This is a genomic window from Enterobacter sp. ENT03 (genome assembly GCF_019218745.1).
In the GTDB taxonomy this organism is placed as follows: domain Bacteria; phylum Pseudomonadota; class Gammaproteobacteria; order Enterobacterales; family Enterobacteriaceae; genus Enterobacter_D.
This window is the reverse complement of sequence record NZ_JAHUXA010000011.1, coordinates 1-56,374: the sequence shown is the minus strand read 5'-3', so window position 1 is coordinate 56,374 and position 56,374 is coordinate 1. Positions and strand designations below refer to the sequence as shown.

Below are 56,374 nucleotides of genomic sequence, written 5' to 3'. Positions count from 1 at the left end.
TGTCCGTCAGTACATTCAGGCCACGCCAGCGAACGAGGTGGAATTTACCTGGCAGGGCGGCGAACCCACGCTCGCCGGTCTGGCGTTTTACGAAAAAGCCCTTGCCCTACAGCAACGTTACGCCGAGGGCAAAACGATCCGTAACAGTATGCAAACCAACGGCGTGCTGATTGACGAACGCTGGGCCGCGTTTCTGGCGAAGCATCATTTCCTGGTGGGGCTGTCCATTGATGGCCCGGCGTGGCTGCACGATCGCTATCGCAAAACTCACGCGGGTAAATCGATGTTCGACAAGGTCGTGCACGCCCTGCAACTGCTGCGCGCATATGGTGTGGAGGTGAACGTGCTGGCGGTGGTGAACAATGAGACAGCGGAGCATGCGCTGGCGGTCTATCACTTCATTACCCAGGAACTGAGGGCGGATTTTGTGCAGTTTATTCCCGCGGTGGAGCAGCGTCCCGTCCACGAAAAATATGGCGAGCTGCTTTATCCGCAGTCACTGACGCAGCGCCGGGTTACCGACTGGTCGGTTTCCGGCGAGCAATATGGACGATTTATCACGACGGTGTTCGATTACTGGGTACGTCATGATGTCGGGCGAGTGTATGTCCAGCTGTTTGACAGCGCCCTTGCCGCCTGGGCGGGTGAAAAGCCCTCACTCTGCGTGATGCAATCCCGTTGCGGCTATGGTCTGGTCGTGGAGCAAAACGGAGATGTCTACAGTTGCGATCACTATGTTTATCCGGCGCACCGGCTGGGAAATCTGCGTAAAGGCAGCCTGCAACAGATGGCGAACAGTAAACAGCAGCGCAAATTTGGTCTCGCCAAAGCTGCGGTTTCCGCAGAATGCCAGCGGTGTGAATGGCGTTTCGCTTGTCACGGCGGATGCCCTAAACACCGCATCCATCAACAGGGGGAGCACTGGCACAATCATTTATGCGCGGGTTACAAGGCGATGTTCAGCCACATGGCGCCTTATATGGCGTTTATGGCCGGGCAACTTAAACAGCGGCAGCCGCCTGCGGCAGTGATGGAAATCGCCGCCGTGATTGCTGCACACAACGCACCGGGGACGCAGGCAAAATTCCAGTGACGCTCTACACTTATCTGAAAATCCTGGAAGGAAAATACCATGCGTATATTACCTGTCGTTGCCGTCGTTTGCGCCGCGCTTCTGATGGTGGCCTGCCAGTCCCCGACGCCTCCTCCCGGCGTAACCGTCGTGGAAAACTTTAATAGCACGCGCTTTCTGGGTAGCTGGTATGAAATCGCCCGTCTGGATCACCGCTTTGAGCGCGGGCTGGACAACGTCACCGCCACTTACAGCCTGCGGGAAGATGGCGGCCTGAACGTGATTAATAAGGGCTATAACCTGTCGCGTGGCATGTGGCAATCGACGGATGGCAGGGCATACTTTACGGGTCCAAAAAGCCGTGCGGCGCTGAAGGTGTCGTTTTTTGGTCCCTTCTACGGCGGCTATAACGTGATTGCGCTTGATAAGGATTATCGCCATGCGCTGGTCTGTGGACCGGATCGCGACTATTTGTGGATCCTGTCACGCACCCGCACGATCCCGGATAACGTGAAACAGGAACTGCTGAACACCGCAAAACAGCAGGGTTTTGCGGTGGAAAAACTCATCTGGGTGGCGCAGAACCGCTAATGAGTGCTGAGTTTTAACCCGATGATCCCGGCGACAATGAGCACCAGACTGATGATGCGCGCCGGGCTTGTCGATTCCCCCAGCAATATCATGCCAGTCACCGACGCGCCGACCGCGCCGATCCCCGTCCAGACGGCATAAGCCGTGCCGACCGGCAGCGTTTTCATCGCCCACGACAGCATGACGATACTGATGATCATCGCGCTGACGGTAATAATACTGGGCGTCAGACGGGTGAAACCATGGGTGTATTTCAGGCCGACGGCCCATACCACTTCAAGTAAACCAGCAAGGAATAAAACGAACCAGGACATAGTTGGCTCCTGAGATGGGGCCGTCCCCGTTGAACATGGCGCTTACAGGTCGTCCTGCAAGGCGAGTGAAGAGCGTTATTGTTACCGCAAGGCTTAATTATTTCAACTTTTTCATTTATCGCAAATTTTGGCCGCTTAAAGCGAGAAATAGGCGTAGTTCGCAGCGGAGATCCGTCATTTATCTCTTTTCGCTTCCCCCTATGATGGTGCGGTAAAAAAAAATGAAAGCCGTCATCCCATCCTGATTGCGAAACCGAACATGTTCAAAATTTTATTGATTGACCGTTGTTGCTTCACCCGCCACGGGCTTGAGAGCTGGCTCAATCAACGCACGTTATTCCCGGGGCCGGTGCTGGTGACCGGGCTGAACAATTTAATGCTGGCAAAAGAACATGCTGCGCAGTGGCAGCCGGATCTGGTCATTGCGGATTTCTATGGTTTTGCGAATGAATTACACCACGTACAACAATTAGCGTCGTTATTACAAATCTGTAGTCAAAGCCCGCTGCTGTTATTATCGTCCGGGTATGATGCGCAGATGGAAAGCTATTGTCAGCAGTTTCCGCTCTGGGAACGCACTGATAAGTCAGTCTCGCTTGATGCCCTTGCCCGCAGTATTAACGGGGCGCTGTGCTCACGTGCCGCAGACGTTGTTCCGCAGGCTGTGTCGCCGCTGCTGACGCGGCAGGAAGAGAAAGTGTTATCTATGTGGATGGACGGAACGAATAATCACAGTATCGCTCACCTGCTCGGTATTAATGGCAAAACGGTTTACACCTATAAACGGAATATCCGCATGAAGCTGGGCATGGGGAATCGTTTTACACCGTTTTTGTCACTGCCGGAAAGCGTAAGCTAACGGTACGGCAGACGCCGTACCGTGGACTGCCGGATTACTGCTGAGCTTTAGTGGCTGCACCAGAGATCGCGCTGCCGCCATCAGAAATATCTTCGCCTACGCCACGCGTGGTGTTACACGCGGTCAACACGGAAGAAAGTACCAGTACCGAAAAGATCGCAGCAATTGTTTTCTTAACCATAATATATTCCTTTTATAGCCAGTGTTATTTGTGTATAGCCAGTTAAGCATAGACAAAATTCCGGGCTGTGGAGAAAAAGGCGATATTTTAGGAAGATTTGAAGTCAGCGGTACGGCATCGCGCCACACCGCTGAAGATAAGGCAGGAATTACTTCACGCGGGAAACGTATTCGCCAGAGCGGGTGTCCACTTTGATGACTTCGCCGGTCTGCACGAACAGCGGAACTTTAACAACCGCGCCAGTACTCAGCTTGGCTGGTTTACCACCGGTACCTGCGGTATCACCTTTCAGGCCCGGATCGGTTTCAACGATTTCCAGTTCAACGAAGTTCGGCGGGGTCACGGCGATCGGCTGGCCGTTCCACAGCGTCACGATGCATTCCGCCTGATCCAGCAGCCATTTAGCGCTGTCGCCAATTGCTTTGGCATCTGCAGACAGCTGCTCAAAGGTTTCGTTGTTCATGAAATGCCAGAACTCACCGTCGTTGTACAGGTAAGTCAGGTTCATATCGATAACGTCAGCGCCTTCAGCGGAATCGGTAGATTTGAAGGTTTTCTCAACGCGAGTACCGGTCAGCAGACGGCGCAGCTTAACGCGTGCGAACGCCTGACCTTTACCCGGCTTAACGAATTCACTGGATTCAACCGCGTAAGGCTCGCCTTCGAACATGATTTTAAGACCGGCACGAAAATCGTTGCTATAGTAAGTCGCCATAAGGCCCTCTGAAATATTGTTAACTGGTATTAGCCAAAAAATGGCACACATTGTAACCCTAAACCCCCCTTCCAGAGAAGAATGGTTATTGCAACTTGCCGATGTAATAACCGATCCGGATGAACTTCTGCAGCTTTTAAATTTAGACGACAGCGCAGAGCTGCTCGCGGGGCGCGATGCCCGTCGGCTGTTCGCCCTGCGCGTGCCCCGTGCCTTTACGGCGCGCATGGAGAAAGGCAATCCGAACGATCCGCTGTTACGTCAGGTACTTACCTCGCGCGAAGAGTTCATTGCCGCCCCCGGTTTTACTACCGATCCGCTCGATGAGCAGCACAGCGTGGTGCCGGGATTGCTGCATAAATACCGTAATCGGGCGCTGCTGCTGGTGAAAGGCGGTTGCGCAGTGAATTGCCGCTATTGTTTCCGCCGACACTTTCCGTATGCCGATAATCAGGGAAATAAGCGCAACTGGCAGGCCGCGCTCGACTATATAGCGCTGCATCCGGAGCTGGATGAGATCATTTTCTCCGGCGGCGATCCGCTGATGGCGAAAGATCATGAACTGGACTGGCTGTTAGGCGAGCTGGAGGCGATCCCGCATATCAAGCGTCTGCGCATTCACAGCCGCCTGCCGGTGGTGATCCCGGCGCGCATTACCGATACGCTGGCGGCCCGCTTCGCGCGCTCATCCTTGCAGATCCTGCTGGTGAACCACATCAACCATGCCAGGGAAATTGACGATGCTTTCCGCAACGCGATGTCGCTGCTGCGTCAGTCGGGCGTCACGCTGCTCAATCAGAGCGTGCTGCTGCGCGGCGTGAACGATAACGCCTCTACGCTGGCGGATCTGAGCAATGCACTGTTTGATGCCGGCGTCATGCCTTATTACCTGCACGTGCTGGATAAAGTGCAGGGCGCGGCGCACTTTATGGTGAGCGACGACGACGCGCGGACTATCATGCGTGAATTGCTGACGCTGGTATCGGGCTATATGGTGCCGCGTCTGGCACGGGAAATCGGTGGTGAGCCCAGTAAAACGCCGCTGGATCTGCAACTGCGCCAGCAATAAGCCTTCCTCTAAGAGTCCAGTTACGGACTCTTTTTACCCTTCATCTCCCCTTATACTGCCCCGCGTTTTCTCGCCAAACCTGTGCCCTTCACCAGGTATCGTTGCCCCCTCATGGAGACTATAAATGCCCTTAACCATTCATGGACTGAACGCTGGTGTTATTCGTCGTGATAATAATTTTGTTGCGCTGGCCCTGAAAATTAAACACGAGACGAAGGATGACAGTCTGCTGTTTTTTCCGCTCTTAGCCTTAAAAGATCTGCTGATCTGCCTTGAACATCACCTGCCCGCCCAAAACCTTCCCGATGACGCAGCCAGCGTGCTGCACGGCAATGCCCCGGCACTAATGGAAGATGAGCTTAAAAACGCGGACGCGAGCCTGTGCGTTGCGCGCGTCGCGTTAATTGATGATGCCGAAAATAGCCTGACGATAGCGTTCACGCTCAATAAAGACGAGACGCTGAACCTGAAGATTGCGGATACGCAAATCCCGGCGCTGGTGAATTTAATTATTCGGGCAATGAATAACGCCGGGCTGCGCGCCGTGGTCGAAAGCGTATCGTCCATTGTGGATTTTCTGCCGTTGTATGACGTGGACTGTCAGGATAACGCGCAGCTGGAATACGATACTTATCAGCATCCTGAGTGGAAATACCGCTTGTTCAGCCACTATCTGGTGGTTATCTATCAGTATAAAAATGACCAGGGCGAAGCGCGCACCAGCGGCTCGGTCATTAAAACGCGCACACCTTCCCGTTCAAAAGAAACCCAGGGCATCGTGAAACGGCTACTGCGCTTTAGCAATCGCCTGCGCAAGGTGGATAACGCACCGTGCAAGGTATTTGTAAGAACGCTGGCGGCGGGAAATCAAGGTACGTTGACCCAGGCGCAATGCCTGCATGCGGTGCATAACCTGCGGCTGCAGGCGGAAAAATCGGTCGCCTGAAAACAGTGAACCCCAGAGCGGGGTTCATCTTAACAGGTGGTGCTGGCGATCAGTTCGGGCACTTATACACCTGGCCGCTCATTTCGCTGGCGGTAGGCACGAAGCTCGACATGAATCCCTGAGTCGGGCTGTTGACGTTGAAAATCACGTTGCCGCCCATTTTCGCGGCTTCGTTACGCAGAGCATTTGCCGCGCCGCGCATTGAACCGCCCTCTTCACCATGCTGACCCGACAACCAGTTGCTTTGCTTGCCGGTTGCGGTGCCCAGTAAACGACACTGCTCACTCGGTTTTTCTTCAACAAAACGAACGCTTTGCCCACCTGCGGTCAGATCGTTACTGGCGCTACAACCCGCCAGCAGCAACGCTGCTCCGACTATCCCTGCACCAACGTAAACGCGCATGTTATTCCTCGTGTAATCAGCTGGACAACGTTGTCCGTGTCTGAACCTTATACTAAAAAGATGACCAAAAGAAAAACCCCCATGCATTTCTGCACGGGGGTTTGTTCATTTCTGCGAGGTGCAGAACAACATAATTACATCATGCCGCCCATACCACCCATGCCGCCCATACCCCCAGCAGCACCTAAATCAGGGCCATCGGTTTTCGGCAGGTCGGTCACCATGCACTCGGTAGTGATCATCAGACCCGCTACAGAGGCCGCGTACTGCAGAGCAGAACGGGTTACTTTAGTTGGATCCAGGATACCCATGTCGATCATGTTGCCGTATTCTTCGGTCGCCGCGTTGTAACCGTAGTTACCATCGCCACCTTTAACGGTGTTAGCGACCACTGACGGCTCTTCACCGCAGTTCAGCACGATCTGACGCAGCGGTGCTTCCATTGCGCGCAGCGCAACTTTGATACCGACGTTCTGATCTTCGTTCTGGCCACGCAGTTCGCCCAGTTTAGAAGCAACACGGATCAGCGCAACGCCGCCGCCTGCAACCACACCTTCTTCAACCGCAGCACGGGTCGCGTGCAGGGCATCTTCAACGCGTGCTTTCTTCTCTTTCATTTCAACTTCGGTAGCTGCACCGACTTTGATAACCGCCACGCCGCCAGCCAGTTTCGCTACGCGCTCTTGCAGTTTTTCACGATCGTAGTCAGAGGTCGCTTCTTCGATCTGCTGACGGATCTGAGAAACACGGCCCTGAATGCTCGCTTCTTCACCCACGCCATCGATGATGGTGGTGGTGTCTTTGTTGATCACAACACGTTTAGCCTGACCCAGGTCTTCCAGGGTTGCTTTTTCCAGCTCCATACCGATCTCTTCAGAGATCACGGTACCGCCGGTCAGGATAGCGATATCCTGCAGCATAGCTTTACGACGGTCGCCGAAGCCCGGTGCTTTAACCGCAGCCACTTTAACGATGCCGCGCATGGTGTTAACCACCAGCGTTGCCAGCGCTTCGCCTTCCACATCTTCAGCGATGATCAGCAGTGGTTTACCGGCTTTCGCAACGGCTTCCAGCACTGGCAGCATTTCGCGGATGTTGGAGATTTTTTTATCAGCCAGCAGGATGAACGGGCTTTCCAGTTCGATGGATCCCGTTTCCGGCTTGTTGATGAAGTACGGGGACAGGTAGCCACGGTCGAACTGCATACCTTCTACTACGTCCAGTTCGTCCTGCAGACCAGTGCCTTCTTCAACGGTGATAACGCCTTCTTTGCCCACTTTCTCCATAGCTTCCGCGATCAGTTTACCCACGGTTTCATCGGAGTTAGCGGAGATGGTGCCAACCTGAGCAATAGCACGGGAATCAGAGCACGGTACAGACAGGGCTTTCAATTCTTCAACCGCAGCGATGACCGCTTTGTCGATACCACGTTTCAGATCCATCGGGTTCATGCCAGCCGCTACTGCTTTCAGGCCTTCGGTGATGATGGACTGTGCAAGTACGGTTGCAGTGGTGGTACCGTCGCCTGCTGCGTCGTTCGCTTTAGAGGCAACTTCTTTCACCATCTGCGCGCCCATGTTTTCGAACTTGTCTTCCAGCTCGATTTCACGTGCTACAGAAACACCATCTTTAGTAATGGTCGGTGCACCGAAAGATTTATCCAGAACAACGTTGCGGCCTTTCGGGCCAAGGGTAACTTTCACTGCGTCTGCCAGTACGTTTACGCCGCGCAGCATTTTCACACGAGCGTCGTTACCGAATTTTACGTCTTTAGCTGCCATTTTCTTCTTTCCCTTAAATTCGTAGGTTCAGTTCGTGGGTTACGCTTCAACAATTGCCAGAATGTCGCTTTCGGACATGATCAGCACTTCTTGATCGTCAATCTTTTCAGATTTCACGCCGTAGCCATCGTTGAAAATGACGATGTCACCAACTTTAACGTCCAGCGGTTGCACGCTACCGTTTTCCAGGATGCGGCCTTTACCGACAGCGATGATTTCGCCGCGAGTCGATTTACCAGCTGCACTGCCGGTCAGTACAATGCCGCCCGCAGATTTGGATTCAACTTCTTTACGCTTGACGATGACACGGTCATGCAACGGACGAATACTCATTGATAGCTCTCCTTTGAGAAAGTCAGTATCGGTTATGGATGACGCCGGCCTAAAGGTGGTTTCCGGCTGGTGACGTCAGAGATGGGGGTGCATGACCATCCCTTCAAGGGGCAAAAAGAAAAAAATTTTACCGAAGGCGAAAAAAGTTGACGTAAACAACGCCCTGCCAGAAGTGGTGAGGGGGCGAGCGGCTATGATAAGCCTTGCTTATGTTACTATCCTCCGCTCTTTGATGGCGGCAGGACAAGGCAATGAGCGGACTGAAACAGGAACTCGGATTAGCGCAGGGGGTGGGCTTACTCTCCACCTCATTATTAGGCACCGGCGTGTTTGCCGTTCCCGCCCTGGCGGCGCTGGTGGCGGGCGATAACAGCCTCTGGGCCTGGCCTGCGCTGATCGTACTGGTGTTTCCCATCGCCATTGTTTTTGCCCTGCTTGGCCGACACTTTCCCAGCGCGGGCGGCGTGGCGCATTTTGTGGGACTGGCCTTCGGGCCACGGCTGGCGCGCGTTACCGGCTGGCTCTTTCTCTCGGTGATCCCCGTAGGGTTACCCGCGGCGCTGCACATTGCCACCGGATTTGGTCAGTCGCTGTTCGGCTGGCACGACAGCCAGTTATTGCTGGCGGAGCTGGGCACGCTCGCGATCATCTGGTGGATTGGCTCACGAGGCGCGCGCTCCAGCGCCAATCTGCAAACGCTGGTGGCGCTAATGATCGTCGCTCTGATTGCGGCGATCTGGATTTTTGGTGACATCACGCTGGCGGCCATCCCCTTCCCGGCGCTGGCGGACGTTGATACCCCGCAGCTGTTCGCTGCCCTGTCCGTCATGTTCTGGTGTTTTGTCGGGCTGGAGGCTTTTGCGCATCTGGCATCGGAATTCAAACAGCCGGAGCGTGACTTTCCGCGAGCGCTGATGATTGGCCTGCTGCTGGCAGGAACCGTCTACTGGGCTTGTACCGTGCTGGTGCTGCACTTTAATGCATACAGCGCCGATCGCGCCGCCGCCACTTCGCTGCCGGGCATTGTGGTACAGCTGTTTGGTGTAAAAGCGTTGTGGGTGGCCTGCGTTATTGGTTATCTCGCCTGCTTTGCCAGCCTGAACATTTATATCCAGAGCTTTGCGCGGCTGGTGTGGTCGCAGGCACAGCATCTGCCGGACGGCTACCTCGCCCGCCTCTCGGCGAACCAGATCCCGCGCAACGCGCTGAATGCGGTGATCGGCTGCTGCATGTTGAGCACGCTGGGCATCTATCTGCTGCATATCAATCTGGATGCGCTGATCGTCTATGCCAACGGCATTTTCATCATTATCTATCTGCTGTGTATGCTGGCAGGTTGTCGGCTGCTGACAGGGCATTATCGTGCTCTGGCCGCACTTGGCGGCGTGCTTTGTTTACTGCTGCTGGCGATGGTGGGCTGGAAAAGTCTGTACGCCATCATCATGCTGGCGGCGCTGTGGCTGTTTTTACCTAAACGCCGCGTGAATTAAACATGCCGGGCGGCGCGACGCTTGCCCGGCCTACAATGGTTGGAGCGGGTAATTTGTCGGCCCGGTAAGCGCAGCGCCACCGGGCAAAAGTAATTATTGATCGTCTTTATGATCCAGACGGTCACGCTGATCGTCTTTACGTTGATACTCGCCATCAAACGTCTGGCCGCCCTGTGTACCGGCGCTGAATCCGCCGCCCGGCATACGTGAAAAACGTAGATGCGGCATCAGGCGCAGCGTCAGCAGCTTCTGCACGGGCGGCAACAGCAGCAACAGACCAAGGAAGTCGGTAAAGAAGCCCGGCAACAGTAACAACAGCCCGGCGATGATCAGCGACACGCTCTTAATCATTTCTGCTGCCGGACTTTCTCCTGCCGCCATTTTCTGCTGCATCAGCAGTAAATTCTTGAAGCCCTGGTTACGCACCAGCGACATCCCGACCACGGAACTGAAGATCACCAGCACCAGCGTTAACAGGACGCCTAAGACCTGGGCGACCTGAATAAAAATCGTAATCTCAATGTAAACATATAAAAATACTGCAATTAACGGTATCCAGCGCACTGGCTTCTCCTGTGGTAAACCGCGGCTCTCGCGCCCCGGTCAGTGTGATGTTGCGACTCGCATGATCCTGTAATGGAGACGACGCGCCAGAATTCAATCGGAATGCACGACTATTTTTTGGCAATGATTGATCGGGTGATGTATTTCACAAATCAATAAAAGTAACCTATCAGCTAAGATAATAAGTGATCCAGATTACGGCATTTCGCTATGATCAGCATATGATCCCGGGTACGTGGCCGATTAAGGAAATAATCGTCGGTCAGTAATCACACATAACCACAGATCCACTGTGTGTTTGGTGCATTCATTCGTAGCTTTAATTAAAGAAGGTTCACATGTTAAACAACATTCGTATCGAAGAAGATTTGTTGGGCACAAGGGAAGTACCTGCGGATGCCTATTATGGCGTCCACACTCTGAGAGCGATTGAAAACTTCTACATTAGTAACAGCAAAATCAGTGACATCCCTGAATTTGTACGCGGTATGGTGATGGTCAAGAAAGCGGCAGCAATGGCCAACAAGGAGTTGCAGACCATCCCGAAAAACGTGGCTAATGTCATTATCGCCGCATGTGATGAAGTCCTGAATAACGGCAAATGTATGGATCAGTTCCCGGTTGACGTGTATCAGGGCGGCGCGGGCACCTCCGTCAACATGAACACCAACGAAGTGCTGGCGAACATCGGACTTGAGCTGATGGGCCACCAGAAAGGTGAGTACCAGTACCTCAACCCGAACGATCACGTTAACAAATGCCAGTCCACCAACGATGCCTACCCGACCGGCTTCCGCATTGCGGTATATGCCTCTATCGAAAAGCTCATCGACGCTATCAACCAGCTCGGTGAAGGCTTCCAGAATAAAGCCGTTGAGTTCCAGGACGTGCTGAAAATGGGCCGCACCCAGTTGCAGGACGCGGTGCCAATGACGCTGGGCCAGGAATTCCATGCCTTCAACGTGCTGCTGAATGAAGAAACCAAAAACCTGCTGCGCACCGCGGAGCTGCTGCTGGAAGTGAACCTTGGCGCAACCGCCATCGGTACCCGCCTGAATACCCCGGATGGCTATCAGCAACTGGCGGTGCAGAAACTGGCGGAAGTGAGTAACCTGCCGGTGGTTCCGGCAGAAGACCTGATTGAAGCCACCTCCGACTGCGGTGCCTACGTCATGGTGCACAGCTCGCTGAAACGTCTGGCAGTGAAGCTCTCTAAAATCTGTAACGATTTGCGCCTGCTCTCCTCCGGGCCGCGTGCGGGTCTGAACGAAATCAACCTGCCGGAACTACAGGCGGGCTCCTCTATCATGCCGGCCAAAGTGAACCCGGTAGTGCCGGAGGTGGTGAATCAGGTGTGCTTCAAGGTGATCGGCAACGACATCACCGTGACCATGGCGTCCGAAGCCGGTCAGTTGCAGCTGAACGTCATGGAGCCAGTGATTGGCCAGGCGATGTTTGAATCCATCCACATCCTGACCAACGCCTGCTACAACCTGCTGGAAAAATGCATTAACGGCATTACCGCTAACCGCGCGGTCTGCGAAAGCTACGTCTACAACTCTATCGGTATCGTCACTTACCTCAATCCGTTTATCGGCCACCACAACGGCGATATTGTCGGTAAGATCTGTGCGGAAACCGGTAAGAGCGTGCGCGAAGTGGTACTGGAGCGCGGTCTGCTGACCGAGGCGGAACTTGATGATATATTCTCGCCGCAAAACCTGATGCATCCGGCCTACAAGGCCAAACGCTACACCGATGAAAGCGAGCAGTAATTGTTCGCCAGGCACACGAAGGCACGTCAGATGACGTGCCTTTTTGCTTTTTAAGAGTTACTAAAATACAACAATCCAATATCAACTTGTTAATAAACAAGGCAGGCAACTATGTTTGGTGCAGAACTCGTTATCGTCCTTTTGGCGATTTATTTGGGGGCAAGACTGGGCGGTATCGGCATTGGTCTGGCCGGGGGGCTGGGCGTACTCGTCCTGACGCTCTGTTTTCAGATCACGCCCGGTGCGATCCCCTTTGACGTTATTGAAATCATTATGGCGGTTATCGCCGCGATAGCCGCGATGCAGGTTGCGGGCGGTATGGATTATCTGGTCAGCCTCGCCGAAAAGATGCTGCGTCGGCATCCGAAATACATCACTTTCTTAGCCCCACTGGTCACCTGGTTTATGACTATTCTGGCGGGTACCGGGCATACGGCGTTCTCCACGCTGCCAGTGATCACCGAAGTGGCGAAAGAACAGGGCATCCGCCCGTCCCGCCCGTTATCCATCGCCGTGGTCGCCTCACAGATTGCCATCACCGCCTCGCCAATTTCCGCCGCCGTGGTGTTTTTTGCCGGGATCCTCGAACCGCTGGGCGTCAGCTATCTGACCCTGCTGGCAATTTGTATTCCCACCACGCTAGTTGCCGTGATGCTCACCGCCGTGGTGTGTAACTTCCTTGGCTGCGAGCTGAAAGACGATCCGGTGTATCAGGAGCGACTGGCGAAAGGCGAAGTCAGCCTGCGCGGCAGCCAGGTATTCGACATCAAGCCCCATGCGAAACGCTCGCTGATGCTGTTTTTAATCGGCATTATCGCGGTCATGGTGTACGCCACCGCCATCAGCCCGACGGTGGGCCTGATCGCCAACCCGGTGCTGCCGCGTAACGAAGCCATCGTGGTGTTTATGCTGACTATCGCCACGCTCATCTGCCTGACCTGTAAAATTGATACCGGCGAGATCCTCAACGCCAGTACCTTTAAATCCGGCATGAGCGCCTGTGTCTGCGTGCTGGGAGTGGCCTGGCTGGGCGACACCTTCGTGAAACATCACATTGAAGATATTCAGATGGTGGCGGGCGATCTGCTGCACAACTACCCGTGGATGCTGGCAGTGGTGCTGTTCTTTGCCGCCACGCTGCTCTACTCCCAGGCGGCGACCACCAAAGCGCTGATGCCTGCCGCGCTGCTGCTCGGTGTCAGCCCGCTGACCGCCATTGCCTCCTTTGCGGCGGTGTCTGCGCTCTTTGTGCTGCCCACGTACCCGACGCTGCTGGCGGCGGTGGAAATGGACGATACCGGCTCCACCCGTATCGGCAAATATGTGTTTAACCACGCCTTTCTGATCCCCGGCGTTATTGCCATCACGCTGTGCGTGATCTTCGGCTTTATCGTCGGCGGCATCCTGTTGTAAATCTCGTTAAAAACGGGCCGTCTCGCGGCCCGTTGCATGAATCCACCTCCGTCACCTGCTATAGTGCCTGTTTTCGCCGAGTCGAGATTGACGATGAACACGCCTGACGCTGTTGTTGTGCTCTGTACCGCCCCGGATGAAGCTACCGCCCAGGACCTGGCTGCCAAAGTGCTGGCGGATAAACTCGCTGCCTGCGTCACCCTGTTGCCGGGCGCGACCTCGCTCTATTACTGGGAAGGGAAACTGGAGCAGGAATATGAAGTGCAGATGCTGCTGAAAAGCGATCTCGCGCATCAGGAGGCGCTGCTCGCCTGCCTGAAATTGCACCACCCTTATCAGACCCCCGAATTACTGGTTTTACCGGTTACACACGGAGATAGTGATTACCTCTCATGGCTCAACGCTTCCTTACGCTGATCCTGCTGCTGTGCAGCACCTCGGCCTTCGCCGGGCTGTTTGACGCCCCTGGCCGCTCCACTTTTGTGCCTGCCGATCAGGCTTTTGCCTTTGATTTCCAGCAAAACCAGCACGACCTGACGCTGCACTGGCAGGTGAAAGAGGGCTACTACCTTTATCGCCAGCAGATCAAAATTACCCCTGCCGATGCGCAAATCGCCCTGCCGCAGTTGCCCGCAGGCGAGATGCACGACGATGAGTTCTTCGGCAAAAGCGAGGTGTATCGCCAGCGCCTGGATGTGCCGGTGACGGTAAATGCCGCCGGTAAAAACGCCACGCTGACCGTGACGTACCAGGGCTGCGCCGAGGCCGGGCTGTGCTATCCGCCGGAAACTAAAACGGTGCCGCTGACGGAAGTAGCGGCGGTGCAAAACGCCGCACCTTCCCCCTCTTCAGGGGTGACGGAAAATGCAGACAGCGAACTGCCCTTCTCTGCCCTCTGGGCGCTGCTGATTGGTATTGGCATCGCCTTTACCCCCTGCGTCCTGCCGATGTACCCGCTGATTTCCGGCATCGTGCTGGGGGGCAAACAGCGCCTTCGCACGGGCCGCGCCCTGCTGCTGGCATTTATTTATGTGCAGGGCATGGCGCTGACCTACACCGCGCTGGGGCTGGTCGTCGCGGCCGCCGGGCTGCAATTTCAGGCGGCGCTGCAACACCCTTACATACTGACGGGGCTGGCGATCCTCTTTACCCTGCTGGCGCTGTCGATGTTCGGCCTGTTCTCGTTACAGCTGCCTTCCGCGCTGCAAACCCGCTTAACGCTGTGGAGCAACCGTCAGCAGGGCGGCTCCCCCGGCGGCGTATTTGCGATGGGTGCCATTGCCGGGCTGATTTGCTCGCCATGCACCACCGCGCCGCTGAGCGCCATCCTGCTGTATATTGCCCAGAGCGGTAACGTCTGGCTCGGTGGCGGCACGCTGTACCTGTACGCGCTGGGCATGGGCCTGCCGCTGATGCTGATCACCGTCTTTGGCAACCGCCTGCTGCCGAAGAGCGGGCCGTGGATGGCGCAGGTGAAAACCGCCTTTGGCTTTGTGATCCTCGCCCTGCCGGTGTTTTTGCTGGAACGTATTCTCGGTGATACATGGGGGCTGCGGTTGTGGTCGCTGCTTGGCGTCGCCTTCTTCTGCTGGGCGTTTATCACCAGCCTCGCGGCAAAAGCCGCCTGGGTGCGCATCGTGCAGATTGTGCTGCTGGGTGGCGCGCTGGTCTGCGCGAAGCCGTTGCAGGACTGGGCCTTTGGCATAAGCGCCACGCAAAACAGATCGCACCTTAGCTTTACGCCGGTAGCGGATCTCGACGCGCTGCACCAGGCGCTGGCACAGGCGAAGGGCAAACCGGTGATGCTCGACCTCTACGCCGACTGGTGCGTCGCCTGTAAAGAGTTTGAGAAGTACACCTTCAGCGATCCGCACGTCCAGGCGGCGCTGAAAGATACCGTGCTGTTGCAGGCCAACGTGACGGCGAACACAGCGGCAGATGCGGCTTTATTAAAGTCGCTGCATGTTCCCGGCCTGCCCACTATTCTGTTCTTCGATGCCCAGGGCAATGAGCAACCGGCGCTGCGGGTGGCAGGTTTTATGGATGCCGCGGCCTTCGCCGCGCATTTGCGCAATCGCCAGCCGTAAACGACACTGTGAATGGGAAGAACGGTTCAATAACGCAGGAGGAAACCGTGCAACGTGAAGATGTTTTGGGTCACACTCTGCAATTACTTGAACTTAAAGGGATTGCTGACACTACGCCAGAGATGATCGCCGAACGTATTGATTATCCACTGGATGAATTTTTACGCTTCTGGCCCGATAAAGACGCGCTGATTTATGATGCGCTGCGTTATCTGAGCGCGCAGGTGGATACCTGGCGCAGGCAACTGCTGCTGAACGACGAGCTGAGCCTCGAACAAAAATTGCTGGCCCGCTACGGCGCGCTGAGCGAATGTGTCGCCAATCACCGCTACCCTGGCTGCTTGTTTATCGCCGCCTGCACGTTTTACCCGGATCCGGCGCACCCGATCCACCAGCTGGCTGTACAGCAAAAAACCGCGGCCCATGATTTCTCGCACGATCTGCTGCGCAAGATGGGCATTGAAGATGCGCCTATGGTCGCCAAACAGATGGAACTGGTGCTGGAGGGCTGTCTCAGCCGGATGCTGATCAACCGCAGCCAGACCGATGTCGATACCGCGCAACGCCTGGCAGAAGACATTTTGCGCTTTGCCCAGTGCCGTCAGGGCGGCGCGCTGACCTGATCTCAGTGCAGCAAACCCGCCCAGGCTGACAGCAACAGACAGAGCGCCATCACCCGCTGAAAGCCACGCAGCGCCGCCGGAGTACGGAAGATGCGGTTAACCGCATTGCCGGACAATGCCCAGGCGCTCAGGCAGATCACCGAGATCAGCAAGAACAGCAGCGATAACAGGGTGATGTCCTGTAGCGGATGCGCCCCGTGCGGCGCAAACAAGCTCACAACCGCCAGCGCCATCATCCAGGTTTTCGGATTGATCAGCTGCAACAGCGCCGCTGACATGGCGCTGAAAGGCCGCTGTGCCTCGTCAAACTGCGCCGCCGGTGCGCGGAACAGTTGCCAGCTCATCCAGCTTAGCCACAGCGCCCCCATCCAGCTCATTGCCGTACGCACCAGCGGATGCTCCCGTAACACTTCACCGGCCCCCGCGCCGGAGATAAACACAATCAGGCTCGCCGCCAGACAAGCACCCGCCACCGCAGGCAGCGTGGCTTTGATGCCAAAGCGCTGGCTGCTGGCCAGAATGAGGATATTGGTCGGGCCGGGCGTGATCGACGCCACAAAGGCAAACAGCATAAACGGCAAATACATAGAAAACAGGTTCACAGGCAGGGCTCCTTATTCTTGATGCCCTGACTGTGGCGTTATTTTGCGCGTGGATCTGGAAGATTTGTGCACAACTTGCGGTAATGCGCTGGCGACAACCGATAAGCGCGCTGGAACCAGCGCCCGAGATGACTCTGATCGGCAAAACCGAGCGCCGCCGCCACGCTGGCAGGCTGATCCCCCTGCGCCAGCATCGCCCGCGCCTTCGCCAGCCGCAGCTGGATCAGCCAGGCGTGGGGCGACAGATGAAACTCCCGCTTAAAACAGCGCGTCAGCGTGAAGCGATCGGTGCCAGTTTCCCGCGCCAGATCGTCAAGGCCGATGTTCTCCCCGACAAAAGCATACAGATAATCCCGCGCGCGATGGGCAATGGCCGCGCTCTGCACCTGCTGTGGCAGCCGTTTTCGCCACTGGCAATGCTGCGTCAACTGGCTTAACAGCGTGTCCATGGTGCTGTGTTGCAGAATGCGCATTTCATCGCGGTGCAGCGCCGTAAAGGTCTGCGCGATGGCGCGGACGAGCGCCGGTTCACGGGCAATGGTGCGGGTAAAATGCAGCGAATAGCTCGACGGTACGGCATCGAACAGCCCGCGCAGGGTGTCGGCAAGCCAGCGCTCATCAAGATAAAAAGTCAGGTAGGTAAAACCGCCCGCCACCGGCGCGTCGCCGTCGTGGATCTCGCCAGGCTCCAGTAAAAATGCATCCCCCGGCGTACTGCGATGCCGTTCGCGGCGGCAGTGAAACTGCTGTGTGCCGGTCAGCGTCATACCCACCAGATAGCTGTCATGCCAGTGCGGATCGTAGGCGTGCCCTTCAAAGTGCGCGCGGATCGTTTCAATGCCGGTTTCATCGTGTTGCCGCAGTTCCAGCCAGTCTTGTGTCATATGTCCCCCCGGATCACCGAGTGTAGCATTCACACCCGCGCGGGTAATGTCTGGAAGATTTGTGCAGCCGGGCAAAAAATGGCTGAGATTGCAGCAAACTGCCGTAAAGTTAAGCAACTAAACGCGATTTCCCCAAATAGAGTTGACGCCGCAGGGGGATTAAGGTTTAATGCGCCCCGTTGCCCGGATAGCTCAGTCGGTAGAGCAGGGGATTGAAAATCCCCGTGTCCTTGGTTCGATTCCGAGTCCGGGCACCACTTATTCATACACGGACGTCCTCTGACGTCCGTTTTTCTTTTTAAAGTCAACAAACTATCTACTTTATCCCCCTCGCTGACGTTCACTAACATTCATCAACATCCACATTGTCTTGATGGTATATCTGTTGGTATTGTTAGTTCGATACGTTTTGTACCATCACAGGGAGGGGTAAACGATGGCTCTCACTGATGTCAAAGTAAGAAATGCCAAGCCCGCCGACAAGCCTGTAAAGCTTACTGACGGCAACGGCATGCATCTTCTTATTCATCCCAATGGCTCCAAATACTGGCGTCTACAATACCGCTTTGCAGGAAAACAAAAGCTACTGGCTCTTGGGGTCTACCCTGCAGTCTCTCTTGCTGATGCCCGTAACCGTAGAGATGATGCCAGAAGATTAATTGCTGCTGGTATTGACCCCTCCGAAAAGAAAAAATCAGAAAAGGTAGAGCAAAGCGGCGCTCTTGCTTTTGAGTCCGTTGCAAGAGACTGGCATGCAAGCAACATCAAATGGTCAGAAACACATGCTGAAAGGGTAATGAACAGCCTGACCAATCATGTGTTCCCTGTTATTGGTAAACGAAACATTACCGACCTCAAAACCCGTGACCTACTCCAACCAATTAAGGCGGCTGAAAAGTCCGGGCATCTTGAGATTGCTGCTCGTCTCCAGCAACGAATCACCGCTATCATGCGATATGCTGTCCATAACAGTATTATCGATAGTAATCCTGCTCAGGACTTAGCTGGAGCCATTGCAACAGCAAAACGAATCCATCGCCCGGCTCTTCCATTCGAACGCATTACAGAGCTTCTAAGCCGCATTGAGAGCTACAGAGGAAGACAGCTAACCCGCCTTGCTGTTCGACTCACTTTACTAACTTTTGTTCGTTCAAGTGAGATGCGTTTTGCCCGTTGGTCTGAAATTGACTTCAAGAATGCGCTCTGGACTATACCTGCAGAACGTGAAGAACTACAAGGAGTGAAACACTCCAGCCGTGGCTCTAAGATGAAAACCCCTCACCTTGTTCCATTAAGCAAGCAGGCAATAGCAACCCTGAGAGAAATTCAGAAGCTCAGTGGCGATCAGGAAATCATCTTCATTGGCGATCACTATGCCTATAAACCAATGAGTGAAAACACCGTCAACAATGCGCTTCGTAAAATGGGCTATGACACAAAAACAGAAGTTTGTGGTCATGGTTTCCGCTCAATGGCTTGTAGTGCCTTGATCGAATCCGGCTTATGGTCAAAAGATGCAGTGGAACGTCAGATGAGCCATCAGGAGCGTAATAACGTTCGCGCTGCTTACATCCATCTTGCTGAACATCTTGATGAGCGCAGGTTGATGCTGCAGTGGTGGGCCGATTACCTTGATGCTAATCGAGGTGCTACCACTAGACCATATGAGTATAGATCCCGATAATCTACGTTACTTTTAACTCTCCCCCCTATATTATAGTTTCAGGTAAATAATACAGGGGGTATGTATGCCTATATCAACACTGATTTTTCAAGGTTTAAATCAAAATTGTGATCATTTATCATCAATTCGTAATATGTTATATGATCAAACTGCAAGCAAATTTATCATAAGCGTAGCTTACGCCCGAGTAAATGGTGTTGAGCAATTGCGAGATCTGCTATTAAATAATAATAATAAGATTACCGCTTATGTAGGTATCGCTAACGGAGTTACTTCGTATCAAGCTCTTTATAATTTGCTAAGTTATGGGGTAAACGTTTTTGGTATACATATGGGAAGTGATTCTAGGATATATCATCCAAAGATATACTCATCAATTTCACAAGATAAAATGAGGGTTATTGTAGGTAGTGCAAACCTAACATTTTCAGGTTTGAACGAAAATATTGAAATTAGCTGCGATATGACTTTAGACAATAACGAACCTAATGAAAGAAAAAATATCAATGATATTATAAACACCTTTTCAAATCTGGATAAAAACTTCCCAAATAATGTATTCCATATTACCGACGAGGCTATTCTAAAAAAAATGCTCAATGAAGGGCATTTGGAGAATGAGCTAATCAAAAAGTCAGCAAAAATAACTGGCCACTCAACTACGTATGCTCCAAATGCAATTATAATACCACCGTTCCCTAAATTTAATACAAGACAAAGACCATTACGTCGCGTAATAGAAAATAATTTCGCACAAACAAGGTTAGGTGAGGCGTGGAAAAGTAAGGCATTGACTGAGCGCGACTTAAATATTCCTAAGGCATTAGGAACTAATCCAACTGGATCTATGTTTTTCAATAAAGGGCAACTCGAAAATATTGATCAAAGACATTACTTTAGGGATATTGTTTTCGGGAATCTTGGCTGGAACAATGACACATCCTCATTATCAAAAATGCACTTAGAGAGAGCCTTTGCATATTTCGAAATCATTATAAATGGGACTTCTTATGGAGAGTTTAAATTGAAACTAACACATGATAGTCGTACCGATAGTCCATCATATTTGCAACGTAATAGTATGACTCAAGTACATTGGGGTGAAGCTAAACCATTAATTTCTCGTGTCGAACTTCTTGGAAAAATAGCAGTGCTATATCATGTAAAAAATGATCATTATCAGTTATCTATAAATTAATATGTATATACCCCCATAGTTAAAATTATATGGGGGTCATTTTTATTCGGTAATTCTTTGTCTTCTATTTTTTAATTTTCGCCATATATTCATTAATGCATCATTGACTTCTGGTTCAAAACCGAGGGCGTTGAAGATCTTACGTCCTTGTACTTCAAGACATTCATCCATTCTTCTTGTTAAAATAAAATCATTTAACTCATTGATATCAAAGTCTAAGTTTGAAGGTAAAGGAATAAATAGTTTTCTAATTTCAGATGGGACAAGTTCCATTACACCACCACCATATGATCTACCCTCTAGTTCGGCAAAGATAGCAGTAAGTGGATTCATGAAAAAATACGCAACCCGCATTTCATCAATATCATTTTTTGTTTCAATTCTATAAGCAGTATCTGTCGTGTATGCTTGGAAATCATTATAGATTAGTCGAGGTGCTTCATGCGCTCTTTTTAACATTGCTAGTTTTGTGCTGAAAATAGATGGCACCTTGTACCAAGGTTTACGTATTCTACATTTGTATCGCGTATGTAAATCTTGAGTTTCACCAAAAAGGATATATTCTTTGGCCTTTATGGGTAAATCTTTATACTCTTTATCGAAGTAAAGAAAGAATACCGGCAGATTATTATCAACATTTTTTTTATGTTGTATTTCATCATAGACTATACCTTGACAATGCTGACTTCTTCCAAACATGGGATGAGCGAAGTCATTAAGCTTATACTCATCCACGACAGCTTTATTCACTAAGAAAAATTCGTTGGCTCCTGTTACTATGCCAACTTCAACCTTTGCAATAGAGTCAAAGTTATGAACCTGAGGGTGCGTAACTATTTTTTTTATTAAATCGATTTCATCCCTTTCTAATACGGCTTTAGTCCATTTTCCTTTGACGGTTTCACCATTGATAGCATCAGTATTAGCAAACATTTCCTCTGGATCCGTTTCAAGAAAATCAAATCCACTAACACTTTTGATGCCTACTCCTTCGCTCTTCAATTTATTATCAATTTTCTTTTCTGCCAGAATAATTACAGCACCTTGTAAAGTATCTGTAAACCAAATTTCCTTAGGATCGATAATGACAATTTTCGAACAATGCTCGCCTAAAAATGTTCTCAGAGATTGTGCATGCATTACATTAATAATTTCCGAAGGGATTACCATGCTGAGACGGCCCCCGGGATTAAGTAATTCAATGCCAGATATAATAAATGGAACCCATGCATTAGTATGTTTAGTAAATTTAAGGTTTAAATTACTGAAAACATTTTCAGTGTTTTTCTGAAATTCTTTTTCTAAAAACTGATATCTGATAAATGGTGGATTACCAATTATAGCATCAAATTTAGTTGACATTTTAAGCGTTTCACTATTAAACCATTCAAGGAAATCTCCCTCCCTGATATTAACATTTTCAAATTTAAGTTTATTGCATAGGTCAATAGATTTTTTAGCCTCGATATCAAACAATTCAAATCCGAAGATGTTAATGTTTTTATCGCAATTATTATTGAACAACGATTGAAAGAATACTCCATCACCGCAGCTAGGCTCAAGCACATTGCGAGGATTATTTTTTAGAACCCATTTGGTTGCAAAATCTGCAATTTCCTGAGGAGTATAATATCCACCTCGTAATTTTTGCGCAGTTTGATCGGCTTTAAATTTCATTTAACTTTCTCAATTTTATTTGCATCTGTTGCAATTTTTTCTTGCGCTTTGGTAATAAACCATTCTTTAAGAGAAATAGACTCCATTGCAAGTAAGGAGTAAAGTTTTTTTTTCAAAACTGGATCTACTTCTAATACAATCCTTCCTGATCTGCCTATAGCCATTATCTGAACCATCACACCATAAAATCAATATGCCTTATGTTACATAAATCACATAGAAATTCAAGATAAAATTAAATGAAAAATGAAGAAAGACTTAATCTTAAATTAATATTGTCTCCCGGCCATATCTTCAAGAAATCTTTTACCTCGCATTTTTAATTTTATTTTGCTTTCAGAACTAATGTGCTGAGACTGTAATAATACGCCTAATATAAATTCCTTATCGACATCTTCTATTTTACAGCCAGCAGCTTTAGCCACTTCCGCCCCAAGGATAATCTTCAAGCGTGTCTCAGCACTCTTGGATAAAGATTTATCTTTGGTCTTGAGACGATTCAAACGCATCTGCGCTGATGCTATTTTTTGCTTGATGGTTTTTTCTGTTCTTGGCTTTCTGTTTTTATCATCCGTATTCATAATTATTTTTCCTTTTAGTTGTCAAAAACATGAAATACAATTAAAAAAGGAAAAGGTCAAGCCATCGAGATGATTGTTGTAAGTAATCAGTAACTGAACAGGCTTGTCCTGTTAATGATGGGATTCATCACAAAAAAATGATGCTAGTAAGTTCAAAATAAAAGCATGCAACACAACCAAGTGCAATCACTAACATTGAATGTCTGATACTCTCCGCGTTACTTATTTTATCAAATCAATGAAAGCAATTTCATCTATTGTCTTTCAATTTTAATTTCAGATCTTAATCTGTGAATTATGCAACAAATAAAAGTAATTTTTACTTTCACTATTTATCTTAAATTTTTCTTTCCCGCCTCACGGCGGGAGAAAAAACACTCAATATTATTACCCCACCTCAGCCGTTCATCCGATTCTACCCCCTGTTAATTTCACAGACCTTAAAACTAGTGTTATTATTTAAATATAGAAAAACTGTTCACATTGTCGTTATTTTTAGCTCCTTTAGGAGATATAAAAATAAAGCAATGCCCACCTATACACTGCTACGCAGCGTGTGGGGTCTACCGACGGTTGCCTGCCGCAGGCTAAAAGCAAAACAAGGTCAACGTCAACACCAGAGTTTTTCTTACGAAAAACTAAAATCAACATAGTCGCATTGGAGATTTATATTTTGGTTTGATATTTAAATTTATATTGAGGTTGTTTTTATTGTATGGCTATTTTTCATCTGGATTTTAAAATTGTAAAACGAAGTGAGGGCAGATCTTCCGTTGCGAAGGCTGCTTATCATGCTCGTTGCAGAATCACAGATGAAAGAACAGGTGATACATATGATTATAGCCGCCGTACTGATTTATGCGGGCATTTCATATTAGCTCCTGTTAATGCTCCAGAACACATCATAAAAGACTCTACAGCATTGTGGAATGAAGTTGAAAGAGTTGAGCGCCAGAGCAATGGTCAAACATCCCGTTATTTCGTTGTTGCCATACCTGCCGAGTTAAACAATGACGACAAGAAAAGACTTGTCCTTGAGTATTGTCAGAAAAATTTCGTTGATAAAGGCATGATTGCCGATATCGCTTTCCACGATCTCGATAGCGATAACCCTCATGCTCACGTTATGTTGACATTAAAAACCATAGGCCCGGAAGGTTTTGGTAAAAAAGAAAGAAGCTGGAATGACAGAAAAATGTCTGTGTTGTGGCGTGAATCATGGGCATCTATGGCTAACAGCTATCTTACTGCTGCTGGTTCACCAGAACGTATTGATCATCGTTCTCTCCAAGCCCAGCACGAAGAAGCGTTAGAAAAAGCAGCAATAGCTTTAGATAATGAAGAAAAAGCGCTATGGCTTGCTAAAGCCGCTGAAACGAACCGCCCTGCCATGAAGCGTATTCACAGTGCCAAATGGCGTAGTAAAGCAGCTCAGGAACAAAGAGCCGCAGAACACGCTGTTCGTGATGCTGCCAAGCAGGAAGCAGTTGAAGTCTACAAAACATTCAGCGAACTTGATCTTGAAATTGTCGTTGATGTCAGAAGCTTTACGATTATACATCTTGCTGAACCAGAAGAGATTGTATTACCTAAAACACGCTCCGGTTCTTCTGCCAGTGAACCACAAAGACCTGTATTGGTAGCGCCAGCTCCTCATACTCGTATGCGTGGCGTTAAATCCTATCGTGATAAATCTAAAGTCAGTAAAGTTGTTGCTGGTAAGAAATCATTGGGCAGTATTTCTGATTCTGGAACAAATACTATTCTGAAAACACCCGCCTCTAAAATACCAAACAGGGCATCCAAAAGCTCCCCTGACCGTGTGAAGAGGAAACAGACTACTCCACGTCAGGATAATATTTTTAAACGTTTTACTGCCTTCTTAGTTTATTTTATCAGGGATAAATTCATATGGGCTAAGACAGACAAAACTAAAGTTGATATTATCAGTGAAGAACATGATAAACGTATTGCTGAAAACTATGTCTTTGATGAAGTATTAGGTGGTCGTGTTCTTCGCGATCAATATGAGAAACAAGCCAAGTTTAACCAAGATGACTACAAGCCTACACCTTCAGAGATAAAACGCTTCCCTAGTCGTCCTAAGCACGAACAAGTCAATGTAGATAATAACATGGATTTTATACCGAATGTTTCAACAATAAATGATAAAAATCATACTCCTCGTTTAAGGCCACCAAGAAATCGTATTAATTAGAAAAAAAATAAAACAATAACAAACCAGTATGATTTACCTGTAGTTTTCCAATCAGTTAGCCATTAAGTTTTTTTTACAGCTTTTATATTCAACATCCAAAATGGCAGATAAACTTTTAGATGAATTACCTAATGGTTTTAATTTTGAATATAATGTTCTTAATTTCCTGATGTCCTTGATTTTTCTCATCCCCCTGATTGATTTTATTGCATCCTTTTTATCAACACCTGCGACTAACTGATTAGCTTGTTCTATATACTCAGCATGATTTTTATCGCCTTGCTGCTTTAAAGTATTTATTAGCCCTCTAATTTTAAAGTATAACGCAAGAACATCCATAACATTTTCCTTTTCAGTCACTTTTTTCTTCAAATTGAAGAGACAAATCCTTATATTACTTTTTCTTTTTCGTGTTGGCCTAAGCTCTTTGATTACTTTTACACCATGTACAATTTTAGACTGACCATTCCTCAAAATTTTTGATTTATCTCTATTCAATCTAACTCCACTGTTGAGCGCCATTGACGAAATCATTGTTTTTATTTTTGAAATATCTTCATTATTAACTTCTGATTCGAAACTAATAGTTATGTCATCGACATATCTCGTGTAATTCCCACCTAATCTTCCGACTTCCTCACTTATAAGAGCCTCTTCTTCTAAAAATATTAAGTTGGCAATATCAGTACTTAACTTAGTTCCTTGAACAAGTGAGCCTTCAAGTGTTGATAGTTTGGCTATTAATGATGAAACTTCAGGGGAGAAGTTCATGTAATATTGAAATGCTTTAACTATCAGGTCTTCTTTTATAGAAGGAAAGAAATCCTTCATATCTTCTTGAATGATAATTGATTTATTACAATGAGATATACAATCATCTATATAGCTGACTCCTTTCCTACCGCCAGTAATATACTCAGGCAGTGTTATCTTTGAAAAAATACGCTGTTTAATAAGTTCATGTGTTTTTAATAATTCACCAACCACTTTATACGTCGTTCTTGCTTTTCCTTTTCTTATTACTGGTACCGTTTTGAAATAACTACTTTTGTTTTTTAAAACATAGGAGAGCCTCTCTTCATTTGTTTCCAGTAATTTGAATAGAGACTCTAAATTAGCAAGTGGCCTGTTTGAATAACTCCAATTTTTATGCATTAACTAATGTATCCATTATAGTTTTTTTGAGCATACGATTGATATCAGAAAAATCATCATTTGTCTCCTCATTTTCAGAAAGAAGGATGATGATATTTAGAGGAATATGTAGCGCTAATGATATTTTTTCTAACGCTGTAATAGTGGGGTCTCTTTGATTGTTTTCTATACGAGATAAATAAGATTTAGTTAAATCCGTTCTATCTGATAGTTCTTGCAGTGTGAACTTACGTGCTTCACGGCATAGTTTAATGGTTGAACCAATATCTAACATAGTGCACCTCAGATAATGGGATTGACATGGCTGGCTGCTCGTTCAAAAAATGAAGATGGATACATAACAAATCCCCTTAGTCAGTAGATATCAATGAAAATCAGAATCACCGCTCAGATATTTAATTAAAGCAAAGATCTTCGCGATAAAAGAAAGATAATCTAAGGCTGTGTGGCCTTTAGAATTCTCCTCGATTCTCTTTTCAAGGGTCAGAATCGCATCATCCAGTTCTTTCAAAGAGCTATTGTCTACAGTGTGTTTGCTCTTTTCACGCACTTGGCGCAAAGTATCTAAAACATCTTTCATAAAAACCTCTCATTTTAACAACACGATGCAACTTGCATCCCCCGCCAAAATGTCCTGTGGATCGTGTTGCACACCGTAGACAAAGCCAGCCAACACCCATCCAACACAACTGATTGGATACCCCGCCATTTCAGCATTAAACAATGCCGTATCGTATATATACGATTGCAATACACATTTCGCATAAGGTCACGATCACAATGAAGAGGGACATGGGCCACATCTCGTATTGGAGAAATGGTTGACTGAAAGTTTTACTCAGTCCTTTACCGATCCTAGAGGTTTTTAAAGAGCAAAGACAAACGAGTTCGTTCGTCCATGATCAGATAATAGACAGTTGTTGCCTGATAGGCAACATGTTTTATATTCTTTTTTGTAATATAAAATATCTTTATATGCAAAAAAAACCACACCTAGATCCGCAGACATGGTTTCTTTGCATTTACAGTAAGGGGGTTTTACATCCTTCTCCTGAATACAACATTATCAGAGAAGATCGCCTTACCTGCGACAAACCCAACAGCTGCAATGATTGGTAAGCTGATGGTAGCCCCTGCTATGCCTGTAGACATTCCGATAAGTATAGATAGGCCAAAGGTCAGTAATATAATCACGAAAGCATACCAGCCGGGGTAGGCCCCATATAAAACAGTCGCCATGCAGCCGGTGCAAACATGCACACCCCGCTGGCTCTCTTTCAGGCAAAAAGGACACTGAATAGTTTTGTTTTCCACGATAGACCCCTTAGAGCGCTTTCCAGCCATTGCTGGTTTTAACAAGATTCATGGCACCATCAGCAGGTTCATTCATCCCTTTCACACCAGAAAACGCGCTTTTGTCCACCCATGATGGAACATCAGTTAATTTCCATGTATAGGTGACGCGGACAACTTTCTGATTGCCGTTGCCCGGCTCAGTCCATTCCTTCACTTCATCAACAACGCGGCGACCAACACAAACACCTTCTTTGGCATCCCAGATTTTGGCTTGTTTACCTTCATCTGTTATCCCAAGCGTATTGTTATCCCAGCCTTTTACAAAAGCCATTAAGCCCTGTTCTACGAGGCCGTCGAGGATCACAGATCCTGTTCCAGTGCCTGTTTCATCGAAGCGCGGTTTAGAGAGCTGGATTGGGAATGTGACATCGTTGTTTCGCAGTGAGAAACAGGTTTTTGATTGACCAATCTTCGCATTGATCGCTTTCTCAAAGTCGCCTTTCTCACCACACCCCGCCAGAACCAGAGCAGCGCCTGCCATAAGTAAGATTTTTTTCATCTTCATATCCCATCAATGTTAACGAACTGACTGTTCGTGGCAGGATTGAAAGGAAAAAAGCTCCTATTCCGAAGCGGGTCGCACCCGATCCACAAACAGTCTGTTTAACCAATTGATAGAATTGAATTATTCTTGTTGTTCGTCATATCGTTTAAATCGATCGATAAAAAACAAATGATAGTTACAAACTATCAAAAATAACCCATCGATCGATTAAAGCAATTGAAAAACCGATCGATAAACTGTTATCAATCGCTTAAAGCTATCAATAATCTTATATCGATCTTTTTTATCAATTGATATATCTGATTGTGAGCGATGGCTAGCCAATGCTGATGTGCTTTGGCTGGATGTAGGAGAGGATTAGAAATGAAGCAGCACTACCGACATGAAGTGCTGCTTTGTGAAGAAGGGGGAATACGGTGTATGGCATTAACAGGATGCTGGCGACAATATTCTTGCTGGTCAGAGATGAGCGCCCGCGTTTCATCATTCATCCCGGACAGTTGTTCCGCCGTAAACGGTGATTGATCCATTGTTGCCAGCACTTCCGGGGTCAGTTCATTGTTGTATTGACGATCCTTTTCCTTGTCATTTTTGTGTTTTAGTTGATGCAATACTAACCGATTTGCAATTTGACTTAAAAGCGATGTTTGTCATGAAGTTATAAAAACCAACGACAAAATCAACAATGATGACGTATTCAGCTTAGGGCATTAATGATGTTATCGTTTCTTCACTCATCTGGCCGAGTTCAGAAATTAACCTTCGATAGCTGTTTACCATTTTCTCCCTGTCCAAATCACCGTCGGCTTCTGACAGGAAGTAATAACCGTAATCTTTAATGCAAATGTTTTCACCGTTTTCCAGCGTGAGGTTTATTCCTTTTTCATTTACCTCCATGCTGGTGATCAAACAGGTCATAAAGGGAATGTTTTCTTTCGCTTTAAAGATGTTTATTATTTTTATAGCTTTCATTGTATACTCCTCCTTATCTTATATAAAAATACCATTTCCTGTTAAAGAAAATCCAATTTAACTTACCCTTCAGAACAGGTTTACTGCCTGTTTATTACTCTCTTTTGAAAAGATATTTATCTTATGAGCTAACGCTCATGTGCTGCCGCACGGCTACGCCCTGACGCTGATATCCAATGGGATTTAATGGCTAACACATTTTCCATTATTTAATTGTAATATGGGAAGGATCCTTTTACCAAAGATCAGATCCTTTTTCGATATATAGCATTTATCCTTAAGTTTATAGAAAAACAATATCCACAGTAGCACTTCGTGATTGTCCAAAACAATCACATTGCTGAAACAGGGTTCATCCCTGTTAATGATGGATTTATCCATAAAGAATTGCGGCGTAGCCGCTATAACGTAGAGGAAAAACAATTGTATATTTACTAAAAAATCAGCAGCGCGTCGTGATTGTATAAAACAATCACTTGCTGTCCATAACATCAAGTAAAAACAAAGCAGAAAAATAGACGGTGCCATTTAACCGGCACACTCCCCGTTAAGGTTATTAAACATATTATAGTATTAAGGAGGCGTAACCTATTATATTTAAAAGAGATTTCACGGAAAAAGTTTCCTGTACGGAAATTTAAGTTTCTTCTGTGGAAACCGAAGTTTCCTGTACGGAAACCAAAGTTTCTTCTGTGGAAACTTTTTTATAGTTAAAACTCCCAGAAAGAAGTGAACGCTATTTCGCAAAAGTGTATTATTTTTCCTTTTTTCACATTTATTTTTGACAAAAGTATATCCTGCATTATATAGAATAAACATAAAAACAATAAAAGGATAACCGATGAGCATTGATTACAATACAATAATGACCTCCAGCAGTGAAGAAGTGGAAGAATATATCAACAGAAATCATTTTACAGACAAACAGAAACTGGAAATTTACAGTTTTTATAACAGAAACAAAAAAGATAAAATAACCGTGAATGTAAAAAAAGAGAGAAGTTCTGATATTCAACCGGGAATAGCCTATGTTCATGCTTTTCTTGATAATCTGGAAAAACTCGGAAAAAATATGTCTGGTGCAGAATACACAATAATGATCCGCTTATGTAAACTCATGCAGCATGGAAACCTCATTGCCAGTATATCTCAGTCGGCACTCGCAGAAGAGCTTAATATGAGCAAATCTAACGTATGTAAATGCTGGAATAAGCTAATAAATAAAGGGATTCTGGTCAAAGAAGGGAAGCATACCATGATAAACGCAAATCTCTTTCTGAAAGGCCAGTACAGAACATTAAATGCCACAAGGAAAGAATATGTTAAGAAGTCGCTGAGAACGACCAGTGAAGGTATAGAAGGCGTATTCGTCACCGTTTATAAAGATACGGTGCTTACAAACAATGCAGAAAAACCCATCGATAAAGAAGATGATAAACCTTTACTTTCTACTCCCGAAGAAGATATTGACTGGGACTCTGTTTCAGAAGATAACATTTTTTATGATTATCCTGAAGATGTCGATCAAGAAGAAAGAATATAGTTTTCATCTGAATATTATCATTCTTATTTCCCGGTTATATTTGACACTTACACTATATCTCGTAATATAAATATATTCACCATTTTATTTACGAGGTATATATGAGAAAAGTAAAATTAGACAATAATGATTTAATTCAGTATCTGAACACCATCAAAGCATTAAAAAAATATCCAACGATGTCTGAATACAGAGATGAATATCGCAGATTAAGAACCAATGGCTCCCCCTTGATTGAAGCAAAAGAATTTAAATCTGCGCACACTGATCTCCTTAGATTAGACCGAAAGAAAAAATCACTGTTTGAAAAATTTATTGAAGAACTTAATCCTATTAGCCATGCATCGGCTCTTGCATCCAAGAGCCTTGAGAAGGTTCAGGAATCCATGCTCTACAGAAAAACTTTATTAGAAAAAACACCTGATGAACTCTTCGCTCTCGTCATAAAACAGCGTACAGAAGCTGCTCTTGAGTTCCAACGTTCTGTTGAACAGAGTCTTGAACAACTTTCTGGTATATCTTCTGATTTTAATGCATCAGCGACAAAGTGCCGAAAATTTTCCATCTAAAATAAAACTACCATACTGGCAGTATATTACCAATATGGTGGTTTTATTTTATAACTCATGGGGTGATACACGATCACGCTCCATTTTCTTAAGCAACCGTTGTAATCTTTCTGCCCTTAGCTTTTGTGCCTTCTTCTCACCAATCTCGTGATAGCATTCTTCCCGACGCTCCGCAACAACTTTGCGGAACTTCTTCAAAAGCTGTTCCAGTGTTTTGATGTCGGTAGTAGCAGCTTCTGCTTGGATTTTTTTATACATATACATCACATGAAATTCATCAATCATTTTTGGCTCCTGTTTTTATTTACTGTTTTTTAGTTAGCCCCTTGCGGGGCAACTTTTAGAACTCATTTCCTGAATCGTTCTGAATGGCACACCAACACAACAGCAATCTGCTCGAAGTTAACTTCATTAATACTCCCACTATCACCTTCTTGGGTTGTAAATCTCTCAAAGTTATTCTGAATATGGTCAATGATGTTCATAATAAATGGACTCATGAAATCAGGATCATCAAGATAGTCATTAGCGTCTCCATCTCCATTCACTTCCTGAAAAAGCTTCCAGCTTGCCTCCAATGATCTTATAGCAAGATCAAGGAACATCTGTGTAGACTTATTTGTTACTACAGTTTCTTTAGACATAATTAATCCTCATTTTTACATATTTGTTTGACTTATTTTATTTATCCCCGAAATAGGGATAAACAGATAACTACTTTTTATAAACCAGATTAATGATCACTGATCCGTATCTTAAATCCATTTCACTGACAAGCTCGTTATTAACATATCTGTTCAGTGCGTCTGTCAGGTTTTCATCATCCATTACTTCCTCTGCTGAATACCCACATAGCGCAATGAACGTACTGACGCTTGCTTGGATGGTGCAGAATACTTCAGGTGTTTGCTCACATAGCAGACTTACTGATATTGCAATATTATCATTCATTTAAATGTTCCTTTATTGAGTTGATTATTAGCCCCTTGCGGGGCCATATACTGATCACATGACCATTAGTTTGAGTTAAAAATAACGTTATGCATATGTCTCAGATTTACTTTGACCTCATCGAATAAAACATCTCTGAGAGAGCCTGAGCTTTTACACTCCTTAAGAAACTTATTAAATCCTTCCTTACTGTTTTCTATTACCTTGTCAAAAACATCATCCATATATATTCTGTCTTCAACCATTTTAACAAATCTATCGCCCATGTACTCCTGCATATTACTGATATAAAGCTCATAGCAATAAAATGACTTTACAAGGAATAATCTGGTAGGTTCATTGTAAACTTTGATTTCATGGACTTCTGTTATTGCTTTACTCATTTTTATTTCCTTCTTTATTTTTAAGTGAACGTCCCCCTACAGAAATCTGTATGATTTTGGTAAGGGATATTATTTACAACAGTTTTATTTTCTTATGTTTACATAAAACCTCCTTAGATCATTATATAGATAATATTTGTTAAACTGCTTGTTTTCGTGATGTCTGAATAGCTCGTTCAATCCACGCATCCACCTCACTTTCAATAAAGGCGATTGCTCTTACACCTGTTTTTATCTGTGCGGGAAAGCAACCCGCTTTAATAAGCTCATATATCCATGTCTTCCCGAATCCAGTTCTGTTCATTACCTCAGGTAAACGAATGAGCTTGGGATGTTTATCTGTTTTGATTTGAACCATATTTATCTCCTGTGTTGTTCGATGAGATAATTGTATGGGTTTTTCTTGTGATTTAAGAGGGACGTTCGAGAAGAAGTTTTTTACGCAGATTTTTGAAAGAGAAAAAACAGGGTATGTTCAGCTTAGGTGAATATACACGATAAACTTGAAGATGCATGTTTGGTCAGTGACGTGTGCCAAGCCTTGTGGGGACAATGCTGCAAGAGCAACATGCAATTTGAAGTATCACGAGTATATAGGCGATATTTGCATTGCGCAGCACACCGCCTCTTGGAAGATCAGTCCTGACCGGATTGCTCATCCTTACCAAGTTCCTCTCTGATCAGATCCTGAACCTTCCAGTGCCTTCTGTCATCATATCTATATGTAAAATCGACAAAAGACCGATAGTGAGCAAGCTTTGTCAGATATTTTACTGCCAGCGGATGATCTGTTGATTTCACCTTATCAACATCACGGATACCGTCCTTGAACTCATCAGGGTATAAAAAGCTGGTCAGTTGCGGCATACCAATCCTGACCTCTTCATCCTGCGCCCAGAACAGCAAATCCATGATGGGAATGATGTTGTAATCGAGTATTCTCTTAAGGTTGCTGACCCCAAAGCGAAAATCTCTGGCTGGAGGCTCAGGAGCCTGTAGTTGTTCTTTCCACTCAGGAACCATGACCTTCAGGTGATTGATGATTTCTTCGGGTGACGTTTCTGCCAGATTAATTTGAACCAGCATCAGCCCTTCGTTGTTTGCCCCAGCTTCCTTCAGATAATGCGAGACTTCCATATGAGGTAGGGGTTTTCCTTCCGGGTTAACGTATTTATCGAAAGCAGCCACATAACCCGCCATCTCCCATAGCCCTTGGTGTGTTACAGGCTTGACGGCATAGCTGGAAGACAGTCTTTTTTCTGGCCCCCCGAAAACATCACCAAACACGACCTTGCCTTCAATCAGCTCTTCGTAATATTTCTGATGCCTGCGAAGATTTTCAGGTGATAGCTCAGCCCGGTATTGTTCCATACGATAGACGACAATCCTGTTCTCTATCTCTTGGAAAAGCTGTTCTACTGTCAAATTTTGCAGGACGCTGTAGTTTTCAATGTTGAACCATTCATTAACAGCGCTGGCGATCTCCGCTTTGGTCATGTGGCATCTATCCTTCTGGCTTTACTTATCGCTTTGATATGTTATGAGTAAACATATCGGATTTGGTGACGGTAATCTATTGAATAGAGCAGGGAAAAGCAGCGGAACAATCAGTCCAGACTTGAAGATTGCTCAGTGAGGTTTGGCAGGGTATGTTGTCATAACCAATTGAATATAATTGACTTTATTTGAAATCACACTTATAAATTGATGGTACATTTGTTGGTACAGTTAAGGTTATTATGATTATTTTACATTTATTTCATATATTTAATAAAAATTACGATTCCGAGTCCGGCACCACTATTTAGAAGAACCCGCCTATGGCGGGTTTTTTGCTTTTTATACTTCCGTTGATCGCTTTCATTCACCCTTTAGCGTTAAGCTCTCCACTAAATCCCCTAACGTCACCATCATCATCATCGGATCAATCGGCGATGGCTCAAAGCCTGTTCGCAGGTAAAACGCTCTTGCGTCATCGGAGAGTGCATGGACCAACATCCCACGAATACCGATGAGTTCCGCAACCTGAATAACCCTTAATCCTGCATCACGAACCAGCGCCCGCCCCAATCCTTTGCCATGCCATGACTTATCCACTGCCAGACGTCCCAGAACCACTACCGGGATTGGATCGGGCATATTACGCCGGAAGCGTCCGGGTGCATCATGTGTAGCTACCGCACTGGATGCCAGTGAGTAATACGCCTTTACGTCTGCATCTTCGCAACAGACAAAAGTCCGCGATGCACCGGTGAGCTGGTTTTTCATCGCCCGCTGTTTCAGCCAGTTATCCATAGCTTCCACACCGCAACAGAACGCAGACAGTTCGTGTCCGGCGTGGAGTGGCTCAGGGCCAGTGATCATTTTTTCTGCTCCCATGGGGCGGGCGTTTGCATGGTTTTTCGCAGTGCCGCATTCGGAGAAGGAGCCTGATCCAGGCGAATGATAAATTCCTGATACGCTTCAGGGTCGGTCATGATAATGCGCTGTTCAATCAGCGCTTCTTCGGCGGCGGCACGGGCAGCATCAAGGACAAAATCCGTCCGGTTCTTCCCCCTGGCTTTCGCCGCACGATCGATAAGCTCGCGCTCGGCGGGCTTGATACGTAAATTTAGTGTTTCGCGTTTAACAGAAACGCTGCGAGTCGCTGGCATAATGTTTCCTCCGCAAGCTGCCTGAACAGTAATTATACAGCAACTGTAATGTCAATGTCATTACAGCTTACCTGTTCAGCTTCTGCTTGCCCGGCGGCGCAGGCTTGCCGGGCCTACATGAACCCGGCAAGATTTTACGGCTGGCTACGCTTCTGTACCTTTCACCCAACGCGGCGCTTTCATAATGTCGGCGAAATACCACACCAGTTCACACAGCAATCCGGCCAGGGTTTTCTCCATATCCGGCGGCAGCGACTGGCTGTTCAGTACGCGCGTTAACGTCAGGCAGTATTCACACAGCAGGTCAGATTCAGGTTCAAAACGCGGCGGTTCCGCAGGTGGGGTATCCACCGTGAGTTGAAGGACCAGATGTGGCGGAATAACGTCATTGAGGGTGGGTAGCAGCAGCGTCAGACAAGCATTGAGCCGCCCGCACATGGCGAGGCGCAGCGCCGGCTCGTCGCTTTCTATCAGCGCTTCGGCGAAATGCTCGCAGTGATCCGCCAGCACGGTGAAATCCGTGTCTGCGGTGAAGGGAATGGTAAGTAAAGGGAAAAACTGATCGGGAACAGCAACCATAACGGGTCAACTCCTGTGCGATTAAAAAACAATGTCGCCAACAAGAGAATTCAGGAGGTCAATCCCGGCACCTGATTTTGCAGGTGCGGGAAGATGCTACTGCCAGACGCGATCGACGGCAAGCGGAAACAGCAGTACGGATTGCGGCGCGCCTCGCAAAGGCGTTTAAAAAACGATCGCGCTGTTTATCCCGCTAATTCCTTTCCTGCTAATCGCCATTCCCGATACACCCCACCTTCCTCCCCAGCAATTCCGGCCACACCGCTGCCCAGTCTCCGCCGTGATCCATGCCGGGGATCACGACCACCTGTGTACAGCGTGGACCCGTCGCCTGACGAAAACGCACAGCCACAGCGGGCGGAACGGTGCTGTCGCTGGCACCGCTGTAATGGATCTGCGGCAGGTTTTTGAGCGACGGGGCGACATTGATGGCGCTCTGCGCATCCGGCATCGGCGTAACATGATGCAACTCATTCACATAAGCCACATCCAGATTGCCCGCCACCGTGCGCAATGCGCGTACATCCTGCCTGCGGGCCGCCAGCAGCGCGGCGATATTCCCGCCGCCGGAATAACCCACCAGCTCAAACTCCGCCTGCGGATACTGGGTTTTTACCTGGCTTAATGCCGCGTCCATCGCTTCCACTACCGCGGCGGAAAAACGCTGATCGGTCCAGACGCCAGGCTGGCAGGGCGCGGGCAGTGGCGGGCCAATAAACTGACAGGGCCGCGCCAGATAGAGCACATTCGCTGACGGATCCGCCGCTGCCAGTTGCAGGCCCACCGGGTTACGCGGCGTGGGATCGTCAGACGGGCGCGTGCGGTTCACCCAGGCAAAACCATCCCCTTCGATATACACCCGTAAACGGGTCACCGGCGGGGTGATACGTTGCCAGCCACGTAACGGGATCCAGGTTGTAACGAAATCTTTTGCCTCCAGCCCATTTTTTTTTGCAAATGTGCCCGCGCTTTCCCGTCGATCGGAAGTAATACACCCGCTCAACAATAAAATGATGCTAATCAATAACACCCATTGATTATTACGACGATTCATGCACATTTCCCGGACCGCCCGATATTGACTTAAGTTAAATAGTAAAGAAAGCGACATGTCAGCCGATAAATAATTAAGCACCGCTTATTGTTTTTTTAGCAACAAAGTGTGTATTCTGCGCCGGAACCAAATTCAGATTAATCTGAATATTGTTAACACCTGCACATTCTATTTACAAACAGCGCGACACCGCAACGGTACACCATGAACAAATCACGTCTCTGCCAGCAAGGCTCTTTGCTGGTTGCTTTAACCTCCGCGCAAGGACTGCTGGCACCACACGCACTCGCTATTTCGAGTGATTACATCATTAGCACTCAGCAGTCCGATGTGCAGATTGCGAACACCTATAATCAGGTAATTATTACCGATCAGGGCTCTGCCGTTAGCACTACCGGTACTGCACTGGGTGTTATGCAGGGTATTACGGTTGATACGTTGAATAACAACGGCTCAATAACTAACGATGGCTCAAACTTTAGTTCACAGTCTTATGCGCTGGTGAATGAAGGCACTATTGGCACGCTGAATAACGCCGGAACGATCAGTAATAACAATGCTACAAATCACTCATATTATAATTCCGCAGTTTATAATAAGGGTGTTATCGATACCTTACATAACACCGGTACGATTATTACCAGTAACACAAACAATGGCTATGGCTATGACAGCGCCGGGATCAATAACCAGAATTTAATCAATACGCTTAATAATGAAGGTGTTGTCCAGGGCGCGGCTTATGGCATCCTGAATGCCGGGTATATCAAAACGCTGACCAATAGCGGCAACATTACGGGTGCGGTTGTCGGTGTGTATAACCAAAATAATGCGGGTATTAACAATAACGCAAGTAGCGTGATCATTAATAACGGTGAAATCAGTAGCCCCCTCTATGGGATCTACAGCTACAACTATCAAAATAATACCGCCACGCTTAATTTGATTAATAACGGCGCCATCACTGGTGGGAATTATGCGATCTATGCCTCGGGCAATAACGGCTCCGGTATGGTGCTGACCAACAGCGGCGTGATCAAGGGTAACATCCGCTCGGATAACGGCACCTCGCTGGATATTTTCGGCGGCACGGGCAATAACGTGGGCGTGCTGACCGGCACCAACGGCATCGGTAATATTGAGAGCGCCAGCGATGTGTTCTTCCGCTCCGGCGCTCTGCTGCTCAATGACAACATCATGACCAAAGGCACGGTGGTGAACGACGCCGCGAGCCTGCAGGTGAACGCCCCGCTGACAATCAGCGGTGATTACCACCAGAACACTGCCGGTGCGCTGATCCTCGGCGTGGCTGATGACGCCATTGCCACTGGCGATAAAGCCACTGACAGCAGCTATGGTCGCCTGAATGTCACCGGTGCTGCCACGGTTGATGCAGGTTCCAGCATCTCCCTCGCGCGTACAGGCAACACCTATCAGTTTGCACCCGGTCAGCGTTATGTGGTGATCGATGCGAACGCCACTAACACGAACTACAACGCCGAATCACTGAATTACACCGCGGCGGGCTATGACGGCACGGTGAAAGGCTCGACATACACTGACGGTACAAACAGCGCGCTGGTATTGACGCTGAAAACCCCGCCGGTCGTCGTAACGCCGCCAGTCGTGACGCCACCTGTTGAGACACCGCCGGTCGTGGTGACGCCTCCGGTGGTCGTTACGCCGCCGGTGACGACCCCGACCACGCCACCGGTCGTGATCGCCCCGCCGGTTGAAACGCCGCCAGTCATCGTTACGCCGCCTGTGATCGTTACCCCACCAGCGGAACCGCAGCCAGAGGCTCCGGCCTGGGCGACCACGCCTAATGCCACAGCATCGCTGGGCGGTCTGGCAAATTACTCCGGCATCTCCCCACAGCTGCTTGAGCTGTATAACGCCTCGCTGGCCATTGACGGTGAACAGGAAGCGAACCGCGTCGGTGAGCGTCTGTCCACCGGGCAAAGCATCAGCGCCAGCACCGCAACCGGCGTGGCCAATAGTTCAGCGATGTCAGTGGTGGGTAATCACATGGATACCGTTCGCAATCCGCAAACCGCGGGTGCCAGCGGCGTTTCCACCGGTGATGACTACAGCAACTGGATCGTCTGGGGCCAGCCGTTCGGCGGTTATGCCCGTCAGGACAGTACCGACGACGTGAGCGGTTATAGTGCGAAATTCGGCGGGCTGGTCCTCGGTGCCGATCGCGCCCTTGGCGACGCCTGGCGTGTGGGTGCGGCCATGAACTACAGCAATACCTCGGTGCACGGCAAAGATAACCTCAGCGGCAACACCTCCACCGCGGATAACTACGGGGTGATCGGTTATGCAGCTTATACCGGCAATCCGTGGTTCCTGAACCTGTCTGCCGCGGTGAACCGTCAGAACTATGACTCGGTACGTCGCGCAGATTTCACCGGCTTCTCCGGCACGGCGAAGGGCAAATTCAACGGTCAGTCCGTCACGCTGCAAAGTGAAGTCGGTTATCCGCTGACGCTGCCTGCGCAGGTGGTGGTCACGCCGCTGGCCGCGCTGGCTTACAGCTATCAGCATATTGATGACTATAAGGAAAGCGGTGGCAACGGCATGGCGCTGGACGTGGATGCATCGCACTCCAAGTCGGTGATCAGTGATATTGGTGCTCGCGTGCAGAAAACGTTTGATACCCGTCTGGGTGCGCTGACGCCGTTCGCGCAGCTCTCCTGGATCCATCAATACGATAACCGCCGCATGAGCAACCATGCTTCCTACGTGGCGGATACCCTGGGTGAAACCCAGTTCACCACCAAAGGCGCATCACCGGTGAAGGACATGGCAGGGCTGGCAGTTGGCTCTACGCTGTACAGCGCCCATGACCTGACGCTCGAAGCCCGTTACGACGTGCAGGCCAGCGATACTTACCAGGCGCACACCTTCAGCCTGCGTTTAAACAAATCGTTCTGATGTATCCCCAGGGGCCGGCCACGGCCCCTGTTATTTTCAGGTTGTTTCCGCCGCCGTTCCGGTCAATAGTTAAGGTTTTCATTCGGATGAAAACCCATGCCATCCTCACGCTTAAAACTCGCTGCCCTGCTGCTTGCGCTGATTGTTGTCTACACCGGTATTTACGCCGGCGATAAAATTACCTGGCTGATGGAAGTCACGCCGGTGCTGATCCTCGTGCCGCTGCTGTGGGCCACCCATGCGCGTTATCCCCTGACGCCGCTGCTGTATACGCTGATTTTTTTCCACGCCATTATTCTGATGGTCGGGGGTATGTACACTTACGCGAAAGTACCGATTGGCTTTGAGGTGCAGGCGTGGCTGGGACTCAGCCGTAACCCGTATGACAAACTCGGTCACTTTTTCCAGGGGCTGGTGCCTGCGCTGGCGGCGCGGGAGATCCTGGTGCGCGGCGCCTTTGTGCGCGGGCGTAAAATGCTCGGCTTTGTGGTGTGCTGCATTGCGCTGGCGATCAGCGCCATGTATGAGCTGATCGAATGGTGGGCGGCGCTGGCGATGGGCCAGGGCGCAGACGATTTCCTCGGCACCCAGGGCGATCCGTGGGATACCCAGTCAGACATGTTCTGCGCCTTGCTGGGCGCGCTGACCACGGTCTTGCTGCTGGCGCGCTACCATCAGCGCCAGTTAACCCGCTACCTTAACGCGGCGTAACCCCTGCTCTGGTCATCATTGCTGAAAATCGTCGGTGGGATCGCGATTACGCTGTTTGCGGCGGTGCTGTGTTTAACGGTGATACCGGTAAGTGCGAACGGGGATGTTATTGCGGCGGGATGTTGATCATCCGCCCTCTTCCACAGAAGAGGGCGGAAAAAGACGTTACTCGTCTATACGCGGATGCTGCTGCGCCAGACGGGTACGCTTCTCCTGAAGCTCGGCGATCTCTTGATCAATATCTTCGATTTTCTGTTCGATATTATCGTGATGCTCACGCAGGATCTCACGGGCTTCCTGAATGTCCGATGCAGCAGGCGTCGCGCCGCGCAGTGGGCGATTCGCCGTCTCTTTCATAGTAATACCGGTAATGAAACCAATCACCGCTACCACCATCAGATAATAGGCCGGCATCATCAGGTTCTCTGAGCTTTCCACCAGCCACGCGGCCAGCGTTGGCGTCAGACCCGCGATCAACACCGAAATATTAAAGGCACTCGCCAGCGCACTGAAACGGATATGCGTCGGGAACATCGCGGGTAACGATGAGGCCATGACGCCGGTGAAGCAGTTCAGGATCACCGCCAGCATCAGCAGACCAGCAAAAATCAGCCCGATGATATTACTGTTGATCATAATGAACGCCGGGATCGCCAGCGAGAACAGCGCCACGCTGCCCAGAATGATAAACGGACGACGGCCAAAGCGGTCACTCAGCAGGCCCATCACCGGCTGCACAAACAACATACCGATCATGATAGCGATGATAATCAGCACGCCATGATCTTCGGAATAATGCAGGTTATGCGACAGGTAGCTTGGCATATAGGTCAGCAGCATGTAGTAGGTCACGTTGGTGGAGATCACCAGACCAATACAGGCCAGCAGACTGCGCCAGTGCTTGGTCGCAATCTCTTTAAACGAGACTTTCGGCCCGTCCTGCAACCCTTCACGATCGCCCTGCTCCAGCTTATCGACATGCTGCTGGAATGCCGGCGTCTCTTCTAACGCATGACGCAGATACAGACCAATCAGACCCAGCGGCAGCGCCAGGAAGAACGGCAGACGCCAGCCCCAGTCGAGGAAGTTCTCTTCACCAATTACCGTTGAGATCAGCACCACTACGCCCGCGCCGAGCACAAAACCGGCAATAGAACCGAAGTCCAGCCAGCTGCCCATAAAGCCACGCTTACGGTCAGGGGAGTACTCCGCCACAAAGATCGACGCCCCGGTGTACTCGCCACCGACCGAGAACCCCTGCGCCATTTTACACAGCAGCAGCAGGATCGGCGCCCAGATACCTATAGAGGCATAAGACGGGATCAGACCTATACAGAAGGTACTGACGGACATGATGACAATCGTCATGGCGAGTATTTTCTGACGGCCATACTTATCGCCTAACATGCCGAAGAACAATCCGCCCAGCGGGCGAATAAGGAAGGGAACAGAGAAGGTCGCCAGCGCAGCAATCATCTGTACGCTGGGGTTGGCATCCGGGAAGAAGACCTTACCGAGCGCATACGCAACAAACCCATAAACACCGAAATCAAACCACTCCATCGCATTACCCAGCGATGCGGCGGTGATCGCTTTGCGAAGTTTCCCATCATCAATAATGGTCACGTCACCCAGCGTAATTGGCTTTACTTTTTTCCTTTTTAACATCCTTTATCCTCATGGACTTTGCCCTGAACGCACAGCCAACGAAAGCGTAAAAACGGTCGTCATTACACTGCGCATTAAATGGTTGTCGGGTGGTTGCGTTCTTATATATCAAGCGTAGCAGGTTTGGTTACGTAAGCTGGCTAAAGTCTGGACAGCCAAACCTGTTGACGCCTGTTCGGGCAGTTAATGACCTCGTAACCCTAACAGGGTTTAAAACGGTGATCAACTTCACACATATTTACCAATTGCTGACAAATCCCCATTTTTTCTGGGATTAAGGTGATCCTCAAACCTCTTTCTTCCCTGCCAAACAACACCTTCTTTTTACATCTCATTTACAGGCTTTTTAATATCTGGAGCCATTAAGAAACTTTACGTGAAATATGTGATCTACATAACTAAAACACTGTTTCGTTTTCATTGAATCAATATTCCGATGATCGCATGATAGCGCCAGGCACACGTTAAGAGGAAAGCACTGGCGGCACCTGTCGGCATATAACGCGATCCCCGCGATGAGCACAAACCGGCTCATCAGCGAATTATCTTATTGAATTTATTAATTTTACATTTTTTAGCTTCTCTGCCGTGCATGGCGCGATGAAGCGTGAGGATCATCAATGAAAATCAAGGCCACGATCGAACGCATCCCCGGCGGGATGATGCTGGTTCCCCTGCTGCTGGGTGCCATTTTAAATACCCTGGCACCGGATACCGGTGCTTATTTTGGTTCATTCACTAAAGGAATGATTACCGGTACCGTACCTATTCTGGCGGTGTGGTTCTTTTGTATTGGCGCTTCCATTGATTTACGCGCCACCGGCACGGTATTGCGCAAATCCGGTACGTTAGTGCTCACAAAAATTGCCGTCGCATGGATTGTGGCAATGATTGCCGCCACCTTTATTCCGGAACACGGCATTGAAGCGGGCTTCTTTGCCGGGCTGTCGGTACTGGCTATCGTCTCGGCGATGGACATGACCAACGGCGGGCTGTACGCCAGCCTGATGAACCAGTACGGCACCAAAGAAGAGTCTGGCGCTTTCGTGTTGATGTCGCTGGAATCCGGTCCGCTGATGACCATGGTGATCCTCGGTTCTGCCGGTCTGGCCTCGTTTGAACCGCATCATTTCATTGGCGCGGTCCTGCCGTTCCTGATTGGTTTTGCCCTCGGCAACCTTGATCACGATTTCCGTGCGTTCTTCAGCAAAGCCACTCCGGTGCTGATCCCCTTCTTCGGCTTCGCGCTGGGTAACACCATCAACCTGAATGTGATCATGAATACGGGCCTGCTGGGGATCTTCCTGGGCGTGGCGGTCATTATCATTACCGGTATTCCGCTTATCCTGGCAGACCGCTGGATTGGCGGGGGTAACGGTACGGCGGGGGTAGCAGCGTCATCAGCAGCAGGTGCGGCGGTGGCAAACCCGGTGATTATCGCGCAGATTAACCCGGCATTCGAACCGGTTGCGGCATCGGCCACGGCGCTGGTGGCAGCCAGTGTGATTGTGACGGCGATTCTGGTGCCGATCATTACGGCGCTGTATGCGAAGCGTTATGGTAATCCGCAGCAGTCGGCAGCGGTTGAGCAGGAAAAAGCGGCGGAGTCGTTGCATCACTAACGTATTCTTCCCCTCTCGCCTGGCGGGAGGGGAATTACATACCCTCGCTAAACACTTCTTCCACCAGCGCCGTTGCCAGGCGCGTTGCAGAACAGAGTCGCGGCATACCCAGCGCCACCGTTTGCCAGTTTTGCGTCACCGACCAGCACACCGGATGACGATCGGCATCGCACCAGTCCCCCATCCAGCCCAGCAGATCTTTATTGTCCATCAGACCCGGCGTGGACGGCGTGGTTAACCATTGATGATAGAAATGACGGGTCGCCGGCGATGCGCCAATCCCCTGCGCCATAAAGTCGGCGGCCATAATACGCAGATTGTCTTTCAGCAGACTGGAGACTTCCGGGCGGGTCAAACGACAGGCATCGCCAAACGGCCCCCAGCGCAGCTCTTCCAGCGCGATGAAACAGCGCCCGGCCAGCGACCAGCCGTCATATTTTCCGGCGCGCCAGCGGGTAAAAATCTGCTCACTGTGTAATCCGGCCTGCACCATCAGCCCGCGCTGGGTCAGGGCTTTTTCTTTCGAGGCGGCACGCAGACTGAAATGCGCCAGCAGATCGTCATACTGTTTTTGCAGCGCGGCAGTCAGCCCCGGACGGCGTTCGACGTTTTGTTGCAACACCGTCAGCCGCTGGGTGATGCGCGCCAGCGCCAGCTGGCCCGGATCAAACATGCTGGCGAGTTTCTCCACCAGCCCGAGACGTAGCGCGTCGTTCTCATGGTACATGCCGGACATCGCCCACGGACGCAGTTGCGTCTGGGTCATGATCTCCTGCGTCAGCCGCTCGCGGAAGACCTGCTGCTGCGGCACGATCTGCGCATGACGAGGGGCATCAATGCCCTGTACCAGATCGACAATAAATTTTGGCTGGATGCACTCCAGCGTCTGCCCGGGTCCGTCAAGAAGTCGGTTTTTCATGGTTGATCTGCCGCAAACAGGGTTTGAATATCATCGCGCAGCAGACGAGCATCTTCGTGGATCCAGTTCGCTGTGGTGATGCATTGCCGGAGGTGCTGACGCAGCGCCATCGTGGTCGATTCATTCTGCTGGCGAATAGCCAGGCTGTCACGCAGGCTTTCCTGTAATCCTGACAAACTGTGAGAAAACTCAGCAAAAAAGGTCGCCATCCCGGCGCTCACAGAGACATCCACCTGCGCCGCCAGCGCTTTACGGATCTGCGCGCAAAAATGTGCCACGTGATTCACTAAGTTCTGATGCAGCGAGGCGACGTCAATCACGTAGCGGGTGCGGGTGACGACAAAATCATTCCAGCCCCAGCCGGGATTGTTCAGCCAGCGCGACATGCTGTCACGCACGCCGCTGACCCGCGACTGCCCGGCGGGAATATCTTCGGTGGCGATAGCATCGACGAACAGCTGCCGGGTGTTGAAGTTCAGCGTACTGGCCTGAAACGCCGGTAAACTGATGCGGGCGCGAAAACCGGCGTGGCTCAGTTCTTCTTTTATACGGGTTTCAATCGGGCGCATCGCATCGTTTAATGCGCGCGTCAGGGTGTACTCGAGCTGATCGAAACGCTGGGCCAGCTCCCGGCTGATGCGATCCTGCGCCGCCAGCAAAATCACCTCGCAGGCCGAGCGGATTTTGCTTAATGCCACCTGCGCCTGGCTTTCATCGTCCAGCACCAGTTTGCCGACGCCAAACTCCTCGTCGGCATCGATAAGCCCCGCCTCGGCTGAGCGAGTGCTGTTGATAAAATAGTGGTCGATCTCGCTGATAATCGTCGTCTGCTCGGCATTGATGAACAGATCGGCGGCGGCCAGCGCGTCCTCCACTTCATGATTCACTTCGTCGCTGACCTGCTCCTGGCAAGCGTGCAGTAGCCGGGTGTCCTCTTCCAGCCGGGCGATGTTCTGCTCCAGCTTTTCCAGCGCCACGGTCAGCCCCTGATAGCGAAAATCCAGGTACTCGCGGGCGCTCTGGGCATAATTGAGCAGCTTGTGTGAAGCGGAACGCAGCGCGTACAGCGAGGCATTGGCATGGGCGGCGTGCAGCAATTTGTGGATCGGCTGTTCAAACAGCGAGTCTTCCCACAGCAGCTCGGCGGCGTGCTGAATATGCGCACTGTCATCCAGGTCGGTCAGCCGCCAGCGGCGACCGAGGGCCGCTTCGGCGAAGTCCTGTACCCAGCGTTGTTCTTCAGGATCGGGCAGTTTGCCGCGATGAGTCAGCTCATGCCGCGCGCGGTTGGCCAGATACCCCCACATTGAGGAAACCGGGAAAATCTGCGTCGGTGAAATCTGCCCTTTCATCAGCGTACCGGCGATCAACGTTCGCACCTGATCGGCATCATCGCTGTTGCGATCTTTCTGATCGAACTTATTCACCAGCGCAAACAGCGGCACCGACTTGCCGACAGCAGCAATCGCCTGACGCACTTCTTCATCGGAAATGGACTTTAACTGGGTGTAATCCATCACCGCCAGCACCGCCGAGGCGCGCGCCAGCTGCTCTTTCAGCATCTGCTGCAAATGCGGCTGACCGGCTTCGTTCGGCCCCGGCGTATCCAGCAACGTCAACTGACCCATGTTTTTTTCCAGCCCGGCGAGGTGCACAAACTCCACCTCAATCACCGGAATATGCTCCAGCGCGGTATAAGAAGAAAACGGGAAATCGACATCCAGCGCTTTAGAGAGGCGCACCAGATCATTAAGGCTTTTCAGGCAGTGAAAGATCGGCTGCGCGCCCAGATAGTGCTTATCAAAGGCATCGCCCTGCCGGATGCGGTCCAGCAGCGTCTGCATGTCCTTATCAATTTCCAGCTTCTGCGCCAGCTTGTCGCGATCGACGCCAAACAGCCGCATTTGCAACTGCTGGGTCAGCGTATCGATAGGGCCGACGTGGGAAAAATGCAGCACCGGCTCTTTCTGCCCTGGCGTATGGCGGATCAGTGTCGGCAGTGCGGTCATCGGGCGGTTGCGGTTAGGCAACACTTCCGTACCGACGATGGCGTTAATAGTGGTGGATTTACCGGCCTTCATGGTACCGACGATAGCGAGCACCATCTCCAGACGGGTAATTTTGCGCAATTCGTTGCTCAGGGTCGCCTGCTGGGCGTCAATACCACGCGCGCTGAAATGCAAAGGATGAACATTAGAAGCGTTGTTAATATCGGTAATCAGTGCATCATCAAGCGGTGCCACGGGCATCGTTTTTAACGAATGAAGATTATGCAGGGAAAGCTGCAACAACCTTTCTGCTTCCTGGCTTAATTCGAAAATTGTCTGTGTGTGCATGATAAAAGTCTTTCCTTAACGCAAATTTTTATAACTTTTATTTAGCCGAGCGGTTTGTTTAATGTAGTGTCGGCTTTTTTAATTACGCGTGGAAAAATATCTGAAAAAAGATAACTACCTGACAAGACTCAGTATAAAAATTCTAATTTATGAAGCAGATCAGCGAGTTACTTTATGTCTCACAGAAACTAAAGTGACAGCGCGTAGACCCGTTTTGAGAATAACCAGGATATATCTTCATTTATTTACCCACCCAAATTGAGAGGTAATGCGCCGACTTCGACAGAAGACAGAGCGGGTGCCGAAAGCTGCTTTTTAATAACGCCGGATGCGTGATCTCACCATATATGAATTGGTTCTGAGTGGCAATTTCCGCCTGACAATAATGAAAATTAGCCGCTATACATGCATCCGTACACCTCACTTGTTAAGCATGGCTTAACTGCCTGACAGGGTGTGTCAACTGGGTCACTTTTAGTGAAAAAAGAATAGCACCGACAAGAGTAAGGATTTGGTGTACAATCTTCGACCTTTTTGGCAGCCTGCCATTTTTCGGTGGACGGACTTCCACCCCCATTAGCCTTCTTATTGAGGAAACATCATGCAACTTCCCCACTGCCCAAAATGCAATTCTGAATACACCTATGAAGACAACGGCATGTATATCTGCCCGGAATGCGCGAACGAGTGGAACGACGCCAGCGCATCTGATGACAGCGACACGCTGATCGTTAAAGATGCTAACGGCAATCTGCTGGCCGATGGCGACAGCGTGACGGTCGTGAAAGACCTGAAAGTGAAAGGCAGTTCTTCAATGCTGAAAATCGGCACTAAAGTGAAGAACATCCGTCTGGTGGAAGGCGATCATAATATTGACTGCAAAATCGACGGCTTTGGCCCGATGAAACTGAAATCTGAGTTCGTGAAAAAGAACTGATCCCCGGCGGCGGGAGAGACTGCGACTCCCGCCCGCACCTTCCCGTCTGCCAGCTTCATTATTCCGTCATCTCCCGTTAACCGAAACGTCACACTTCCTTGCCACTCTGACAGCATCACGTGCGCTGTTGCGGAATCAAGGCGCGCGTATTTTGCGTAAGCCCTGCATCCGGAGCGTTGATGATGATGACCATGTCCAACCCGACCCACGGCACGACACGTTTGCTGATACGTCCGTTCGACTACCCGCTGAACGCCCAGGCGCGTTTTAGTCAGAATCTGCTCGATCAGGGCAGCCATCCGACCAGCGAAAAGCTGCTGGCGGTGTTGCGCCCGGCCTCTGACCATATCGCGCAAGCGCTTGGCATTAAGGAGGGCGAGAACGTGATCCACCTGCGCACGCTGCGCCGGGTCAATGGCACCCCGCTGTGCCTTATCGATCACTATTTTGCCGATCTGGCCCTGTGGCCGACGCTGCAAACCTTCTCCAGCGGCTCGCTGCATGATTTTTTGCAGGCAAAACTTGGCCTGACGCTCACCCGCATCCGGACGCGGATCAGCGCCCGCCAGGCCAAAGCGAAAGAGAGCAACCTGCTGGAAATCCCTAACATGGCGCCGTTGCTGTGTGTACGGACCCATAATCACCGTGCCGGCGAAGAAAACGCGACGGAGTACTCCGTGAGTCTCAACCGCGCCGACATGATCGAATTCACTATGGAGCACTGAATGCCTTCCACGACTACCCTGAATAATCACGTGCAGGACGCGCAGCACAGTTTTCGTCGTTTATTAAAAGCCATGAGTGAGCCGGGCGTCATCGTCGCCCTGCACCAATTGAAGCATGGCTGGCAGCCCCTCAATCTGGCAACCAACAGCGCCCTGCTGACGCTGGCCGATCCCGACACCCCGGTGTGGCTGTCAGCCCCGCTGCATAACGATTTCGTGATCCAGAACCTGCGCCTGCATACCCGTGCGGCACTGACAGAACAGCCCCAGTTAGCCACGCTGGCGCTGGCGGATGACGCCCTCAGCGCCACCGAACTGGACGCTCTTTTCGCCGCTGCCGCCGCGCAACCTGCCACCCGCATCACGTTGATCGTTCAGGTTGCCGGACTCAGCGGTGGCCGTATGCTGCGCCTGACCGGGCAAGGCATTTATGAGGAGCGCATGATCGCGCCGCAACTGCCCGCCTGCATCGTTCATGCGCTGGCCGATCGCCTGCACGCCATCCCGCTGGGCATCGATCTTCTTCTCACCTGCGGCGAACGCCTGCTGGCGCTGCCGCGGGGTACCCAGCTGGAAATGTACTAACCGCCCGCTTAAATCCGTTGCTGCTTTTCCACGGCAGCAATGGCCTCGACGCGGTTCTGGTGGCGGCCGCCTTCAAATTCCGTATCCAGCCAGCAATCAACGATCATTTTTGCCAGTTCCAGTCCCACCACCCGCGAGCCGAATGCCAGAATATTGGTGTTGTTATGGGCTCGCGAAAGCTGCGCGGAGTAAGGTTCGCTGCACACCACGGCACGAATGCCGGGATATTTATTGGCCGTAATAGAAATCCCCACCCCCGTACCACACATTAGAATGCCGCCGTCTGCCTCTCCCCTCAGCACAGCTTCAGCCACCGCGCTGGCAAAACGTGGATAATCCGTGCGTTCCGTTGACCAGGTGCCTTTATCCATCACCGCAATGCCCCGCCCTGCAAGGTGCGCCGCTATCTCCGCTTTCAGGATAAAGCCCACATGATCACAACCTAATGCTATCACCTTCATCTATATCGCCTTTTAAATGAGCAAACTTTACGGTCCCGGTGATTTTTGTGATTTTTGACCGGTTAACTGTTGAATAAAACCACAAAAACACCGGGATTAGCCCTGTTCTACACCGCCGAATTTCACAAAGCAATGTCGTTTTTTATCGTACAGCGCACCACCTTCGCCAGAAACCCCGCGCCAAACATTATTAAATGATTGATTTTAAAATATAAAATAGAAAACTAAATTGAGTGTTTTACAAGCATACTTCACCAAACACAAAACTTTATGAATTTAATATTTTTGTGAAGTATCCAGCATATTTCCCGCTCAGGATGTGGTGATATAGTGTCGTCTTCATTGTTATGGACAAGAGAACGCCATGAGTGAGTCAGAGTTTGATCAGGGACGCCCTAACGGCATCGGCATCGCACCCTATCTGCGCATGAAGCAGGAAGGGATGACGGAAAATGAAAGTCGCATCGTGGAATGGTTGCTGACGCCGGGAAATCTTAGTGAAGCCCCGGCGATTAAAGATGTCGCCGAAGCCCTGATGGTATCGGAAGCCATGATTGTAAAGGTTTCAAAGCTGCTCGGTTTCAGTGGCTTTCGTAACCTGCGTAGCACTCTGATTAATTATTTCTCGCAGTCTGAACAGGTGTTGCCCGCTGAATTGTCGTTTGATGAAGCGCCACAGGACGTCGTAAACAAGGTTTTCAATATTACCTTGCGCACCATTATGGAAGGTCAGTCGATAGTTAACGTCGATGAAATCCACCGTGCAGCGCGCTTTTTCTTTAAGGCAAAACAGCGCGATCTGTATGGTGTCGGCGGATCTAACGCCATCTGCGCCGACATCCATCACAAGCTGCTACGCATCGGTGTACGCTGCCATGCTTATCAGGATGCGCACATCATGATGATGTCCGCCGCCTTACTCCAGGAAGGAGATGTCGTGCTGGTCGTGTCGCATTCCGGACGCACCGGCGATTTAAAAGCCGCCGTTGAGCTGGCGAAAAAAAATGGTGCGAAAATTATTTGTATTACGCACAGCTACCATTCGCCGATAGCAAAACTGGCTGATTTCATTATTTGTTCGCCAGCACCAGAGACTCCCTTGCTGGGCAGAAATGCTTCAGCAAGAATATTACAATTAACATTATTAGATGCTTTTTTTGTTTCCGTTGCCCAGCAAGATAGTAAACAGGCAACCTTAAATATGGAAAAGACCGGCGCTATTGTTGATTTTTTCCGCCGTGACCGATGAAGTAAAAAAAATAAGCGGTTGTTCTAACTATACCGGGATCAACCGCATCCCCCCTACTATGAGAACACTGCTATGAATAAACTTCTGAAACTATTCAGCGGCGCCGCCGTAGGTTTAATGATCTCCAGTAGCGCCTTCGCTGCCGCCGACTATGCTGTGGTATTAAAAACATTATCTAATCCGTTCTGGGTGGATATGAAAAAAGGAATTGAAGACGAAGCAAAAAAACAGGGCGTCAGTGTCGATATTTTTGCATCGCCCTCGGAAGGGGATTTCCAGTCGCAATTACAACTCTTCGAAGACCTGAGCAATAAAAAATATAAAGGTATCGCTTTTGCCCCGCTGTCATCGGTAAACCTGGTCATGCCTGTCGCCAGTGCCTGGAAGAAAGGTATTTATCTGGTTAATCTCGATGAAAAAATCGATATGGATAACCTGAAAAAAGCAGGTGGTAACGTTGAAGCTTTCGTCACGACCGATAACGTCGCGGTAGGCGCAAAAGGCGCAGAGTTCATTATCGAAAGGCTGGGGACGGCCGGCGGCGATGTCGCCATTATTGAAGGCAAAGCGGGGAATGCGTCTGGTGAAGCGCGCCGCAATGGCGCCACAGAGGCCTTCAAAAAAGCGAAACAAATTCAGTTGGTTGCCAGCCAGCCCGCCGACTGGGATCGCATTAAAGCCCTGGATGTTGCGACCAACGTGCTGCAACGCAATCCGAACCTGAAAGCCTTTTACTGTGCTAACGACACCATGGCCATGGGCGTGGCGCAAGCCGTCGCCAATGCGGGTAAAACCGGCAAGGTGCTGGTCGTCGGCACCGATGGTATTCCGGAAGCCCGTAAAATGGTGGACAGTGGCCAGATGACGGCCACCGTGGCGCAAAACCCGGCCAACATTGGCGCCACCGGCCTGCAACTGCTGATTGCCGCGGCGAAAACCGGCAAGGTGATCCCGCTGGATAACGCCCCGCAGTTTACGCTGGTCGATTCGATTCTGGTTACGAAGTGATCCGGTAAGTATGCCGGATAACGCTTACGCTTATCCGGCCTGGACAATAAGGTGATTTATGGTCGCGCCATATATATCGATGGCGGGGATCGGCAAATCTTTTGGACCGGTTCACGCATTAAAGTCGGTTGATTTAACTATTTACACCCACGAAATTCATGCGTTACTTGGTGAAAATGGTGCCGGTAAATCTACGCTCATGAAAGTATTATCCGGTATCCATGAGCCGACCCGCGGCACTATTACTGTCAATAATATTAACTATGACAAGCTTGACCATAAACTTGCAGCGAAGCTTGGCATCGGAATTATTTATCAGGAACTGAGCGTCATTGATGAATTAACCGTGCTGGAGAATTTATATATTGGCCGACACCCCACCAAAAGTGTGTGCGGTGTGAATATTATTGACTGGCGTGAAATGCGGGTACGCGCGGCAATGATGTTATTACGTGTCGGTTTAAAAATTGATTTAGACGAAAAGGTAGCCAATCTTTCCATCAGCCATAAACAAATGCTCGAAATCGCTAAAACATTAATGCTTGATGCCAGAGTCATTATTATGGATGAACCTACCTCATCGCTGACCAATAAAGAGGTGGATTATCTTTTTCTGATCATGAATCAGCTGCGCAAAGAAGGCACGGCGATTGTTTATATTTCGCACAAGCTGGCAGAAATTCGCCGTATCTGTGACCGCTACACGGTGATGAAAGACGGCAGTAGCGTAGCCACCGGCCTCGTCAGCGAGGTTTCCGCCGACGACATAGTACGGTTGATGGTGGGGCGAGAACTGCAAAATCGCTTTAACGCCATGAAGGAAAGTACCGGCAACATTGAGCACGATACCGTTTTTGAAGTGAAAAACGTCACCAGCCGCGACAAAAAGCGGGTGCGCGACATCTCGTTTAGCGTCAATCGCGGCGAAATACTCGGGTTTGCGGGGCTGGTGGGATCCGGGCGCACGGAGCTGATGAACTGCTTATTCGGCGTGGATAAACGCGCGGCCGGGCAAATTTATCTTAATGGTAAGGAGATCTCCCCCACATCGCCGCTCGACGCGCTGAAAAAAGGTATGGCTTACATCACCGAAAGCCGCCGGGAGAATGGCTTCTTTCCGAACTTTTCTATTGCGCAGAATATCGCCGTCAGTCACGGCCTGAAACGCGGTGGCTACAAAGGCGCGATGGGGCGGTTTGATGAATCCGAAGAACGAAAAATTGCCGAAGCGCAGCGCGTCATGCTGGGACTGAAATGCCACTCTGTTGACCAGAATATTGGCGAACTGTCCGGCGGCAATCAGCAAAAGGTTCTGATTTCTAAATGGCTGTGCTGCCAGCCGGAAGTGATTATTTTCGATGAGCCAACGCGCGGGATTGACGTGGGTGCCAAAGCTGAAATTTACAAAGTGATGCGTGGGCTGGCCGATCAGGGAAAAGTCATCCTGATGGTGTCATCTGAACTGCCTGAAATTATCGCCGTCTGTGACCGTATCGCCGTGTTCTGCGAAGGGCGATTGACGAAAATCCTGAGCAATCGCGACGACATGAGCGAAGAGGAGATCATGACATGGGCATTACCCCAGGAGTGAAAAGCGACATGAGTGAGAAAAAACCGTTTAATTTCGCCCTTTTCTGGGATAAATACGGCACCTTCTTTATTCTTGCGATCATCGTGGTGATCTTCGGCTCGCTGTCGCCGGAATACTTTCTCACCACCAATAACATCACGCAGATCCTCGTGCAAAGTTCGGTGACGGTGCTGATCGGCATGGGGGAATTCTTTGCCATTCTTGTGGCGGGCATAGACCTGTCGGTGGGGGCGATCCTCGCGCTTTCCGGTATGGTCACCGCCAAACTGATGCTTGCAGGAATTGATCCGATCCTCGCGGCGTTAATTGGCGGCGTGCTGGTCGGCGGCGCGCTGGGGGCGATTAACGGCTGCCTGGTAAACTGGACCGGCTTGCACCCGTTTATTATCACGCTTGGCACCAACGCCATTTTCCGTGGCATCACGCTGGTGATTTCCGACGCCAATTCGGTCTACGGCTTCTCTTTTGATTTTGTGAATTTCTTTGCCGCCAGCGTGATCGGCATACCTGTGCCGGTGATTTTTTCACTTTCGGTGGCGCTGCTGCTGTGGTTCTTAACCACCCGTCTGCGGCTCGGACGCAATATTTACGCCCTCGGTGGCAACAAGAATTCGGCCTATTACTCCGGTATCGACGTCAAGTTTCACATCCTGGTGGTGTTTATTATTTCTGGTATCTGCGCGGGGCTGGCGGGGGTGGTTTCTACCGCGCGTCTCGGTGCTGCCGAACCCCTTGCGGGCATGGGCTTTGAAACCTACGCCATCGCCAGCGCCATCATCGGCGGCACCAGTTTCTTCGGCGGCAAGGGCCGTATCTTCTCAGTCGTTATTGGCGGCCTGATTATCGGCACCATCAATAACGGGCTAAATATCCTTCAGGTACAAACCTACTACCAGCTTGTGGTGATGGGCGGGCTGATTATTGCCGCTGTCGCGCTCGACCGGTTGATTAGCAAGTAAGGAGTCTGCAATGAAAATCTCCCCCTCTTTGATGTGCATGGATCTGTTGAAGTTTAAAGAGCAGATCGAGTTTATAGACAGCCACGCGGACTACTTTCATATCGACATTATGGACGGTCACTTTGTGCCCAATCTGACCCTGTCGCCGTTCTTTGTCAGCCAGGTGAAGAAACTCGCCAGCAAGCCGCTGGACTGTCACCTGATGGTCACCCGCCCGCAGGATCACATCGCCCCCCTGGCTCGCGCCGGAGCGGATTACATCACCTTGCATCCTGAAACCATCAACGGCCAGGCTTTCCGCTTGATCGACGAGATCCGCCGCCTCGGTATGAAAGTCGGGTTGATCCTTAATCCGGAAACCCCGGTGGAGGCGCTGAAATACTATGTCCATAAAGCAGATAAAATCACCGTGATGACGGTTGATCCCGGCTTTGCCGGGCAGCCGTTTATCCCGGAAATGCTGGGTAAAATCGGCGAACTGAAAGCCTGGCGCGAGCGCGAAGGACTGCACTTTGAAATCGAAATCGACGGTTCCTGCAACCAGGCCACCTACGCGCAGTTAATGGCAGCGGGCGCCGATGTCTTTATCGTCGGCACCTCCGGGTTATTTAACCACGCCGATAATATTGCCGACGCCTGGACCCTGATGACCGCCCAGATCATGGCGGCGAAAAACGAGGGCTCCCCTCATGCGCGAACGGCATAACGTCGTGGCGGGAGTGGATATGGGCGCAACCCATATCCGCTTCTGCCTGCAATCAATCAGTGGCAACGTGCTGCACTGCGAGAAGCGCCGCACCGCAGAGGTGATTGCCGATGGCGTGGTGGCTGGCATCGGCGCCCTGCTTACCCAGCAGCTTTATCAGTTTCACGCGCAGTGTCATGGTCTGGTGATGGGTTTTCCGGCACTGGTCGGCAAAGACAAACGCACGATTATTTCCACGCCGAATCTGCCGCTGACCGCCAGCGATGTTAATGGCCTGGCCGGTAAACTCGAAGCCGCGCTCGGTTGCCCGGTGGAATTCTCCCGTGACGTCAATTTGCAACTCTCCTGGGATGTCCAGGTCAACGGTTTGCAGGACAGGGAAGTGCTGGGCGCTTATCTGGGCACCGGAATGGGCTTTGCGATCTGGCTTAACGGCGCGCCGTGGACTGGCGCACACGGTGTTGCGGGTGAACTGGGCCATATTCCGCAGGGAGACCGGCTGTTACGCTGCGGTTGCGGCAACGCAGGCTGTCTGGAAACGGTCTGCTCCGGCCTCGCGTTAACACGCTGGTACGAACAACAGCCGCGGGACTACGACATAGGCGATCTCTTTATCCATGCCAGCGATGCGCCGTTTACCCAGGCATTACTGGAGCATGCCGCACGGGCTATCGCCACCACGATTAATCTGTTCGATCCCGATGCGGTGATGCTGGGCGGCGGCGTGATGGACATGGCCGCCTTCCCGCGTGACGCGCTGATTGCGGCAACGCGCGCCCATCTTCGCCGTCCGTTACCGCACGATGCCGTGCGATTTATTGCCGCTTCTTCATCGGCATTTAACGGCGCGCAGGGCGCAGCGGCGCTGGCGCTCAAACGGTTTGCGCCCACCGTAACCCTGTAGGCCCGGCACGCGCAATGTCCGCGGTAGTGACCTGTAACGGGCGTGAAGCACGCCGCAAGCGTGGGTGCTGATCCCGGTGAACAGAGCACTGGCCTTTATAAGGGCCGAACGGTGAAATAAGGATTTATTGCCGGGTGGCGGCTTACGCCTTACCCGGCCTTGTATTATGCTTCCCGTGCACAAAGAACCGGCCGGTTCTTTCTGCCATGCAGTCCACATGCCGTACCCGGCCTCAGGCTTGCAGCCTGTGACGTAGATTTATGCAGTGGACT

At 49.9% G+C, this 56,374-nt stretch carries 59 protein-coding genes, 1 tRNA gene and 2 pseudogenes (1 of these 62 cut by a window edge); 30 read left to right on the top strand and 32 right to left on the bottom strand.

Annotation, left to right across the window (positions count from 1 at the left end):
• Together KW828_RS14565 and KW828_RS14560 are read left to right on the top strand one after the other, a co-directional pair.
• Positions 1-1,093, top strand: partial view of an anaerobic sulfatase maturase gene (locus tag KW828_RS14565; protein WP_218337082.1) — the 3' portion only. Its footprint begins 149 nt before the window's first position; the window shows 1,093 of its 1,242 coding nt (coding positions 150-1,242); its start codon lies beyond the left edge, outside the window; its stop codon occupies positions 1,091-1,093.
• 39 nt (positions 1,094-1,132) lie between these two features.
• A complete protein-coding gene (locus tag KW828_RS14560; RefSeq protein ID WP_218337005.1) occupies positions 1,133-1,663 on the top strand; it encodes a lipocalin family protein in 531 nt (176 codons plus the stop codon).
• Here the strand turns inward: KW828_RS14560 and sugE are convergent.
• The gene (sugE, locus tag KW828_RS14555; protein ID WP_218337004.1) at positions 1,660-1,977 is read right to left on the bottom strand and encodes a quaternary ammonium compound efflux SMR transporter SugE; all 318 of its coding nucleotides are present in this window, start codon (positions 1,975-1,977) and stop codon (positions 1,660-1,662) included. The genes KW828_RS14560 and sugE overlap by 4 nt on opposite strands.
• Before the next feature lie 259 nt (positions 1,978-2,236).
• On the opposite strand from sugE, the gene KW828_RS14550 reads away from it, so the two are divergent.
• Positions 2,237-2,836, top strand: a complete 600-nt coding sequence (locus tag KW828_RS14550) for a LuxR C-terminal-related transcriptional regulator (RefSeq protein WP_218337003.1) — start codon at positions 2,237-2,239, stop codon at positions 2,834-2,836.
• Between the two features lie 34 nt (positions 2,837-2,870).
• Here KW828_RS14550 and ecnB read toward each other — a convergent pair whose 3' ends face one another.
• Together ecnB and efp are read right to left on the bottom strand one after the other, a co-directional pair.
• Positions 2,871-3,017 (bottom strand): lipoprotein toxin entericidin B, encoded by a 147-nt coding sequence (gene ecnB, locus KW828_RS14545; protein ID WP_039055654.1) that lies wholly within the window; start codon positions 3,015-3,017, stop codon positions 2,871-2,873.
• A 148-nt stretch (positions 3,018-3,165) separates the two neighbouring features.
• Complete coding sequence (gene efp / locus KW828_RS14540) at positions 3,166-3,732, bottom strand: elongation factor P (RefSeq protein WP_072570249.1); 567 nt, start codon at positions 3,730-3,732, stop codon at positions 3,166-3,168.
• A 40-nt stretch (positions 3,733-3,772) separates the two neighbouring features.
• Between efp and epmB the strand changes: the two genes are divergently transcribed.
• Together epmB and yjeJ are read left to right on the top strand one after the other, a co-directional pair.
• Positions 3,773-4,801 (top strand): EF-P beta-lysylation protein EpmB, encoded by a 1,029-nt coding sequence (gene epmB / locus KW828_RS14535; protein WP_218337002.1) that lies wholly within the window; start codon positions 3,773-3,775, stop codon positions 4,799-4,801.
• Positions 4,802-4,925: 124 nt separating this feature from the next.
• The gene (yjeJ, locus tag KW828_RS14530; RefSeq protein WP_218337001.1) at positions 4,926-5,747 is read left to right on the top strand and encodes a YjeJ family protein; all 822 of its coding nucleotides are present in this window, start codon (positions 4,926-4,928) and stop codon (positions 5,745-5,747) included.
• Positions 5,748-5,796: 49 nt separating this feature from the next.
• Here yjeJ and KW828_RS14525 read toward each other — a convergent pair whose 3' ends face one another.
• From KW828_RS14525 to KW828_RS14515, 3 genes are all read right to left on the bottom strand, one after another.
• Complete coding sequence (locus KW828_RS14525; RefSeq protein WP_218337000.1) at positions 5,797-6,150, bottom strand: DUF4156 domain-containing protein; 354 nt, start codon at positions 6,148-6,150, stop codon at positions 5,797-5,799.
• A 134-nt stretch (positions 6,151-6,284) separates the two neighbouring features.
• Positions 6,285-7,931, bottom strand: coding sequence for a chaperonin GroEL (gene groL, locus KW828_RS14520; RefSeq protein ID WP_088220515.1), 1,647 nt, complete (start codon positions 7,929-7,931; stop codon positions 6,285-6,287).
• A gap of 39 nt (positions 7,932-7,970) precedes the next feature.
• The gene (locus tag KW828_RS14515; protein ID WP_072570243.1) at positions 7,971-8,264 is read right to left on the bottom strand and encodes a co-chaperone GroES; all 294 of its coding nucleotides are present in this window, start codon (positions 8,262-8,264) and stop codon (positions 7,971-7,973) included.
• 251 nt (positions 8,265-8,515) lie between these two features.
• Between KW828_RS14515 and yjeH the strand changes: the two genes are divergently transcribed.
• The gene (gene yjeH / locus KW828_RS14510; protein WP_218336999.1) at positions 8,516-9,754 is read left to right on the top strand and encodes an L-methionine/branched-chain amino acid transporter; all 1,239 of its coding nucleotides are present in this window, start codon (positions 8,516-8,518) and stop codon (positions 9,752-9,754) included.
• A 93-nt stretch (positions 9,755-9,847) separates the two neighbouring features.
• Here yjeH and KW828_RS14505 read toward each other — a convergent pair whose 3' ends face one another.
• A complete protein-coding gene (locus KW828_RS14505; RefSeq protein ID WP_218336998.1) occupies positions 9,848-10,318 on the bottom strand; it encodes an FxsA family protein in 471 nt (156 codons plus the stop codon).
• A 338-nt stretch (positions 10,319-10,656) separates the two neighbouring features.
• On the opposite strand from KW828_RS14505, the gene aspA reads away from it, so the two are divergent.
• From aspA to KW828_RS14480, 5 genes are all read left to right on the top strand, one after another.
• Positions 10,657-12,093 (top strand): aspartate ammonia-lyase, encoded by a 1,437-nt coding sequence (gene aspA / locus KW828_RS14500; RefSeq protein WP_218336997.1) that lies wholly within the window; start codon positions 10,657-10,659, stop codon positions 12,091-12,093.
• 111 nt (positions 12,094-12,204) lie between these two features.
• Positions 12,205-13,506 carry an anaerobic C4-dicarboxylate transporter gene (locus KW828_RS14495; protein ID WP_218336996.1) on the top strand — a complete coding sequence of 434 codons (1,302 nt, stop codon included), beginning with the start codon at positions 12,205-12,207 and terminating at the stop codon, positions 13,504-13,506.
• Positions 13,507-13,599: 93 nt separating this feature from the next.
• The gene (gene cutA, locus KW828_RS14490) at positions 13,600-13,923 is read left to right on the top strand and encodes a divalent cation tolerance protein CutA (RefSeq protein ID WP_218336995.1); all 324 of its coding nucleotides are present in this window, start codon (positions 13,600-13,602) and stop codon (positions 13,921-13,923) included.
• Positions 13,899-15,593 (top strand): protein-disulfide reductase DsbD, encoded by a 1,695-nt coding sequence (locus KW828_RS14485; protein WP_218336994.1) that lies wholly within the window; start codon positions 13,899-13,901, stop codon positions 15,591-15,593. Before cutA ends, KW828_RS14485 begins: the two co-directional genes overlap by 25 nt.
• Positions 15,594-15,640: 47 nt before the next feature.
• A complete protein-coding gene (locus KW828_RS14480) occupies positions 15,641-16,216 on the top strand; it encodes a transcriptional regulator (protein WP_218336993.1) in 576 nt (191 codons plus the stop codon).
• A 2-nt stretch (positions 16,217-16,218) separates the two neighbouring features.
• Here the strand turns inward: KW828_RS14480 and KW828_RS14475 are convergent, their stop codons facing one another.
• The gene (locus KW828_RS14475) at positions 16,219-16,818 is read right to left on the bottom strand and encodes a LysE family translocator (RefSeq protein WP_371316129.1); all 600 of its coding nucleotides are present in this window, start codon (positions 16,816-16,818) and stop codon (positions 16,219-16,221) included.
• Between the two features lie 38 nt (positions 16,819-16,856).
• Positions 16,857-17,702, bottom strand: a complete 846-nt coding sequence (locus KW828_RS14470; protein ID WP_218336992.1) for an AraC family transcriptional regulator — start codon at positions 17,700-17,702, stop codon at positions 16,857-16,859.
• A 181-nt stretch (positions 17,703-17,883) separates the two neighbouring features.
• Here KW828_RS14470 and KW828_RS14465 point away from each other — a divergent pair.
• The 3 genes from KW828_RS14465 to KW828_RS21940 all read left to right on the top strand — a co-directional run bounded on the left by KW828_RS14465 (position 17,884) and on the right by KW828_RS21940 (position 20,584).
• Positions 17,884-17,959, top strand: a tRNA-Phe gene (locus tag KW828_RS14465).
• A gap of 179 nt (positions 17,960-18,138) precedes the next feature.
• Positions 18,139-19,386 carry an integrase arm-type DNA-binding domain-containing protein gene (locus KW828_RS14460; protein ID WP_156866233.1) on the top strand — a complete coding sequence of 416 codons (1,248 nt, stop codon included), beginning with the start codon at positions 18,139-18,141 and terminating at the stop codon, positions 19,384-19,386.
• Between the two features lie 64 nt (positions 19,387-19,450).
• Positions 19,451-20,584, top strand: coding sequence for a phospholipase D family protein (locus tag KW828_RS21940; protein WP_256350192.1), 1,134 nt, complete (start codon positions 19,451-19,453; stop codon positions 20,582-20,584).
• A gap of 42 nt (positions 20,585-20,626) precedes the next feature.
• Here KW828_RS21940 and KW828_RS14450 read toward each other — a convergent pair whose 3' ends face one another.
• From KW828_RS14450 to KW828_RS14440, 3 genes are all read right to left on the bottom strand, one after another.
• Complete coding sequence (locus tag KW828_RS14450) at positions 20,627-22,261, bottom strand: Eco57I restriction-modification methylase domain-containing protein (protein WP_156866234.1); 1,635 nt, start codon at positions 22,259-22,261, stop codon at positions 20,627-20,629.
• On the bottom strand, positions 22,258-22,425 hold the full coding sequence (locus KW828_RS14445; RefSeq protein ID WP_181853509.1) for a hypothetical protein: 168 nt from the start codon (positions 22,423-22,425) through the stop codon (positions 22,258-22,260). The genes KW828_RS14450 and KW828_RS14445 overlap by 4 nt, the downstream gene beginning before the upstream one ends.
• Before the next feature lie 105 nt (positions 22,426-22,530).
• The gene (locus tag KW828_RS14440; RefSeq protein WP_114472914.1) at positions 22,531-22,842 is read right to left on the bottom strand and encodes a conjugal transfer protein TraD; all 312 of its coding nucleotides are present in this window, start codon (positions 22,840-22,842) and stop codon (positions 22,531-22,533) included.
• Between the two features lie 715 nt (positions 22,843-23,557).
• On the opposite strand from KW828_RS14440, the gene mobQ reads away from it, so the two are divergent.
• A complete protein-coding gene (mobQ, locus tag KW828_RS14435; protein WP_156866235.1) occupies positions 23,558-25,060 on the top strand; it encodes a MobQ family relaxase in 1,503 nt (500 codons plus the stop codon).
• A 51-nt stretch (positions 25,061-25,111) separates the two neighbouring features.
• Here mobQ and KW828_RS14430 read toward each other — a convergent pair whose 3' ends face one another.
• From KW828_RS14430 to KW828_RS14405, 6 genes are all read right to left on the bottom strand, one after another.
• Complete coding sequence (locus KW828_RS14430; protein WP_156866236.1) at positions 25,112-26,215, bottom strand: reverse transcriptase family protein; 1,104 nt, start codon at positions 26,213-26,215, stop codon at positions 25,112-25,114.
• Entirely contained in the window at positions 26,208-26,489 is a 282-nt protein-coding gene (locus KW828_RS14425) for a helix-turn-helix domain-containing protein (RefSeq protein WP_156866237.1), read from the bottom strand. Before KW828_RS14425 ends, KW828_RS14430 begins: the two co-directional genes overlap by 8 nt.
• A 90-nt stretch (positions 26,490-26,579) precedes the next feature.
• Positions 26,580-26,795 carry a hypothetical protein gene (locus KW828_RS14420; protein WP_156866238.1) on the bottom strand — a complete coding sequence of 72 codons (216 nt, stop codon included), beginning with the start codon at positions 26,793-26,795 and terminating at the stop codon, positions 26,580-26,582.
• 458 nt (positions 26,796-27,253) lie between these two features.
• On the bottom strand, positions 27,254-27,529 hold the full coding sequence (locus tag KW828_RS14415) for a hypothetical protein (protein ID WP_218336991.1): 276 nt from the start codon (positions 27,527-27,529) through the stop codon (positions 27,254-27,256).
• 10 nt (positions 27,530-27,539) lie between these two features.
• Complete coding sequence (locus tag KW828_RS14410; protein ID WP_218336990.1) at positions 27,540-28,070, bottom strand: membrane lipoprotein lipid attachment site-containing protein; 531 nt, start codon at positions 28,068-28,070, stop codon at positions 27,540-27,542.
• 708 nt (positions 28,071-28,778) lie between these two features.
• A complete protein-coding gene (locus KW828_RS14405; RefSeq protein WP_156866240.1) occupies positions 28,779-29,048 on the bottom strand; it encodes a hypothetical protein in 270 nt (89 codons plus the stop codon).
• Between the two features lie 841 nt (positions 29,049-29,889).
• Here KW828_RS14405 and KW828_RS14400 point away from each other — a divergent pair.
• On the top strand, positions 29,890-30,591 hold the full coding sequence (locus tag KW828_RS14400) for a hypothetical protein (RefSeq protein ID WP_156866241.1): 702 nt from the start codon (positions 29,890-29,892) through the stop codon (positions 30,589-30,591).
• Between the two features lie 101 nt (positions 30,592-30,692).
• Positions 30,693-31,160 (top strand): DUF4756 family protein, encoded by a 468-nt coding sequence (locus KW828_RS14395; RefSeq protein WP_156866242.1) that lies wholly within the window; start codon positions 30,693-30,695, stop codon positions 31,158-31,160.
• Positions 31,161-31,208: 48 nt separating this feature from the next.
• Here KW828_RS14395 and KW828_RS14390 read toward each other — a convergent pair whose 3' ends face one another.
• The 10 genes from KW828_RS14390 to KW828_RS14345 all read right to left on the bottom strand — a co-directional run bounded on the left by KW828_RS14390 (position 31,209) and on the right by KW828_RS14345 (position 36,781).
• On the bottom strand, positions 31,209-31,445 hold the full coding sequence (locus tag KW828_RS14390; RefSeq protein ID WP_218336989.1) for a DNA-binding protein: 237 nt from the start codon (positions 31,443-31,445) through the stop codon (positions 31,209-31,211).
• 62 nt (positions 31,446-31,507) lie between these two features.
• The gene (locus KW828_RS14385) at positions 31,508-31,804 is read right to left on the bottom strand and encodes a hypothetical protein (RefSeq protein ID WP_218336988.1); all 297 of its coding nucleotides are present in this window, start codon (positions 31,802-31,804) and stop codon (positions 31,508-31,510) included.
• Between the two features lie 70 nt (positions 31,805-31,874).
• Positions 31,875-32,111, bottom strand: coding sequence for a hypothetical protein (locus KW828_RS14380; protein ID WP_163334754.1), 237 nt, complete (start codon positions 32,109-32,111; stop codon positions 31,875-31,877).
• 65 nt (positions 32,112-32,176) lie between these two features.
• Positions 32,177-32,494: a hypothetical protein gene (locus KW828_RS14375; protein ID WP_038424694.1), complete on the bottom strand. Its 318-nt coding sequence runs from the start codon at positions 32,492-32,494 to the stop codon at positions 32,177-32,179.
• 139 nt (positions 32,495-32,633) lie between these two features.
• Positions 32,634-32,852: an AlpA family transcriptional regulator gene (locus tag KW828_RS14370; protein ID WP_112548291.1), complete on the bottom strand. Its 219-nt coding sequence runs from the start codon at positions 32,850-32,852 to the stop codon at positions 32,634-32,636.
• Positions 32,853-33,130: 278 nt separating this feature from the next.
• Entirely contained in the window at positions 33,131-33,991 is an 861-nt protein-coding gene (locus tag KW828_RS14365) for a DUF6387 family protein (RefSeq protein WP_218336987.1), read from the bottom strand.
• A gap of 363 nt (positions 33,992-34,354) precedes the next feature.
• Positions 34,355-34,858: a GNAT family N-acetyltransferase gene (locus tag KW828_RS14360; protein WP_218336986.1), complete on the bottom strand. Its 504-nt coding sequence runs from the start codon at positions 34,856-34,858 to the stop codon at positions 34,355-34,357.
• Positions 34,855-35,148: a DUF1778 domain-containing protein gene (locus tag KW828_RS14355; RefSeq protein WP_218336985.1), complete on the bottom strand. Its 294-nt coding sequence runs from the start codon at positions 35,146-35,148 to the stop codon at positions 34,855-34,857. Before KW828_RS14355 ends, KW828_RS14360 begins: the two co-directional genes overlap by 4 nt.
• Before the next feature lie 144 nt (positions 35,149-35,292).
• Positions 35,293-35,727, bottom strand: a complete 435-nt coding sequence (locus KW828_RS14350) for a hypothetical protein (protein ID WP_218336984.1) — start codon at positions 35,725-35,727, stop codon at positions 35,293-35,295.
• Positions 35,728-35,935: 208 nt separating this feature from the next.
• Entirely contained in the window at positions 35,936-36,781 is an 846-nt protein-coding gene (locus KW828_RS14345; RefSeq protein WP_371316128.1) for an alpha/beta hydrolase, read from the bottom strand.
• A 204-nt stretch (positions 36,782-36,985) separates the two neighbouring features.
• Here KW828_RS14345 and KW828_RS14340 point away from each other — a divergent pair, with 204 nt between their 5' ends.
• From KW828_RS14340 to KW828_RS21935, 3 genes and pseudogenes are all read left to right on the top strand, one after another.
• Complete coding sequence (locus KW828_RS14340) at positions 36,986-39,721, top strand: autotransporter outer membrane beta-barrel domain-containing protein (protein ID WP_218336982.1); 2,736 nt, start codon at positions 36,986-36,988, stop codon at positions 39,719-39,721.
• Between the two features lie 96 nt (positions 39,722-39,817).
• Positions 39,818-40,432: a DUF2238 domain-containing protein gene (locus KW828_RS14335; protein ID WP_218336981.1), complete on the top strand. Its 615-nt coding sequence runs from the start codon at positions 39,818-39,820 to the stop codon at positions 40,430-40,432.
• Positions 40,433-40,450: 18 nt separating this feature from the next.
• Positions 40,451-40,558, top strand: a pseudogene (locus KW828_RS21935) (nickel transporter); the annotation flags it as partial.
• Between the two features lie 39 nt (positions 40,559-40,597).
• Here KW828_RS21935 and proP read toward each other — a convergent pair.
• Positions 40,598-42,100, bottom strand: coding sequence for a glycine betaine/L-proline transporter ProP (gene proP / locus KW828_RS14330; protein ID WP_088220496.1), 1,503 nt, complete (start codon positions 42,098-42,100; stop codon positions 40,598-40,600).
• Positions 42,101-42,720: 620 nt separating this feature from the next.
• Between proP and kdgT the strand changes: the two genes are divergently transcribed.
• Entirely contained in the window at positions 42,721-43,722 is a 1,002-nt protein-coding gene (kdgT, locus tag KW828_RS14325; protein ID WP_088220495.1) for a 2-keto-3-deoxygluconate transporter, read from the top strand.
• 34 nt (positions 43,723-43,756) lie between these two features.
• On the opposite strand, the gene KW828_RS14320 is transcribed toward kdgT, so the two are convergent.
• Positions 43,757-44,641 (bottom strand): YjcZ-like family protein, encoded by an 885-nt coding sequence (locus tag KW828_RS14320; RefSeq protein ID WP_218336980.1) that lies wholly within the window; start codon positions 44,639-44,641, stop codon positions 43,757-43,759.
• The gene (gene crfC / locus KW828_RS14315; RefSeq protein WP_218336979.1) at positions 44,638-46,977 is read right to left on the bottom strand and encodes a clamp-binding protein CrfC; all 2,340 of its coding nucleotides are present in this window, start codon (positions 46,975-46,977) and stop codon (positions 44,638-44,640) included. Before crfC ends, KW828_RS14320 begins: the two co-directional genes overlap by 4 nt.
• A gap of 601 nt (positions 46,978-47,578) precedes the next feature.
• Here crfC and KW828_RS14310 point away from each other — a divergent pair.
• The 3 genes and pseudogenes from KW828_RS14310 (at position 47,579) to phnH (ending at position 49,224) form a co-directional block, all read left to right on the top strand.
• Positions 47,579-47,914: a zinc ribbon domain-containing protein YjdM gene (locus tag KW828_RS14310; protein ID WP_218336978.1), complete on the top strand. Its 336-nt coding sequence runs from the start codon at positions 47,579-47,581 to the stop codon at positions 47,912-47,914.
• Between the two features lie 221 nt (positions 47,915-48,135).
• Positions 48,136-48,639, top strand: a pseudogene (gene phnF, locus KW828_RS14305) (phosphonate metabolism transcriptional regulator PhnF); the annotation flags it as partial.
• Entirely contained in the window at positions 48,640-49,224 is a 585-nt protein-coding gene (gene phnH, locus KW828_RS14300) for a phosphonate C-P lyase system protein PhnH (protein WP_218336977.1), read from the top strand.
• Between the two features lie 8 nt (positions 49,225-49,232).
• On the opposite strand, the gene rpiB is transcribed toward phnH, so the two are convergent.
• Positions 49,233-49,685 carry a bifunctional allose-6-phosphate isomerase/ribose-5-phosphate isomerase RpiB gene (rpiB, locus tag KW828_RS14295; protein WP_218336976.1) on the bottom strand — a complete coding sequence of 151 codons (453 nt, stop codon included), beginning with the start codon at positions 49,683-49,685 and terminating at the stop codon, positions 49,233-49,235.
• A 364-nt stretch (positions 49,686-50,049) separates the two neighbouring features.
• Between rpiB and alsR the strand changes: the two genes are divergently transcribed.
• From alsR to alsK, 6 genes are all read left to right on the top strand, one after another.
• Entirely contained in the window at positions 50,050-50,934 is an 885-nt protein-coding gene (gene alsR / locus KW828_RS14290) for a D-allose utilization transcriptional regulator AlsR (protein WP_218336975.1), read from the top strand.
• Positions 50,935-51,006: 72 nt separating this feature from the next.
• Positions 51,007-51,942 carry a D-allose transporter substrate-binding protein gene (gene alsB / locus KW828_RS14285; protein WP_218336974.1) on the top strand — a complete coding sequence of 312 codons (936 nt, stop codon included), beginning with the start codon at positions 51,007-51,009 and terminating at the stop codon, positions 51,940-51,942.
• Between the two features lie 58 nt (positions 51,943-52,000).
• The gene (alsA, locus tag KW828_RS14280) at positions 52,001-53,533 is read left to right on the top strand and encodes a D-allose ABC transporter ATP-binding protein AlsA (protein ID WP_218336973.1); all 1,533 of its coding nucleotides are present in this window, start codon (positions 52,001-52,003) and stop codon (positions 53,531-53,533) included.
• Positions 53,512-54,492: a D-allose ABC transporter permease gene (gene alsC / locus KW828_RS14275; protein ID WP_218336972.1), complete on the top strand. Its 981-nt coding sequence runs from the start codon at positions 53,512-53,514 to the stop codon at positions 54,490-54,492. The genes alsA and alsC overlap by 22 nt, the downstream gene beginning before the upstream one ends.
• Positions 54,493-54,502: 10 nt before the next feature.
• Positions 54,503-55,198 (top strand): D-allulose 6-phosphate 3-epimerase, encoded by a 696-nt coding sequence (gene alsE, locus KW828_RS14270; RefSeq protein ID WP_218336971.1) that lies wholly within the window; start codon positions 54,503-54,505, stop codon positions 55,196-55,198.
• Complete coding sequence (alsK, locus tag KW828_RS14265; protein ID WP_218336970.1) at positions 55,182-56,102, top strand: allose kinase; 921 nt, start codon at positions 55,182-55,184, stop codon at positions 56,100-56,102. The genes alsE and alsK overlap by 17 nt, the downstream gene beginning before the upstream one ends.
• Positions 56,103-56,374: the final 272 nt, after the last annotated feature.

Excerpts from the sequence above, each read along its gene's own strand:
- ecnB (WP_039055654.1), bottom strand. The coding sequence starts at position 3,017 with ATGGTTAAGAAAACAATTGCTGCGATCTTTTCGGTACTGGTACTTTCT.
- KW828_RS14440 (WP_114472914.1), bottom strand. The coding sequence starts at position 22,842 with ATGAATACGGATGATAAAAACAGAAAGCCAAGAACAGAAAAAACCATC.
- KW828_RS14405 (WP_156866240.1), bottom strand. The coding sequence starts at position 29,048 with ATGAAAGCTATAAAAATAATAAACATCTTTAAAGCGAAAGAAAACATT.
- KW828_RS14485 (WP_218336994.1), top strand. The coding sequence starts at position 13,899 with ATGGCTCAACGCTTCCTTACGCTGATCCTGCTGCTGTGCAGCACCTCG.
- KW828_RS14395 (WP_156866242.1), top strand. The coding sequence starts at position 30,693 with ATGAGAAAAGTAAAATTAGACAATAATGATTTAATTCAGTATCTGAAC.
- KW828_RS14385 (WP_218336988.1), bottom strand. The coding sequence starts at position 31,804 with ATGTCTAAAGAAACTGTAGTAACAAATAAGTCTACACAGATGTTCCTT.
- KW828_RS14365 (WP_218336987.1), bottom strand. The coding sequence starts at position 33,991 with ATGACCAAAGCGGAGATCGCCAGCGCTGTTAATGAATGGTTCAACATT.
- KW828_RS21940 (WP_256350192.1), top strand. The coding sequence starts at position 19,451 with ATGCCTATATCAACACTGATTTTTCAAGGTTTAAATCAAAATTGTGAT.
- KW828_RS14320 (WP_218336980.1), bottom strand. The coding sequence starts at position 44,641 with ATGAAAAACCGACTTCTTGACGGACCCGGGCAGACGCTGGAGTGCATC.
- mobQ (WP_156866235.1), top strand. The coding sequence starts at position 23,558 with ATGGCTATTTTTCATCTGGATTTTAAAATTGTAAAACGAAGTGAGGGC.
- alsB (WP_218336974.1), top strand. The coding sequence starts at position 51,007 with ATGAATAAACTTCTGAAACTATTCAGCGGCGCCGCCGTAGGTTTAATG.
- KW828_RS14370 (WP_112548291.1), bottom strand. The coding sequence starts at position 32,852 with ATGGTTCAAATCAAAACAGATAAACATCCCAAGCTCATTCGTTTACCT.
- KW828_RS14525 (WP_218337000.1), bottom strand. The coding sequence starts at position 6,150 with ATGCGCGTTTACGTTGGTGCAGGGATAGTCGGAGCAGCGTTGCTGCTG.
- KW828_RS14310 (WP_218336978.1), top strand. The coding sequence starts at position 47,579 with ATGCAACTTCCCCACTGCCCAAAATGCAATTCTGAATACACCTATGAA.
- alsA (WP_218336973.1), top strand. The coding sequence starts at position 52,001 with ATGGTCGCGCCATATATATCGATGGCGGGGATCGGCAAATCTTTTGGA.
- KW828_RS14360 (WP_218336986.1), bottom strand. The coding sequence starts at position 34,858 with ATGATCACTGGCCCTGAGCCACTCCACGCCGGACACGAACTGTCTGCG.
- KW828_RS14335 (WP_218336981.1), top strand. The coding sequence starts at position 39,818 with ATGCCATCCTCACGCTTAAAACTCGCTGCCCTGCTGCTTGCGCTGATT.
- KW828_RS14380 (WP_163334754.1), bottom strand. The coding sequence starts at position 32,111 with ATGAATGATAATATTGCAATATCAGTAAGTCTGCTATGTGAGCAAACA.
- alsE (WP_218336971.1), top strand. The coding sequence starts at position 54,503 with ATGAAAATCTCCCCCTCTTTGATGTGCATGGATCTGTTGAAGTTTAAA.
- cutA (WP_218336995.1), top strand. The coding sequence starts at position 13,600 with ATGAACACGCCTGACGCTGTTGTTGTGCTCTGTACCGCCCCGGATGAA.
- KW828_RS14550 (WP_218337003.1), top strand. The coding sequence starts at position 2,237 with ATGTTCAAAATTTTATTGATTGACCGTTGTTGCTTCACCCGCCACGGG.
- KW828_RS14375 (WP_038424694.1), bottom strand. The coding sequence starts at position 32,494 with ATGAGTAAAGCAATAACAGAAGTCCATGAAATCAAAGTTTACAATGAA.
- KW828_RS14430 (WP_156866236.1), bottom strand. The coding sequence starts at position 26,215 with ATGCATAAAAATTGGAGTTATTCAAACAGGCCACTTGCTAATTTAGAG.
- KW828_RS14515 (WP_072570243.1), bottom strand. The coding sequence starts at position 8,264 with ATGAGTATTCGTCCGTTGCATGACCGTGTCATCGTCAAGCGTAAAGAA.
- rpiB (WP_218336976.1), bottom strand. The coding sequence starts at position 49,685 with ATGAAGGTGATAGCATTAGGTTGTGATCATGTGGGCTTTATCCTGAAA.
- KW828_RS14390 (WP_218336989.1), bottom strand. The coding sequence starts at position 31,445 with ATGATTGATGAATTTCATGTGATGTATATGTATAAAAAAATCCAAGCA.
- KW828_RS14355 (WP_218336985.1), bottom strand. The coding sequence starts at position 35,148 with ATGCCAGCGACTCGCAGCGTTTCTGTTAAACGCGAAACACTAAATTTA.
- aspA (WP_218336997.1), top strand. The coding sequence starts at position 10,657 with ATGTTAAACAACATTCGTATCGAAGAAGATTTGTTGGGCACAAGGGAA.
- KW828_RS14460 (WP_156866233.1), top strand. The coding sequence starts at position 18,139 with ATGGCTCTCACTGATGTCAAAGTAAGAAATGCCAAGCCCGCCGACAAG.
- proP (WP_088220496.1), bottom strand. The coding sequence starts at position 42,100 with ATGTTAAAAAGGAAAAAAGTAAAGCCAATTACGCTGGGTGACGTGACC.
- epmB (WP_218337002.1), top strand. The coding sequence starts at position 3,773 with ATGGCACACATTGTAACCCTAAACCCCCCTTCCAGAGAAGAATGGTTA.
- alsC (WP_218336972.1), top strand. The coding sequence starts at position 53,512 with ATGGGCATTACCCCAGGAGTGAAAAGCGACATGAGTGAGAAAAAACCG.
- KW828_RS14340 (WP_218336982.1), top strand. The coding sequence starts at position 36,986 with ATGAACAAATCACGTCTCTGCCAGCAAGGCTCTTTGCTGGTTGCTTTA.
- KW828_RS14345 (WP_371316128.1), bottom strand. The coding sequence starts at position 36,781 with ATGAATCGTCGTAATAATCAATGGGTGTTATTGATTAGCATCATTTTA.
- alsK (WP_218336970.1), top strand. The coding sequence starts at position 55,182 with ATGCGCGAACGGCATAACGTCGTGGCGGGAGTGGATATGGGCGCAACC.
- KW828_RS14560 (WP_218337005.1), top strand. The coding sequence starts at position 1,133 with ATGCGTATATTACCTGTCGTTGCCGTCGTTTGCGCCGCGCTTCTGATG.
- KW828_RS14445 (WP_181853509.1), bottom strand. The coding sequence starts at position 22,425 with ATGGCTATAGGCAGATCAGGAAGGATTGTATTAGAAGTAGATCCAGTT.
- alsR (WP_218336975.1), top strand. The coding sequence starts at position 50,050 with ATGAGTGAGTCAGAGTTTGATCAGGGACGCCCTAACGGCATCGGCATC.
- KW828_RS14410 (WP_218336990.1), bottom strand. The coding sequence starts at position 28,070 with ATGAAAAAAATCTTACTTATGGCAGGCGCTGCTCTGGTTCTGGCGGGG.
- groL (WP_088220515.1), bottom strand. The coding sequence starts at position 7,931 with ATGGCAGCTAAAGACGTAAAATTCGGTAACGACGCTCGTGTGAAAATG.
- efp (WP_072570249.1), bottom strand. The coding sequence starts at position 3,732 with ATGGCGACTTACTATAGCAACGATTTTCGTGCCGGTCTTAAAATCATG.
- kdgT (WP_088220495.1), top strand. The coding sequence starts at position 42,721 with ATGAAAATCAAGGCCACGATCGAACGCATCCCCGGCGGGATGATGCTG.
- crfC (WP_218336979.1), bottom strand. The coding sequence starts at position 46,977 with ATGCACACACAGACAATTTTCGAATTAAGCCAGGAAGCAGAAAGGTTG.
- yjeH (WP_218336999.1), top strand. The coding sequence starts at position 8,516 with ATGAGCGGACTGAAACAGGAACTCGGATTAGCGCAGGGGGTGGGCTTA.
- KW828_RS14400 (WP_156866241.1), top strand. The coding sequence starts at position 29,890 with ATGAGCATTGATTACAATACAATAATGACCTCCAGCAGTGAAGAAGTG.
- KW828_RS14420 (WP_156866238.1), bottom strand. The coding sequence starts at position 26,795 with ATGAAAGATGTTTTAGATACTTTGCGCCAAGTGCGTGAAAAGAGCAAA.
- KW828_RS14425 (WP_156866237.1), bottom strand. The coding sequence starts at position 26,489 with ATGTTAGATATTGGTTCAACCATTAAACTATGCCGTGAAGCACGTAAG.
- yjeJ (WP_218337001.1), top strand. The coding sequence starts at position 4,926 with ATGCCCTTAACCATTCATGGACTGAACGCTGGTGTTATTCGTCGTGAT.
- sugE (WP_218337004.1), bottom strand. The coding sequence starts at position 1,977 with ATGTCCTGGTTCGTTTTATTCCTTGCTGGTTTACTTGAAGTGGTATGG.
- KW828_RS14450 (WP_156866234.1), bottom strand. The coding sequence starts at position 22,261 with ATGAAATTTAAAGCCGATCAAACTGCGCAAAAATTACGAGGTGGATAT.
- KW828_RS14495 (WP_218336996.1), top strand. The coding sequence starts at position 12,205 with ATGTTTGGTGCAGAACTCGTTATCGTCCTTTTGGCGATTTATTTGGGG.
- KW828_RS14470 (WP_218336992.1), bottom strand. The coding sequence starts at position 17,702 with ATGACACAAGACTGGCTGGAACTGCGGCAACACGATGAAACCGGCATT.
- KW828_RS14350 (WP_218336984.1), bottom strand. The coding sequence starts at position 35,727 with ATGGTTGCTGTTCCCGATCAGTTTTTCCCTTTACTTACCATTCCCTTC.
- phnH (WP_218336977.1), top strand. The coding sequence starts at position 48,640 with ATGCCTTCCACGACTACCCTGAATAATCACGTGCAGGACGCGCAGCAC.